The following is a 57,671-nucleotide window of genomic DNA, read 5'->3' as shown; positions in this document are numbered from 1 at the left end:
ATCGGCGGCATCGCCGTCCGGGTGAACCAGTCCTTCCATTCCCGCGGCAGCGTGATCTCGGTCCGGCCCACCTCGGTGGCGCGCCGCAGCAGATCGAGCGGGCTCTCGTTGAAGCGGAAGTTGTTGACCGCCGCGGTCACCGCACCGTCCTCCACCAGATACACACCGTCGCGCGTCAAGCCGGTCTGCAACAGCGTGGCCGGGTCGACCTCACGGATGTACCACAGACAGGTGAGCAGCAGGCCACGTTCGGTCTCGGCGATCATCTGCTCCAGCGTGCGATCCGAACCGCCGGTGAGCAGCAGATTGTCACCGGCGACGGTCACCGGCGCGTCGTATTTCGCGGCCACCGCGCGGGGATGGATCAGCGACGTGATCACCCCGTCGCGCAGCCAGTCGACGCGGTCCGCGGCCAGCCCGTTGTCGAACACCGAGGTGGTCTCCGACGACGCGGCAGTCGCCACGAACGGCTGATACTCCACCCCGGCCGCGGTCGGATCGGAGTACAACGTGAGCGGAAGTTCGGTGAGACGTTCGCCCACACGGGTGCCGCCCGGACGAGCGAACGCGCTGTGGCCCTCGTGGGCGCCGCGGCCGTCCATCGACCACCACATCGGAATCAGCAGATCGGCCACCGCCGACGGCGGCAGCAGCGTCGGATAGCGGCCCGCCGGCAGGTCGACCCGCCGGGCGCACCAGTCCAGGCGGCGGCTCAGCTCGGCCAGCTGTGCGGTCACCGACACATCGGAGAAGTCCGCTGTCGGCGCGCCCACCCAGGCGCTGCCCCGGTCACCGTTCTCGCCGCGCTTGGCGTTGATCTCGATCGATCCGGTGGGCTGGGTCCACCGCCGCCGAATGCCGGTGGACGTGCCCAGCCAGGTGGTGTGCAACTGGTGGTGAGCGAAGCCGTAGAGCAGATCCGCACCGGCGAATCCGACCGCGAGCTCACCCGCCAGACCGACGAACACCTCGATGCCGGTCTCCGGGACCGGCGCGGCCCACGCCGGATCGGCGGGGACGGTTGCCGACTCGGGCTCGAGCAGGGGCATCGCGTCCTCGGCCGGTTCGGCCGTGCGCGCCGCCTCCTCCGCGCTGCGGACCACCGCTTCGATATCGCCGGGTTCGACACTGGTCGAGCCGACGCTGCCGACCCGGGCGGCGTGCGGGCCGTCGCGCAGAATGGATACCACCGACCAGGACCGCGAGGTCGAGGCGCCGTTGGTGGTCATGGAATTGCCCGCCCAGCGCAGCGAAGCTTCCGAGGCGTCGGTGACGATGACGATCGTCTCGTCCGCGCGTGCGGCCGCCAACGCCCGCTCGACGACCTCGCCGCCGTGAATCATCGCCACCGATCGGCCTCCTGTGCTGTGTGAGTGGCTGCGGAAATGTCGCTCACCCCGCCTGCTGTGTTTTGCGGGACACCCGCGCCCGGTCGGCGAGGTGGGCGGCTGCGCGGATTTTGGCTCACCCCGCCTGCTGTGTTTTGCGGGACACCCGCGCCCGGTCGGCGAGGTGGGCGGCTGCGCCGATTTTCGCTCACCCCGCCTCCTGGCGGGTGTTGAGAATGTTGACGCCGCGTACCAGCACCGACGGACAACCGTGCGAGACGGCCGCCACCTGCCCGGGTTGGGCCTTGCCGCAGTTGAACGCTCCGCCCAGCACCCAGGTCGAGGGACCGCCGACCGCCTCCATCGAACCCCAGAAGTCGGTGGTGGTCGCCTGGTAGGCGACATCGCGCAGTTGGCCCGCGAGCCGGCCGTTGCGGATCCGGAAGAACCGCTGCCCGGTGAACTGGAAGTTGTAGCGCTGCATATCGATCGACCAGGAGCGGTCGCCGACGATGTAGATTCCGTCCTCGACGCGCGCGATCAAGTCGGCGGTGCTGGTGTCGGCGACCGGATCGGGCTGCAGGGAGACGTTGGCCATCCGCTGGATCGGCACGTGATGGGCCGAGTCGGCGTAGGAGCAGCCGTTGGACCGGGCGACACCCGCGCGGGGCGCGAAGGCGCGGTCGAGCTGATAGCCGACCAGGATGCCGTCGCGAACCAGATCCCACCGTTGCCCGGCCACACCTTCGTCGTCGTATCCGACCGTCGCCAGTCCGTACTCCTGGGTGCGATCACCCGTCACGTGCATGACCGGGGTGCCGTAGCGCAAGGTTCCCAGCTTGTCCGGGGTGGCGAAGGAGGTTCCGGCATAGGCGGATTCGTAGCCGATCGCGCGGTCGTACTCGGTGGCGTGGCCGATCGACTCGTGAATGGTCAGCCACAGGTTGGTCGGGTCGATCACCAGATCCGCGGGTCCCGGCGTGACCGAGGGCGCCGCGATCTTCTCGGCCAGCCACTCCGGGATCCGCGCCAATTCCTCGTCCCAGTGCCAGACTCCGTCCGCGCCGGTCACGTACTCCCAGCCGCGGCCGGCCGGGGCGGCGAGGGTTCGCATCGACTCGAAGCCGCCGGTGGCCGCGTCCACGGTGATCGCCTCGAGTTGCGGGTGCAGCCGTACCCGCTGCTGGGTGATCGTCGATCCCGCGGTATCGGCGTAGTAGGTCTGCTCCTTGACCTGCAGGACCGAGGCGGTGACATGGTCGACGCCCGCGGCGGTGGCCAGCCGCTGCGAATAGTCCTGTAGCAGCGCGACCTTGTCCGGTGTGGGCACGACGAACGGGTCCACGTCGTAGGACGACACCCAGGACACGTCGCGGTACACCGGCTCGTCGGCGAGTTCGACCCGTTCCCGGTTGAGGGCGCGCACCGTCGCGGCGACCGTGACCGCGCGCCGGGCCATCGCGGTCGCGGTCTCCGGGGTCAATTCGCAGTGCGAGGCGAAACCCCAGGTGCCGTCGACGAGCACGCGGACCGCGAACCCGAGGTCGACCGCGTTGTCGATCGATTCCACCCGGCCGTCGCGCAGCCGGATCGACTGCGTCACCAGCCGGTGCACCCGCAGATCGGCGTGTTCGGCCCCGGCCGCGCGCGCTGCCGACAGCGCCGCATCGGAGAGGACGGCCAGGGGTAGCGCGCGGAACTGTTCGTCCACGGTCGCAGCTGCGATGCTCACCCGGCCTACGCTAATTGCTGAACGAGGACCGGTTCAACAGATTCCCCGACCGGCCCCGCGAAACGCGCTGAGAGCCAACGCGACACGCCGTGCATATCTGCACACGATGCAAACATGCACGAAATGCGCTGTCGCACGGACTGAAACGCGCGCGAAACGCCCAGCCTGCCGCAGGTTTCGCCGCCGATGGCGTACTGTCTGCCCGCGTGCCGCCATCCGCACTCCGTGACCGCAAGCGGGAACGCACCCGCCGCGCCCTCCTCGAGGCTGCCGCCGATCTGTTCGAATCCCGCGGCTACGAGGCGACCACCGTCGCCGACATCGCCGCCGCGGCCGAGGTGGGCACCAGAACGTTCTTCAACTATTTCGAGAGCAAAGAGGAACTGCTGTTCCCCGAGCCCGATGAACGCGTGACGGCCGCCGTCGCGGCCATCGCGAGCCGCCGCCACGACGAGCGCCCCGTGGAAGTGCTGCTGCGGGCGCTGCGCGCCGCGGGCGACAATCCGGGCGACCACCTCGGCGACGACCTCGCCGCCCGGATCGCGGTGCTGCGCGCGCAGGTGTCGCGCACGGTTCCGGCCGTCAGCGGCCGCGCCGCGCACGCGCAATTGGCCGCCCAGCAGGAAATCGCTCGTCAGCTGCGCGCCGCCTTCCCGGACGAACTCGACGAGGTCGGCGCCGCCGCGCTGGTCGGGGCGGTCGTCGGCGCGGTGTCGGGCGCCCTGACGGTGTTGTTCCAGGGGCGCCACGCGATCGAGGACGGTGAGCGGCTGCATCGCACGATCCGCGAAACCACCTCCCGGGTGCTCGCGCCGTGGCTGTCGGCGGGCAGGCACCTGACCGCCGAAGCTCGGTGCTGATCGGGGCTCAGCCGAACTGCTGCCAGCCCAGGCGGATCACCATGGCCGCGACGACGATCAGCAACACCGCCCGCACGAATCCGGCGCCCCGGGCGATCGCCATCCGCGAACCCACCACGGCGCCCGCGATATTGGCCGCCGCCATCGCCAGCCCGATCGACCAGATGATGTGTCCGGTGGCGCCCAGCAGGATCAGCGAGCCCATGTTCGACCCGCAGTTGATCACCTTCGCCATCGCCGCCGCTCGCACGAATTCCGTGCCCAGCAGGGTCGCGAACGTGATGATGAGGAAGGTGCCGGTCCCCGGGCCGAGCAGTCCGTCGTAGGCGCCGATCAGACCCGCGCCCAGCCCGACCACGAGAATCGTGCGCCGCCGGGTCGGCGGATGGGTGGCGACCGTGACCCCGATCGACGGCCGCAGCGTGACCACGGTCGCGACACCGATCAGCACCACCATCACGATCGGGATGAAATAGCGCCGATCGATCAGCGCGACCGCCGCCGATCCCGCGGCCGCCGCACCCGCCGCGATGACCGCGCCCGGTAGCAGCAGCCGCCACCGCATCGGCACCCGGCGGGCGAGGGTGACCGCCGCGGCGCCGGTACCGGCCACGCCGGCGATCTTGTTGGTGCCCAGCGCGGTCTGCGGGGACAGCGTCGGCGCCACCAGGAGCAGGGTCGGCAGGATGATCAACCCGCCGCCACCGACCACCGCATCGACCCAGCCCGCGGCGGCGGCCGCCGGCAGCAACACCGCCCAATCCGCCACGCCCACGGCGGCGACACAATCAGAGTCCGGGGCCCGGGGCAAATCGTGGTGGCCGGATGTGACGCAGGCGCCACCTAGGCTGAACGCGTGCGCCGATTCAGTCTGTGGCTCCGCGGCAAACCCTTGGTCGCCGATTCCATCCTGGCCGCCGCTCTGGCGCTGCTCGATCTGATCAGCCTCGGCGGCAAGGACCACCCGATCGGCTATCTGATCCTCGGGCTGGTCATTCCGGTTCCGGTGATCTGGCGGCGGGTCTATCCCCGGGCCAGCGCGGTGGCGTTGCTGGTGCTGTCGATTTCCACCAGCGCGGTGAGCATGGTCGCGCACGAGGATCTGCAGCCACCCGCGCTGCTGGCCGTCGGCGTCGCCCTCTACACGTTGGTCGCCTATGTGGGTCGGCGCGAAGGCCTGCTGTATCTGGTCGGTCTCGCCGTGGACGGCGCCTTCTCCCTGGCCGTGGTCGGCCAGTCGATTCCGATCGTGGTCGGCTTCCTGATCATGTACTACGCCCTGTGCTGGACGCTCGCGGAATTCCTCGGCGCCCGGCACGCCTACGATGCGGAGGTGGCCGCCCGCCTGGCGGTGGCCGATTACGACCGCGAACGCAGCGCCCACGACGCCGTCTCCGCCGAACGCACCCGTATCGCCCGCGAACTGCACGATGTGGTGGCGCATGCGGTGAGCGTGATCATCGTGCAGGCCGACGGGGCGAAATACGCGCTGCGCCGCGATCCCGATACCGCCGAACAGGCCCTGGCCACCATCGCCGCCACCGGTCGCGAGGCCTTGCGTGAACTGCGGCGCACCGTGGAACTGCTCCGCACCGAACACGCACCGGAGCAGCTGCCGCAACACGGGACGGCCGGCCTGGCGAAGGTGGTCGAGATGATGCGCAACGCCGGGCTGGCGGTGGAACTGGAATTGACCGGTGAGCTCGACGATGTCGCGCCCGAGGTCAGTCTCGGGATGCATCGCATCGTGCAGGAATCGTTGACCAACACCTTCCGGCACGCGGGTCCCGATCCGAAGGCGTGGGTGCGGGTGCGCCGCCGGGAGACCGATGTGCTGGTCGAGGTGGTCGACCGCGCCCACGCCGCCCCCGGTTCGACCCGCGCCGAATCCGCCCCCGGCTCCGGAGCGGACGCGGTCGACAACGCCGCCCGTAATGGCATCTCCGGCAGCGGGCTCGGCCTCGTCGGCATGCGGGAGCGAATCGCGGTGCTGGGCGGCACCCTCGACGTCGGCCGCCGGGCCGAGGGCGGGTGGCGGGTGTGCGCGAGTATTCCACTGCAGCGGGAACTGCCGGACTGACGCCGGTCCGGAATCGGGCCCGGCCCGGTTAGATTGGAGCGCGTGCCGATCACCGTACTCGTCGTCGACGATCAGGAATTGATGCGTGCCGGGCTCAAGATGGTGCTGGGTGCACACCCGGACGTCGATGTGGTGGCCGAGGCCGACAACGGCGCCACCGCGGTGCGCCTGGCCGGGGAGCTGGCCCCCGACGTGGTCCTGATGGATGTCCGGATGCCGGTCGTGGACGGCGTGACCGCCACCGCGCAGATCCTCGAATCGGGTTGCGGCAGCAAGGTTCTGGTCATGACCACCTTCGACCTGGACGAACACGCCCTGGGTGCGCTGCGCGCCGGGGCCAGCGGGTTCCTGCTCAAGGACACCCCGCCGGAGGATCTGATCTCCGCGATCCGCAGCGTCGCCGCCGGCGATGCCGTGGTGTCGCCGAAGGTCACCAAACGCCTGCTGAACCGGCTGATCGCCGCCGATCCGGCACGGGTGCGGGATCCGGCGGTGCTCGATGTGCTGACCGCGCGGGAACGCGAGGTGCTCGAACAGATCGCGGCCGGACGATCCAACGCCGAGATCGCCGCCGAGCTGTATCTGTCCGAGGCGACGGTGAAAACCCACGTCGGCCGGGTGCTGACCAAACTCGGACTGCGGGACCGGGTGCAGGCGGTGGTCCTCGCCTACGAGACCGGCCTGGTCACCCCCGGTACCTGATCCGGTTCGGACCGATCTGCCGGAATCGGGAGAAAATCGGCCGGCTCGCGCGTTGGGCAGGGTAGATCGTGGAAAGGATCGCCGATGCCCGCCCTGTTGTTCGCCCTCTATCTCGTCGTCGAGATCGCGGCGCTGGTGGTGGTCGGCCACCTGATCGGTGCCGTGCCCACCATCCTGCTGCTGATCGCCGGCTCCGCACTCGGGCTGATCCTGGTGCGTTCGCAGGGTCGTAAGGTTTTCCGGCAGTTCCGTCGCGCCGGGCGCGGGGAGATCGCGGCGGGCACCGCCGTGGCCGACGGCGCGCTGGTTGCCACGGGTGCCCTGTTGATGTTCGTTCCCGGCTTGATCACCTCGGTCCTCGGCCTGATTCTGCTGCTGCCCACCCGCGCCCTGCTGCGACCCCTGGTTTCGGCTGCGGCGTTGCGCCGCCTCGATCGGCTGACCATGGCCGCCGGATATCGCGGCGTGGTGGTCGAGCCATCCGGCGAGGTCGTCGACGGTGTGGTGGTCGAGCAGTACTACGACGACGGACAGGGCGCCGCCCGGCGGATGATCGACCCGCGCTGATCGGTCGCCGCCGCAGGCGAATTCCGGACGAGGTCGCGCGTGCGGCACACTGGTCACCCGTGAGTACCCAGTTGCTGGTCGGCGGCCGAATCTACAGTTCCAGTTCTCCCGATGCGACCGCGATGGCGGTCACCGACGGAACCGTGGTCTGGCTCGGTGCCGACGGGCCGGGCCGGGCCCTGCATCCGGACGCGGAGATCATCGAGCTCGACGGCGCGTTCGTCGCACCCGCCTTCGTCGACCCGCACGTCCACGTCACGGCACTGGGTCTGCAGCTGACCGGCCTGGATCTGTCCGGCGCCCGCTCCCTGACGGACTGCCTGGAGCTGGTGCGCGCCCACGCCGCCGAGCGGCCCGGCATCGTGCTCGGCGACGGCTGGGACGAGACCCGCTGGCCGGAGGGCAGGCCACCGACGACCGAGGAGATCGATGCGGCGGCCGGTCCCGGCCGCGCGGTCTATCTGTCCCGCGTCGACGCTCATTCGGCCGTGGTGTCGACGGCGTTGCTCGATGCCGTCCCGGCGGTGCGCACCGCCGCGGGTTACATCGCGGGCGAGGCGGTACGGGCCGAGGCTCACCATCTGCTGCGCCGGGCCGCGCTCGACGGTCTGGACGCCGCGCAGCGCGCGCACGCTCGCCGTACGGCCCTCGATCACGCCGCCGCCCACGGTGTGGTGGCGGTGCACGAATGCGCCGGACCGCAGATCGCCGGCCGTGCCGATGTGCGCGAGCTGCTGGAGTTCGAGCACGACGTGCAGGTGCTCGCCTACTGGGGGGAGGCGGTGACCTCCGCGGATCAGGCGCGCGCCCTGATCGCCGAACTCGGCGTCCACGGCCTGGCCGGTGACCTGTTCGTCGACGGATCCTTCGGCTCGCACACCGCGTGGCTGCGCGCGCCCTATGCCGATCGTGACACCACCGGTGTCGGCTATCTCGACGCCGACGCCATCGCCGCGCACGTGCGGGCCTGTACCGAGGCCGGGATTCAGGCCGGCTTCCACGCCATCGGCGATGCCGCCATCGATGCGGTGATCGAGGGGTTCGGCCGGGTCGTCGCCGAACTCGGCGCACCGGCCGTCGCCACCCGCGGACATCGCATCGAACACGCCGAACTGCTGGATGCCGAGCACATCGCCAAACTTGCCGAATTCGGTGTGATCGCCAGTGTGCAACCGGGATTCGACGCCGCGTGGGGTGGCGCCGAGGGCATGTACGCGACCCGGCTGGGCGTCGAACGCGCCGCGGCCACCAATCCGTACGCGGCGATGGCCGCGGCCGGCATCTCGTTGGCGATCAGTTCCGACGCACCGGTGACGGCACTGGATCCGTGGGCGGCGGTGCGCGCGGCCGTGAACCACCGCACTCCGGGCCACCACATCTCCCCGCGCGCCGCGTTCGCCGCCGCCACTCGGGGCGCGTGGCGGGCCGGCGGGGTCCGCGACGGCATCGCGGGCACCCTGGTTCCCGGCGCTCCCGCCGATTACGCGGTGTGGGACGCAACGGAACTGGTGGTCGCCGCCGCCGCCGACACCGTGCAGCGCTGGTCGACCGATCCGCGTTCGCGCGTGCCCGGACTCCCGCCGCTCGATGCCGGGGCCGCGCTGCCGCGCTGCCTGCGCACGGTTCGTGCCGGGCGGACGATCTACGAGGCCTGACCCGATCCCTGCCCCTGGACGGGATCCCAGTAGTCTGACGCGGTGCTGGGCGTGACGTGGCGGGTATGGGGGAGGATCGGGGCCGCTGTCGTCGCCGGACTGCTGCTGTACGCGAGTTTCCCGCCGAGCACCTGCTGGTATCTCGCACCGATCGGCATCGCGGCGCTGACCCTGGTGGTGCGCGATGCGACCCGACTGCGCGGCGGGTTCGGTTACGGCCTGCTCGCGGGCCTGGCGTTCTTCCTGCCGCTGCTGCCGTGGACCGGGATCTACGTCGGTCCGGTGCCGTGGCTGGCGCTGTCGGCGGCCTGCGCGATCTACGTCGGCTTGTTCGGGCTGCTGGCGCGGCTGGTGAGCGCGCTGCCAGGGTGGCCGCTGTGGGTGGCGACGATGTGGACCCTCACCGAATGGGGGCGATCGAGTTTTCCGTTCGGTGGATTCCCTTGGGGCCGATTGGCTTTCGGACAGGCCGACGGCTGGTACCTGCCGTTGGCGTGGCTCGGCGGCGCCCCGGTGGTGAGCTTCGCGGTCGCGCTGACCGGCACCGTTCTGGCCGCCCTGGCGCTGCGTCTGCGCCGCCGGGACGTTCCCCGGCGAGCGCTCGGAATTATCACTCTCGCAACGGTTGTGGCTATCATCCCCGTTACCGGAGTGATCCTCCGGACCGCGCTGCCCGCCCCGGACGACGGAGACCGGTCGATCACGGTCGCCGCTATCCAGGGCAGCGTGCCGCGGCTGGGACTGGATTTCAATGCCCAGCGTCGCGCCGTACTGGACAATCACATCCGCCGCACCGAGGAGTTGGCCCGGGCGGTCGCCGCGGGCACGGCCGCCCAGCCCGATGTGGTGATCTGGCCGGAGAATTCCTCCGACATCGATCCCTTGCGGAATGCGGACGCCTACGCGGAGATCACCGCGGCCGCGCGCGCCGTGCGCGCCCCGATTCTGGTCGGCGCGGTTCTGGTGAACGACGACCGCACCACCACCAATTCGGTCATCGTCTGGGATGCCGACGGCCCGGGGGAGCGACACGACAAGAAGATCGTCCAGCCGTTCGGCGAATATCTGCCCTATCGCGGATTCTTCCGCCACTTCTCCAGCTACGCCGACCGCGCCGGCCATTTCGTTCCCGGTCACGGCGACGGTGTCGTGCACGCCCGGCCGAGCGACGGCGGCCCGGCGGTGGCGATCGGCGTGGCGACCTGTTACGAGGTCGCGTTCGACCGCGCCTTCGAGGATTCCCTGCGCGCGGGCGCGCAAGTGCTGACGGTGCCCACCAACAACGCCACCTTCGGTGACAGCGATATGACCTATCAGCAGCTGGCCATGTCGCGGGTGCGGGCGGTCGAACACGGGCGGGCGCTGGTCGTCGCGGCGACCACCGGGGTCAGCGCGATCGTCACCGCCGACGGCGTGGTGCGGCAGCAGACGGCGAAATTCGTTCCGGCGGCGCTGGCGGCGAAGCTCCCGCTGCGCACCGAGAGCACGCCCGCGACGGCGATGGGGCCGCTGCCCGAACGCGTCGTATGTGTGCTCGCCGCGGCCGTTGCCGTGGTGGCGGCGCTTCGGCGGCGCACGGCGCACGCGACGCGTCGTCGCGAGCAGGACGTCGTCGGCGCTCCGGCCCTCGACTGAGGGCGCGCTACTTTCCGGCTTCGAGATGAAATGCCGACCGGGCAGTAGTTCGTCGAGTCCGTGCCGGCGCCCGCGTGTCTGGAATGCGTTGTGGGTCAGTGCATGTCACCCAGGTTGCGGACGACCTGCCGCATCGCGGGGACCAGGATGGTCCGGGCCTCGGCCGCGGTCAGCCCGTTGCGATGCCGCGGATCGTGCGCTCGCAGATCCAGGATGAACCGCCCCTTCCGGACGGTCACGGCGCCGGCCGCGCCGAGCATGCTGGGATCGTCGAGCACAGCGGATTCGTCGCTGAGCGGAATGTCGGCCGGTTGCCCGTGGTGTTGCTTGCCGACGAATGCGATGTCCTTCTTCGCCGATTCCTCCGACAGATAGCTCTTGATCTCCAGTTCCACCGCCTGACGGTCGCCCGGGTCGATCTCGCCCGTGCCGCGATAACAGCTCATCGCGACATAGTTCTTGTCACGGGATCGGGCGTCGAACGTCGTCTGCCCGACCGCCGTGGCGGGCTGCTCGACCACCAGCGGCGACAGCGCCGAACCGTATGCGGCGGCGAACACGTCCTGGGTCAGCAGCGGGCACGGCTGCGCCACGGTGGCCGGAAACGCCGCCCGGTCGTAGGCGATGGTGGCGGGACCGGCGGGGGCGGCGACCTGGGCCTGCATGTTGGCGGCGATGACGGTCACGATGTCGTGCATCTTCGGGCCGTACCCACCCGGTGACAGGCTGACATCGAGGTCGACGTTCGCACCGTGGGTCCACATCGAGACCTGACCTTGCCGGTCGTTCGGATCCGGGGTGTCACGCAGATGCGAGGACACGTTCACCTCGCCGAATTTCTGTGCGCCCGGGTATTTTTCGATGCCGCTGGTGCCCGGGTAGTAGGAATCCTGCGCCACTGCGATCGACACATGTTCGCCGGAGGCGCCGTTGGGGGCGGCGAGTCCGTAGGTGCACTTGTTGAGCGCGAACGTCGGTGCGGACGGTACGGTGCTCTGCCCGGCGTGCAGTGGTCCGGCGCCGTCGGCCGCCAGGTAGGTGCGCTCGAAAGTGACCGAATTCGGCAAGGGGTTCGGATCGGTGCGAATACCCAATTTGTTCAGGTCGGCAATGGTCAGCAGATTGCACGCCTGCACGACCGGCGTTCCCTGATAGGAGCTCGGGGCAGGATTCGGAGTCTCGCTCAGTGGTGCGGGATCGGCCACTGCGGGGACATTGGTCGGATAGCCGGGGCGGGTCACCGTCGTTCCGTCGCCGACGGCACCGGCCCGGGTCTCGGTGTCGGACCCGAACATCGGGCGCAGCACGGTGAACGCGACGACGATACCGAGCACCACGGCCACGCAACCGACGATCACCACGATGCGGGCGGCCTTGGATTTCGGCGGCCTCGGCGGTTGCGGTTGCCATTGCGGCGGCGGTTGCGGTTGCCATTGTGGCGGGGGCATCGGTTGCCCGACCGGTGGTCTTCCTGGGGGCTGGGGCTGATACCTGCCACCGAACTGCTGGTTGATCGCTTCCCTCCCGATCGCGTGCGGCCGTCCGTCTCGCGCCGACGGTTCCGGTATTGCAGTCAGCGACCGTATCCGAATGCGGATCGTTCGTAATCGGTACCGTTCTGCAGATACGTAGGTAGGTAGGTGCGGACACCGCTGCGATCAGCGCGCCGCGCGGGCGCCGTCGCGGTTGCCCGGAGGGATCAGGGCGGAGATGTCCTCGCGGGAGTCGATCGTGAGTTTGCGCAGAACGGCGGCGATCTGGGCATCGACGGTGCGGCGGGAACTGCCCCGCCGCGTGGCGATGGCCGCGTTGGTCCACCCGGCTGCCGCCAACACCGCGACCTCCCGCTCGGCGTGGGTGAGGTGATCCCACGACCGTTCGGCATCACCGGTCGGCGCGCGCTGGTCGGTCGAAGGTCCCTCCCCCTGAGCGAGCCGGGCAACGTGGGCCATCGGCGGTCGCAAGCCGGCGCCTTCCTGCCGCAGCGATTCGAACCTGTTCGTGCCGAGGTTTTTTCGAAGTCGTTCGACCGCGCGAGCCGTCTCCGCCGAGAAGGGGCGCAGATGAGCGATCTCGACTCCGAGCCGGCGCCGCAACGCGTCGGCCGCGCCCACCAGTCTCGCGGTGTCGGCCGCCGAAGCCGAACGGCCCGAGCCGGATGTCAGCACCCGCGACAACGCCCAGACGAGTGCGTGCACCGTCCAGACCGCACCCCAGGCGTCCCGCATGGCAATCTGTCGTGCCAGGGTCGCGCGTGCGGTCGCGATCGCCTGGTGGGCGTCGCCGTATCGGGTTTCGGCGATTATCCATGCGATCTCCGCCCACGATGTGGCCCACTCGCCCTGCGCGCGGGTGGTGTTGTCGAGGTGGCGGCGGGTGAGGGCGAGCGCCTGGTCGCGGTTCCCCAGGAAGGCCGCGGTGAGCGCCTCGAACAACTCGCTCATCGCGGCATTGCCGTAATCGCCTGCCGCGGTGAACTTCTCGCGTGCCCGGGCCAGGACGACCAACGCCCGCACATCGCCGTGTACCAGCATGAGGGTGCACCCCGCGGCGAATTCGACGGTGCCGGGCACCGCTCGATCCGGCACCGGGTCGTCGAGCCAGGCGCTGCGGGCGTCGTCGTCGGTCAGGCAGAGGGTGGCACATTCGTGCAGCATCCGCGCCGCATCGTCGGGGAGCCCCTGGCACAGGCAGATCCATGCCACCGCCGCGCGGGTGGCCAGCCGCAGCCGGCTCGCGTCCGGGTCGTCGTCGGCTGTGGCCGCCAGTGTCTGCTCGGCCCAGCACCGCGCATCGCGCAGCGAGCCCCGGAAGAAGGGCACGCGCAGCGCGATCATTCCGCTGACGATTTCCAGACCGATCACCGCCTCGCCGGGGGTGCGCATGCTGCCCTCGACCGCCAGCAACAGGTTGTCCCAGGACGCGCTCGCCCAATTCAGCAGCTCGCGCTCCCGATGACTGAACCATTCGCTGCGCGCGGACCGGATGCGGTCGCGGTAGTAGCGACGATGTCGTGCGGCGAGCCGCCGTGGCTCTGCGTCGCCTCGCGCTGCCACGCGTTGCCGCGCGAAGACTCGGATACTCTCCAGCAGCGAGTAGTGTGCCCGGTCGCCCGACAGGTGCACGGACACCAGTGACTGATCGGCCAACCGCTCGAGCAACCCCTCGATCTGGTCGGGAGCCAGCTCGAGGCCCGTACCGTCCGGGCCGCTGCAGATCGTCCGGACGGCGTCGAGGTCGGCCCCGACATCCACCACGTCGATGTCGGAACCGCCGTGCTCGCCGCCCGGAGCGAATACCGACATTCGCTCCAGCAGCAGTCGTTCACTGTCCCCGCAGAGGTCGAACGACCAGGCGATCACGTCCCCGATCGCCTGATGGCGTTCCTCGGCGCCGAAGTGCGGGTCCGCCGGCCAGGCCAGCCGGCGGTCGGTCTGTTCACCGGTGAGGTCGCGCGCGATCGCCCGCAGCGGCTGCCGGAACAGCCGTGCCGCCGCCAGCCGGATGTGCAGCGGCTGGTTGTTCAGGTGCCGGCAGATCGATCGGACCGTCTCGGTGTCGGTGACCGTTGTGCTCGTCAATTCCGCACGGCGGCAGAACAATTCGATTGCCTGCTGATCGCTGAGCGGCGGGACACGCAGAACCTGCTCGTCGACCCAGCCGACCCGTCCCCGGCTCGTCGCCAGCACGGTGACGGTCGGTACCGCGTCGAGGAGTTCGGTGACGGCCGCCCCGGCCGCGGCCAGCACGTGTTCGCAGTTGTCGATCACGACCAGCGGCCGGGGTGCGGAGCTGTCGGTCAGGGTCTCGATCAACGCTTCCCAGGACGGGCGGCCGGAGAAGTCGTGCCCGACGACCGAGCGCACGATCTCGTCGGCCACCGCGGTTGCGTCCGCGCTCTTGGGAAGCCGGGCCAGGCGCACCCACGGGACCGGTTCCTGACGGGCTCTGCCGAATCGATGGACGGCCTCGGCGACCAGCCGTGTCTTGCCGATACCACCGGGCCCGACCACCGTGATCAGCCGCCGCTTCCCGAGTAACAGGGTCGCGAGGCGGTCGAGCTCGCGGTGGCGGCCGACGAAGTCGTCGGACGGACCCGGCGCGATTCCCCGTTGGCGCGCTGCCACAGCTACCTCCCCCAATCGCCACGATCGATGGCGCGCCACGAGTACGCAGCGCGGATCAACGAAGTCCGATGGTACAAACACGCTCGGCACACGTCCCGCACGCCGGACTGTGGAGGTTTTTTTGTTCGGCATCATCTGCGCGCCGGGCCGCGGCGACCTAGTCTGAACCGGAGACCGGCGGGTCCGAATTCACGGGAGGCGAGCCTGTGCAGCAGCCGACGACCATCGCAGCGAAGACCGTGGGCACTCCGGCCGGGGTGGGTAACGATCCGTGGCCGCCCGGGCACCCGGTGGCCGGCGAGCGGGTTGCGATCTTCGCCTTCGACGTGGTCGGCGCGGATGGGCAATCCGAAGATATCCGTACCTACCACGTGGCACCGATCGATCGGGCGGCCGAGGGGGTTGTCGTCGCCGACCAGCGCGATCCGCAAGGACTCGTGGTGCGGTGGACGGGGTGCGGCGCCGGCACGGTGGTCGCCGCCCCGGCGACGATGGGTGCGGAGGCGGCGATGATGGACCCGGCCCGGTCGGCCGAGAAGATGTTCGCGTGCACGGTCCGCCCCGACGATCCCGGACTGATCTGATCCGGCCGGAAGTGGCGGACTGCCGCTGGATTCGAATCCGCTTGTCGCCCAACCCGGATCGCCTCGCCCCCTTGGACACGCTCGCACCTGCCCGGCCTACGGTGGCGAGCAGAGCGGCCGGCCGCTTCGACAGCGCACAGGATGACGCTCGCGGTGGGCCGGTCCGGGCCGCGGGTACCGAATCACGGAGGTATGACGACACCATGCGGAAGCTGACGTTCGGCATGAATGTGAGCCTGGACGGCTACATCGCGGCGCCCGACGGGGATGTCGGCTGGGGGGCGGGGAGCGACGAGTTGTTCCAATGGTGGTCCGACCGGGTGAGCGCGACCGGCACAGCCCTGTACGGGCGCAAACTGTGGGAGACGATGAGCTCCCACTGGCCGACCGCCGACCGGCAGCCGGGCGCCACGCCGGCGGAGATCGAGTACGCCCGCCGCTGGCGGGACATGCCGAAAGTGGTGTTCTCCTCGACGATCAGCACGGTCGACGGGAACGCCCGCCTGGTCACCGGCGACGCGGTCACCGAGATCACCCGGCTGAAGGCCGAGGACGGCGGACCCATGGATATCGGCGGCGCCACCCTCGCCGCAACGGCGATGCGGGCCGGGCTGATCGACGAGTACGCGCTCGTCGTCCATCCGGTGCTGGTCGGTGGTGGCACGCCGTTCTTTGCGGCCCTGGACAATCGGGCCGATCTGACCCTGGTGGAGACCCGGACCTTCCCGCACGGCGTGGTCCTGACCAGGTATCGAACCAACCACTGAGTCGCCGGCTCGGGAGCCACGGCGCGGTCGGTGGTCGGGCACGACCCACGCTGTGGCACAACGGCACTCGGTGCGATGCTGCCGTGCCGGTGGCGGACACCGCGGCGTCGCGTGGCCCGAACCGCAGGCGGGTCCGGGCCGTGGCGTCACAGATGGGCGACGGCGAAGTCGGCTGCTTCCCCGGCCTTCGCGGTGTAGCTGGTCCGGTGTACCTCCCAGCTCTTGCCGTTCGGGTCGCATACCGGGTCGTTGTCGGTGCAGGTGTCGTAGGTCCGGTCCGCGTAGGGGCCGATGACGCTGTGGCCGATACTGCGAATGGGGTTGCCGAACAACAGGATCGCGGCGATCTTCGGCGCTGCCGCCGGCGGCAGTGTGGCGACGATCGGTCCACCGACCTTCGCGCCGACGCTGCTGATGCCGATCGAATTGTCGACGACGTTCGCGCCTTGGGAGTACCCGACCAGCACGAAGCGCTGGTTCGGACAGGCCTTCGCCGCGGCGGTGACATGGTCGACCAGGTCGCGGTTGCCCTGCTGCACCGACCAGGGCTCGACCAGGCTGGCCGGGTACTGGACGCGGTAGGCGCTGTGTGAACTCGACAAGCGTTGCGCCAGTGCGCGATAGACCGGATTGCCGACGACCGCGCCCAGACCGGGATCGGCGCCGAGCGGTTCACCGGTGCCGCGAGCGACGACGACATCGACATCGGCACACGGTGTCTGCGCGGCCGCGGGTGTGGCGCCGGTGATGCCGGCGACGGCCGGCAGCACCGCCGCGATCGACGCGAGTGCGCGGAGCGTGGCCGCCCCGCGGACGCGGCGCGGTATTTTCCGGTCGAACAGTGCCATCTGGGCGATCTCCTCTGCTCATTGCTCGACACCCGAGCGGTGCCGATGCCGGTCAGACGCTAGAACCGGGACGCGGTCGGCGCGGGCCGAGACGGCGGTCTCCGGGATTTTCACCAACGCCCGGCGGCTTCTCTGGTTGCTCGGACAGGGGGCCGGGACCACCGTGCGGCCGGGCCGGTCAGGGCAGGTCCGGCTGGACGCTGTGCACGACCAGCGCGGATCGCAGGTACCACAGGTCGGGATAGCGGTGCGCGTGGAAGCCGGTGAGTTCGGCGATGCGGCGCAGCCGGTAGTCGACGGTATTGGGATGCAGGTGCAGCGTCTTCCCGGTGCGCTGCCGGTTCAGATTCGCCGCGATATGGCACCGCAGGGTGGTCAGCAGTTCGGGGTGATCGTCGAGCGGCGCGAGCAGCGCCCGCAGGTGCGTCAGCGCCGGTCCGGGCCGGGTGAGCTGGTATTCCAGGGCGAGCTCGTCGAATCCGTACAGCCCGCGGGGCAGATCCAGCCGCTGCACGATGTCCAGCAGTTCGTGGGCCCGCTCGACGGCCGCGGCGATATCGGGGCCGGCGGCCTCGACCAGGGTGGCGGATACCGCAAGGCCCGCGGCCCGGCCGATTTCGGCGACCAGGTGTTCGACGCCGCTCGTCGTCTCCGTCGGTGGTAGCAGGATCGTGCCTCCGGTCGCCGACAAGGCCGACAGCGTCGTGCTGCCGGTCCGTATCGAGAGTGCGTGCCGGAGTCGTTGTGCCCGAAGGTCGTTGCCGACCGTCTCCTCGTCGTCGGACTGCCGGTTCGGGCGCGCCGCCAGCGCGAGGACGTGATAACGCTCGGCGATCGCGATACCGTAGCGGGCCTCGATCTCGGCGGCGGGCTGTCCCCGCAGCAGGGCGGACAGCGCGGCCGCGCGCGAGCTGTGCTCGTCGCAGCGGTCGCCGTCGAACTGCCGGACGAAGGCGCCGATGATCGTGGTGCTCATGGTGCCCATCAGATCCGTGACCAGCCTGGTGGCCGCGACCACGACGTCGTAGTGCGGGCGGGCCGATGCCGTCTCCGGGCGGCCGAGCCGGGCGAGCACCTCGTGCGCGGCGGCATGCAGGGTGTCGAGCACATCCAGCGAAACACCCGTGCGGGCCCAGCCGCGCGCGGCATCGCGCAGATGTGCGGTGCGGTCGTGGTCGGGGTGGGCGTGCAGCATCTCGATCGCGAGCCGCAGGCAGGCGCGGCCGGCGTCGTCGGCTCGCGTCGGTTCCGCTGCCACGCGGGCGAGGAGTCGGCCGACGATCGTTCGGGCCGTCTCGCTCGCGTCGGTCGCCGCGGCCGTGGCCGGGCGGTCCGCGACCATGAGGCCGCCGCGCAGCGGACGGTCGAGGTGGTCGGGGGTCGAGTCGTGCATGAGGCGTGCTCCCATCTGCCGGGGAGTGCCAGAGTGCCCGGCGTACAGGTGCGCACGCATCGGCGAAACGACGTATATCGCGCCTTACGCGCAGGCGTGGGCGGCCATCCAGGCCGCGATCTGCGCACGCTTGCCGAAGCCGAGTTTGGTGAGGATATGGCGAACGTGGGTATCGGCGGTGCGTGGCGCGATCACCAAACGGACCGCGATTTCGCGATTGGTCAGCCCCTGCGCGACCAGCGCGGCGACTTCCAGTTCGCGCGCCGTCAGCGGGGACTGCCGGTCCGGTTGCGCGGCGTCCGCGGCGTCCTCGCGCAGGGCGTATCGCCGGGCCTGTTCACAGGGCAGGGCGCGACCGTCGGCATGCGCGCTGCCGAATGCGTCGGCGCCCAGGGCCGCGGCGGCCAGCTCCCGGAATTTTCCGTGCGGCCGTGGCATGATCGCCGCCGGGTCGGCGCCCAGCAGGTCCCATGCGGTCGCCGCCGCGCCGAACAGCGTCGCCGCCCGTTCGTACTCGCCGCGCCGGGCCGCGCACCAGGCCAGCGTCTCGAGATGGTAGGCGTCACCGAAGCGGCTGTCCCGCAATCGGGTCGAGGCCAGCGCGGTACGCGCCGCGGATTCGGCCGCGTCGAGGCTGCCGGACATCACCTCGATCATCGCGATCCCGAACAGCGCCATATCGCGGTAATAGGTGTCGCCCAATTCGTCGCTGCGCGTCGTCGTCTCCCGCAGCAGCCGAAGGCCCGTCGCGGGGGAGCTCGCGGTGTTGGCGATGCCGTGGTGCAGCCGGGCGCGTAGTTCGTTGCGGCGATCGCCGTGGTCACGGAAAACCGGCACGGCCGCGCCGGCCAACTCGGCCGAGATCGCGTCCTCGAGGCGGATCTTCGCCACTTGCGCCCGCACCACATCGGCCAGCGCCGCAGCCGCTCGATCACCACGATCGGCGGCGATCTTGTCTGCCTCGTCCAATCTGGTGAGGGCACCGGCAATATCGGATAGCCAGACCGAGAACTGAGCACTGGTCGCGAGGCCCTGCGCGCGGGCTGGGTGGTCCGGCGCGGCGGCCGCGAGGGCGCGGTCGAGCCGGGTTCGCGCCTCCCGATTCGCGCCGCGCAACGTCCAGTATTCGACGCCCCGCTGCGCCATCCACAGGGCGGTATCGGCCTGACCGGGCTCGGTGAGCGACCATTCCAGCGCCGCCCGCAGATTCGCGTGGTCGCGCCGCAGCCGCCACACCCACGACAACTGCGCGGGTCCGATCCACTCGGTATCCGCCCGCGCGGTCAGCCGGTCGAACCAGTCTCGATGGCGGCGGGCGATGCGTGCGGTGTCGGCGGTCGCGTGGAGTTCCTCCTGCCCGAATTCCCGCAGGGTTTCCAACATTCGGTAGCGCGCGTCGTCGGTGCCGTCTCGCTCCAGCACGGATTTGTCGACCAGCGCGTCGATCACATCGAGCACGGCGGCCGGGTCGACACCACTGCCTCCGCACACGAATTCGGCGGCCTCGAGATCGAACGACCCGGTGAACACCGACGCCCGGCACCACACGAGTTGTTCGGGCCGCGAACACAATTCGTAGCTCCACCGGATCGTGGCGCGCAAGGTCTGCTGGCGCTCGGGCGAGATCGGCGAACCGGTGGTCAGCAGCGCCAGCCGTCGGTCCAGCCGCCGGCAGATCTGGTGCAGTGGCAGCGAACGCATACGGGCCGCGGCCAACTCGATCGCCAACGGCACCCCGTCCAATCGCCGGCACAGCCGCGCCACGTCGGCGGCGTTGTGCGCGGTGATGTCGAACTCGGCCTGCGCCGCGGCGGCTCGGTCGGCGAACAACCGGCCGCTGTCGTAACGCAGCAGCTCCGACGGCTCCGAGGTCTCCGGTGGAATCGGCAGCGGTGGCACCCGGAACGTCCTTTCCCCGGGCACGGCCAACGACTGCCTGCTGGTCACCAGCACCGTGGCCGTGCCGCAACGGGTGAGCAGCGCCGCGACGAATTCCGCGCACGCGCCGAGGACGTGCTCGCAGTTGTCCAGAACGAGCAGGACCTCGCGCTCGTGCAGATAGTGCACCACCCGCTCGATCGCGGGCTGTTCGGAGCGCAGCTGGAGATCGAGCCGATCCGCGACCGCGTCGGCCACCAGCTCCGGTTCGCGCAGCTCGGCCAGTTCGACGAAGTACACCCCATCGCGATACGCGCGTGCGATATCCGCGGCGACCCGGAACGCCAGCCGCGTCTTGCCCACGCCGCCCGGCCCGGTCAACGTGACCAGCCGCGCCGCACCGAGCAACCGGCGGACCTCCGCGGATTCACCGCGGCGGCCGACATAGCTGGTCAGCTCCGACACCAGCCCGGTACGCATCATCCGGTCGTCCACCTTCGTCCACGCATCCGCGGGCATCGGCTGCCCGGGTCCCCGCACCTGCCGGCAGAACGGACAGCGGGTTTGTCAGGTTTGGGCAATCCTACTGAGGCCTTTTGTCATCGCGCCCACGTTTGCGTCCGACGGCCGGTGGCGCCGCAGCGATCACCGCCGGCGATGTGTCAGCGGTCGACGGTGGGCATGGGAATGCGCCCCGCCGAGCCACGAACTGCTGCCTCGCGATCTCGCGCGCGGTCGGGACCCGCGCCGAAGAGCCGGCACGCGGGTCCGGGCTCCCGTCTCACCGGTCGCCGGGCCGGCGATGCTCGCCGATGCGTTCGCCGACGGTGCCGGCGATGTCCTCCGTGGCGGCACGAGCCCGGGGGTCCGCGAGCATGGTGGCGAATCCGTGCGGCAGATTGTCGTACCGGCGCAACGTGACGGGTACTCCGGCGCCGCCGAGCCGGTCGGCCAGTGCTTCGCCCTGGTCGCGCAGCACATCCATGCCGGCGGTGGCGATGTGGGTGTCGGGCATCCGGCTCGGATCGGGCGCGCGCAGGACGCACACGCGCGGATCGGAGGCGGTGTCCGGGTCGGGGACGTACCACGCCAACGCCCGTTCCACGCAGCCGCGGTCGAGGGGGACGGTGAACAGATCGCTGGAGCGGTAGCCGGCCATGCTGGTGTCGACCACCGGGTACAGCAGCACGGCCAGAGCCGGTCGATAGCGGGCGTCGCGGCCGAGGTGCAGGGCAACCGCCGCAGCGAGATTGCCACCGGCACTGTCGCCGCCGATCGCGATCCGGGCGTTGTCGACGCCCCAGCTCGCGGCGTGATCGACCGCGAAGCGGTATCCGGCGAGCACGTCGTCGAATGCCGCCGGGAAGGGGTGTTCGGGTGCGAGCCGATAGTCGACCGACAGCACCTTGACCCGGGCGCGCCCGGCCAGCAGCCGAGCCGGTGCGTCGAAACCCGCTGCGCTGCCGAGATGCCAGCCGCCGCCGTGCACGTACACCAGCAATCCACACGGCCGGTCCAGGCCGGCGGGTTCGTACAGACGCGCGCGAAGTGGACCGGCCGGCCCACTCATCCGGATCGTGGTCACGGCGGCATCGGATGCGACGACGCCGCCGGCGATCCGCGTCATCACGTCGAACCGGGCCCGCGCCGCCGGGGAGGGCGGCCGCCGCGCGAGGACTCCGCGTTTGCCCAGCGTGGCCAGCACATGCAGGCGGGGCGAGAGCCGCTGGCCGTCGACGACCGGGCGGCTGGGAGCGAGCGGCGACCACCACCGGGAGGGTGCCGCCAGCACCCGTGCGCCGATGACCTGGATCGTGCTCGTGATGTGGTTGCGCACGGTTACTTCCTCGATCGCGGTCGGCCGGGTCCGTTCACCGGATTCGTTCCCGCGTCTCGGACCTCGATCGCGAGATTACCGCCCGGCCCGGCGCCGAGGTGTCGACGTATTCGTAGTACGCCGTGCCGGACCACCGCTCGCCCGTCGTGGGTGCCCGCGTAATCCATCGCGCCCAACCACCCTCGGCCCAAGCCGTAGATGACGTTGGGGTCGGTGGTGACCACCAGTTCCGTGGGCGACCCCGAATCCGAGGGAATGCGCCAGCGGAATCGGCGCGGCAGGGTTGTGGCGACGCCGTCCGGGAGAGGACCGAATCGTGGTGGTACTCCAGCACTTCCATCCGCACGCCACGCACCCAGCGCCGGTCCCGGCCGTCCGCAACGGTGCTGCACACAGAGTGACCATGGTCGTGTTGAAAGTTGTCGAGCCGCACCAGGTTTCGGTGTCCCGACATTATGGGTCTTCCTCGTCGGGCTGAATCCGACGGGAGGGTGGGTGGCGCTGCGACGGCGCCACCCGGCGCATCGCCCGCCGATGTTCGTCCTCGGCTACGGGCCCTCGACCACAGCCGAGTGCGTACCGAGAAGGCAAAGCGGACTTAAGTATTCGTATAGACGAAGCCAAGCCGCATGGGCGATCCTTTTCCGGCTCGCACCGACCCGAGGTGCGACCCGAACCGAGGAGCGCAGAATGAACATCAAAGCCATCGGCGTCGCGGCCGCGACGACCGCCGCGATCGGTGTGGGCGGCGTACTGGCCGCCGCCCCGGCCCAAGCGGGCACCTGGTACACCGCCGACTTCAGCACCTATGCGCAGTGCGACGCGGCCGGGGAATACAAGATCGAGCATCACCAGGCCGTGCAGTATTACTGCGACAACGTGAGCGACCCATGGGAGAAGCAGTTGTGGCGGTTGCACTTCCTGACTCCGTAGGACATTCGCCGGCTGGGCGGAGAGTTCAGCGCGCCAGACCCGTAACGGCCGCACGGCGGTCCATCCGCGCGGCGGATGCCCCATCGATGAGTGAGTAGTGGTCGGTGCCGGGAAGACCAGTAGCCCGGAGTCGTGCCCGGCCTGTCGAACCGTGGCGACGACGCAGCGTCGTCATCCGGCAGCGCATTGGACCGCGGGTCGACGCGCAGCACGAACCGCATCGTCGTTCCACGATTGATTATTGACCGTGTAGTCATTATCGTTGACTTTATGGTCGATATGCCGAGTTGGAATTGATGCGGGTGGTGCTGGCCGGCGTTGCCGGGCTGATGGCACTGGTGGTCGTCGCGATCGCCCGCGAGCGGTCATGACGACCGCGGACCGGCGGCCACGCAGGCGGCTCAGCGCCGATGCCCGGCGCCGGCAGCTCGAGACGGCCGCGATCGAGGTCGTGGCGCGTCGGGGTTTCGCCGCGGCCACCGCTGACGAGATCGCTCATGCCGCCGGGGTTTCCAAGGGGCTGTTGTGGCGCTACTTCGCCAGTCTCGACGAGTTGATCATCCAGGCCGGTCGCCGTGCGCTCGCCGATCTGGAAGCGGCTGTCGCGGCGGATATCGACCTCGACGCCGACGCCGGAGACCTGCTGCGCAGCGCGATCGGGCGCGCCGCGCGGCTGCCGGCCACACACGGCACGCAACTGCGCGCGCTGCGGCAGATCGCCGTGAACCTGCGGGGCCCCGACGGCGAGGCCGCGCTGCGTGACAGCGAGTACGCGTCCCTGCACGAGCGGCAGGCCACGCTCATCCGGCACGGCCAGCAGCGTGGCCAGATCCGGACCGATCTCGACGCGGATCTGCTGGCGGTGATCTATCAGGGGATGGTCGACACCATGCTCGACCATCTCGAGACCCACCCCGGACTCGATCACCGACGCGTCGCCGACCACCTCGCCGAGGTTCTTCTGGCCGGCATCTCCCCACCTCGGTACCTGCGCGGGTGACCCCTGCGGAGCCCGGTGCCGAAACCGGCACCGACACTACGATTTTCAGGAAGACGGTATGAACAGTCAGCAGATCGACAAGGAATTCGCCGACGCCCGTGAGCTTTTGGAGACGGCGTCGATGGCGCGGTTGGCCTACAACGGGCTCGACGGGCTGCCCCGTGTGGTCCCGATCGGGATCTTCTGGACCGGTGCGGAGATCGTCATGTCGACCGCGGCCACCGCGCCCAAGGTAGCGGCGTTGTCCGCCCGGCCCGAGGTCGCCCTGACCATCGACGCCGGCGACACCCCCGGGTCCGCGAAGAACCTGTCGGTGCGCGGCATCGTGCATCTCACCATCGTCGACGGAGTGGTTCCGGAGTACCTCGCGGCCGCGCGGAAGAACTTCGATCCCGAGTTCGCGGTCGAGTTCGAGCGGAACTGCCGGGCCATGTACGACCGGATGGCGCGCATCGCACTCGAACCCCGGTGGGCGCGGTACTACGACTTCGGAGTCGGCCGCATGCCGCAATTCCTCGCCGACCTGGCCGCCAAAGCGAGCTGACCGCACCCCGCCGGATGCCGCAGGACCGACAACAGCGACTGGCCCGACGCATCCGGACCCGGAACGGGCCGACAGCAACCCCACGTCGAAACCCGCCAGGCACCCGGCACCTTCACCCGAAACATGCGCTCGAGTGCCTGTCGGCCGGTGCTGCGTGCCGCCGGCACTGCGGGGTAGCTGCGCGTTCGGACCGGGGCGCGGAGCGAAAAATCATGTACCCCTGTGTTTTACGGGTCGTCTGCCGGAACGATCGACATCGGCGCCGCCGGTGTGGCATGCTCCGATTCATGCCGTCCGCCATCGATGCCGTCGGAAGTTCGGTGCCGCTCACGGTCACCTGCGCGAACGTGGTCCGCCGATATCGGGTCGGTGGACAGACGGTTCGAGCGCTCGACGGGGTCGACGTGACGATAACCGGCGGGCACTTCGTCTCGATCGTCGGCCCGTCCGGGTCGGGTAAGAGCACACTCCTGCACTTGCTGGGTGCGCTGGACAAGCCGGATGCGGGTTCGATCAGGTTCGGCGATACGGAGATCGGCGAGCTGAACGACGAGCAGCAGTCCGAATTCCGGCGCCGGCGGGTCGGTTTCGTCTTTCAGTTCTTCAACCTGCTGCCGACGATGTCGGCCTGGGAAAACGTGGCCATTCCGAAGCTGGTCGACGGGGTGGCGCTGCGCAAGGCGAAGCCCGCCGCGCTCGCGCTGCTGGACCGGGTGGGACTGGGGGCGCGTGCCGAGCATCGGCCGGCGGAATTGTCCGGTGGTGAGATGCAGCGGGTCGCGGTCGCACGGGCGTTGATGATGGATCCGCCACTGATCCTGGCCGACGAGCCGACCGGCAATCTCGATTCGAAGACGGGGCTCTCGATTCTCGAGTTGCTGGCCGAGGTCGCCGGTGAGGCCGGGGTCGGCCGGGCAGTGGTGATGGTGACCCACAACCCGGACGCGGCCCGGTCGACCGATCGGGTCCTCACCTTGCAGGACGGGCAGATCACATCCGACGAAATGACCGCGGCGACAGCGAAATCCGGATAACACCCGGCCGACTGCCGGCCGGGCGAGAACATCGCCCGGGGTGGATGGCCCACAACCTGGAGTGCCGGCTGTCCGTGCCCGGCGGATGCGCGAGAGTCGCGCTGGTCGACGGAGGTCGCGGGCATTCGGGCGCGGACCTGCGCATTGCCCGGCGGTAACTCGCGGTGACAGATATCCTTTGCGCCTAGCGGGGACGGCGGGATTCGGGATGTGGTGCGATATGAAACAGGGCAGCGCGCTCTGGGATCGGTTCCGGCTGTTCAATATCGGCGAGCTGCTGGCCCATCCCGGGCGGACACTGATGTCCCTGACGGTGCTCGGTGTGTCGGCGTCGCTCATGGTGGCGGTGTTCAGTATTTCCGGATCGCTCACCGGTTCCATGGACAAGCTCGTCGACCAGCTGTGCGGGGATTCCGCGGTCGAGGTCAGTGGGATCACCGACGCCGGATTCCGACAGGACCTGGTGGGCGAACTCGAGTCCGTGCCGGGAGTACGCACCGTGGTGCCGATGGTGCGGATGCAGATCGGGTCGAACGAGAATCGCGCGCTACTGGTGGGGGCGGATGCCCGGATCACGCAGTTGGGCAGTTCGCTCACCGATGCGTTCGCCGCCGACGCCGGGAAACTGCTGTCCGTACCCGACGGAGTCCTGGTCGGCGCGGCGATGGGCTACCGAGTCGGCGACACCGTACCGCTGGCCGATGGGAAAGCCACGGTGGCGGGCGTCGTGAACGATGCCGGGGCCGGTGCACCGAACAATGGGCACATTGTGGTGACGACCCTCGCGACCGCGCAGCGACTCACCGGCCGTATCGGGCAAGTGGATTCGGCGCAGATCATCGCCGCCCCCGGTACGGACATCGGGCGGTTGCGCACGGCGCTGTCCGACGTGGTGAACGGCCGGGCCGTGGTCGCCGACCCGGGCATGCGGGCCGCCCAGACCGGGGGAGTCGTTGCGCTCATCCGATATTCGAGCCTGATGACCGCCGCTGCGGCGCTGGTGGTGTCGGCCTTCCTCACGTACAACGCGATGGCGATGGCAATTGCCGAGCGGCGTCCGACCTTGGCGGTGCTGCGGGCGATCGGGGCCGGGCGCGGCCCGATGGTGCGGGATCTGTTCCTGGAAGCCGTTCTGGTCGGACTGTGTGGCGGTCTGGTCGGTGCGGGGATCGGCGTCGTGGCGGGGCGGATCGCGATCGGTCAATTGCCGGCGGCCGTCGTGCAATCGATGGAGGCCCGGACGGAATACCTCGTGCCTGGCTATGCCGTGCCCGTAGCGGTCGGATTGTGCGTGCTGGCGGGCGTCGTGGCGGCGGCGTTCGCGGCGCGGGCGGTGTATCGGGTGCGGCCGATCGAGGCGCTGACGCCGGTGGCGGTGGCCAACGCCGAAGGCATCCGGCCGGTCTGGCGCCGGGCCGCGGCCGTGCTGGGGCTGGTGCTGGTGGCGGCGGTGATCTTGGTCGCGGCGACCGTTCCGGGATTGTGGTCGCTGGCATCGGTGTCGCTGGCATTCGGAGCGTTGATCGTGTTGTGGTTCGCGGCGAGCGCGCAGGTCGTGCGGGCCGCCGCGGGGATCGCTCGTCGGTTCGGTGGCCCCGGGGCGCTGGCCGCCACCAACCTCGAACGGGCTCCCCGCCGGGTGTGGGCGACCGCGATGACCGTCCTGATCGGAGTATCCGCGGTGGTTTGCACCGGCAGCGCCACCCGAATCGTGGTCGATTCCGCGGGTCAGAGTTTCGAACATCTCGCGTCGGCCGACTTCTGGGTGACACCCGGATCGATGGACCAGTTCCCGACCGGCCCGCTGTTGCCGAACGGCCTGGCCCAGCGGATCGCGGCCGTGCCCGGGGTCGCGGCCGTCAGCCCCGTACAGCTGGCGTTCGCGAATGTGGGCTCCGAACGCGTGATGCTGCAGGGAATTCCGGTGCCGGGGCAGGGAGCTCCCGCCGATCCGCGGCGGCTGAATACGGCGGTCACCGCGGAAGCGGCGCAGGCGGTGGTATCGGGAAAGGGCGTGGTGATCTCCCGCGACATCGCCCGCACCCTGCGGGTATCGGCGGGGGGTACCCTCACCCTCCCCACTCCGACGGGGCGGCATCAGGTCCGGATCGTCCAGGTGATTCCGTACTTCGCCGCCATCGCCGGGACCATCATGCTGGATCTGCCGCGCATGCGGGAGTGGTATCAGCGGCCCGGGGAAACGATGCTCGGGGTCGAGCTCGCGCCCGGCGCCGATCGGGAAGCCACCTGTGCCGAGCTGCGACGGGTGGTACCCCGTGAGCTGTCCATCGATTCCGGCGCGGAGGCCGTGGCGGAGACCTCGGGCAGTCTGCGGCAGGGGACCGCGCTGGCCACGAACACCTCGTGGATCGTGATGGTGGTAGCCACCGTCGCGCTGCTCAATACGTTGATGCTGGCGGTGCTGGATCGGCGGCGCGAGATCGGGGTGCTGCGCGCGATGGGCACAAGTCGGCGCTTTCTGCTGCGCTCGGTGCTGGCCGAGGCGGTCGGGATCGGCGTGCTCGGCGCCGCAGGTGGGTTGCTGGGCGGCGCCGCAATCCAGTATCTGGGCGCCGTGGCGATCGGGCGAGCGATGGGAATAGATATTCGCTATGAATTCGGTCCCATGCTCGCGGGTTACGGTGTGATAGCTCTACTTCTGGCACTGGCGGGGTCGATTCCTCCGGCACTGCGGGCAACTCGCATGCCGGTTGTCGAGGCGCTGGCAGTCGACTGATCGCTGGAGCCACACCTTCGGCCGCGAGTCGATCATCGATGCTTGCTGTGCGGCTGCGGGACTCGGGAGTACTCCGAAAAAGTTCGGGAAACCCGCTGTGCCGCTGCCTGTTTCCCATGACTGAGACCACAATTGCGATGTTGTCGATATGATAGCCGGGCGTTGTGTCGCAGTGCGGAAACGGAGGGCCGGGATATGTTCGGCACGAGGTCGGCTGTCGCTCTCGTGCTGGTTCGTTTTTCTCGGCGCCGGAACTCGGGCCGGTATCCGTTGAGCTGGGGGGGCCGTCGGGAACGGGTTGTTGCCCACTGGTGCCGGCGGGCGAATGTCGTCGGTATGAAACCGATATTCGTCTCATCGACCGCATGTCGCGCAGCGTGGTCGGGGCGGGAGTTCGCGTCGGTGCGCGCCGCGTGCTGCCCGCCGCGGCTTGCCTGAACAGCTGCGTGACCGATCGGTGGATTGCGGATTGTCGAACGAGGAAAAGCTCAGGGCCTACCTACGTCGCACACTGGGTGAGGCGCGTGAGGCTCGAGGCGAGGTCCAACGGCTGCGGGCGCAGCAATCCGAACCGATCGCGGTGGTCGGTATGGCATGCCGACTGCCGGGCGGCGTGACGACACCCGACGAATTGTGGGATCTGGTCGACGGCGAACGCGACGCGATCGGTTCCTTTCCGACGGATCGCGGCTGGGATACCGCCGCACTCTACGATCCGGATCCGGACGCGCCGGGGCGGACCTACTCGTGTGCCGGCGGATTCCTCGACAACGCCGCCGATTTCGACGCCGAATTCTTCGGAATATCGCCGCGCGAGGCTTCGGCGATGGATCCTCAGCAGCGGCTGCTGCTGGAAACCGCCTGGGAGGCCGTCGAATACGCCGATATCGATCCGCTCTCACTGCGGGGCAGCAGGACCGGAGTATTCGCCGGTGCCTCCGCGAACGACTACGGGGCCCGGCTGCTCGGCAGTGCGCAGTGGCCGCGGGTCGAGGGGCACTGGCTGACCGGTAGCGCGCTCAGTGTCGTCTCCGGCCGCATCGCCTATCACCTGGGGCTGCACGGCCCCGCGCTGTCCATCGATACCGCCTGCTCGTCCTCGCTGGTGGCCGTGCACGAGGCGAGTCGCTCGCTGCGGTCCGGGGAATGCGATCTGGCGCTGGCGGGCGGGGCGACGGTCATCGCGACGCCCGCGGGCTTCTTGTCCTTCGCGCGCCAGCGGGCACTGGCCGCCGACGGCCGCTGCAAATCGTTCGCCGCCGCGGCCGACGGTGTGGGCTGGGCCGAAGGCGCGGGCATGCTGCTGCTGGAGCGGTTGTCCGATGCCCAGCGCAACAACCGCACCATCTGGGCGGTGATCCGGGGCAGCGCGATCAACCACGACGGTGCGAGCAACGGCTTGACCGCGCCGAACGGGATTTCGCAGCAGCAGGTGATCCGAGCGGCACTGGCATCGGCGGGGTTGTCCGCTCGCGATATCGACGTGGTGGAGGCGCACGGCACCGGCACCCGGTTGGGGGATCCGATCGAGGCCCATGCCTTGCTGGCCACCTACGGACAGGATCGGCAGGGCCGCCCGCCGGTGGTGGTCGGTTCGCTGAAGTCCAATATCGGGCACACTCAGGCCGCGGCCGGGGTGGCGGGCATGCTGAAGGTCATCGTGGCCATGCGCCATGCTCGCGTGCCGCGTTCGCTGCACATCGATGAGCCGAGCCCGCATGTGGACTGGTCGTCGGGTGCGGTGGAGCCGGCGGTGGCGGCGCGGCCGTGGGACAGCGACGGGCGGCCGCGCCGGGCGGCGGTGTCGGCGTTCGGGATCAGCGGGACCAATGCGCACGTCCTCGTCGAGGAGGCGCCGCCGGTGGAGAGGGCCGCCGCTCGTGGTGGCGGCGGTGTACCGGTTCTGCCGTGGGTGCTCTCGGCCCGCGATGCGCCGGGACCGGCTCGGCAGGCCGGGCGACTGGCGAGTTGGGTGCGGGCGCAACCGGGAGTGTCCGCCGCGGATGTCGCGTGGTCACTGGGTAATCGCCCGCAGCTCGAGCACACCACGGTCGTACTGGGTAGCGACCGGGACGAGCTGGTCGCGGGGCTGGCGGCGGTGGCGCAGCGGCGTCCTTGTCCAGCTGTTGTCGACGGGGTGGCCCGACCGGGGAAGACGGCCTTCGTTTTTCCGGGGCAGGGCGCCCAATTCGCCGGGATGGGGCGGGAACTGTACCGGACCTTCCCGGTCTTCGCCCAGGCCTTCGACGAGGTGGCCGCGGCACTGGAACATGCAGGCGTGCCGTCGGTCTCGGCCATGCTGGACGGCGACGCGGACGGCCTCGACCGTACCGATCGCGCGCAGCCGACGCTCTTCGCCGTCGGGATCGCGCTGTATCGGCTGCTCGAATCCTGGGGCATCCGAACCGATTTCGTGATCGGGCATTCGATCGGTGAGCTCGCGGCCGCCCAGGTCGCCGGGGTGTTCGACCTGGCCGACGCGGCGGTGCTGGTGGCCGCTCGCGCACGACTGTTGGGCGCCCTGCCGCCGGGAGGTGCGATGGCGGCGGTGTCGGCGGCCGCGGCCGAAGTGCGTTCGGCGCTGGTCGACGGGGTGGAAATCGCGGCGGTCAACGCGCCGGAATCGGTGGTGGTGTCGGGGACCGCGGACCGGGTCGAGGAGGTGACCGCCGCCTTGCGAGCCGGCGGACACCGTGTCGATCGCCTGGCGGTGTCACATGCCTTCCATTCGGCGCTCGTGGCGCCGATCCTGGACGAGTTCGCGGCGGTCGCCGAGCGGATCGAGTACCGCACACCGGCGATTGCGATGGTCGGCGCCCGCACCGGTTCGATCGCCGGCCCGGAGCTGACCCGTCCGGACTATTGGGTGCGTCAGATTCGGGAGCCGGTCCGGTTCGCCGAGGGCGTGCGGGCCCTGGTCGATGCCGGCGCTGTCCGGTTCGCCGTGCTGGGGCCGGACGGCGGGCTGTCCGGACTGGTGGCGGCGGCCGCCGGCAGTAGGGACGTGCTGGCGGTGGGCGCGTTGCGGAAGGGCCGCGACGAGGTCCGTGCGACGATCGAATCGGTGGCGGCGCTGTACGTCGATGGCGCCGAGGTGGATTGGCGCGCGATACTCGCCGGCGAATCCGCCGCATACGTACCCGTGCCGACCTACGCCTTCGCGCATCAGCGCTATTGGGCCGAAGCGACTCCCGCTGCGGGCGATCCCCCTGCGGCGCACGGTCACCCGTTGACGAATGCGGTGGTGGCACTGCCGGATTCCGGCGGCGTGGTGTTGCGAGGCCGCCTGTCGACTGCCGCGCAGGCCTGGTTGGCCGACCATCGGATCGGCGAGCGGGTCGTACTCGCGGGCTCGGTCCTGGTCGAATTGGCCGTGCGCGCCGGTGACGAGGCCGGCTGCCCGAACATTCGCGAACTGTCCATGGCCGCGCCGGTGCCGGTGTCCGAGGCGGGTGTGGACGTGGAGGTGATCGTCGGTGCGGCCGACGAGGCCGGGTGCCGTCCGGTGGCGGTGTATTCGCGCGAGCTCGCCGACGAGGACGGGTGGCGGCTGCATGCCGAAGGGACGCTGACCCCGAACAGCCTCGGCGCGCCGACCGATCCGATCGACTGGCCACCCGAGGACACCACCCCGGTCGACCTGACGGACTGGTACGAACGGCTGGCGGCGGCCGGATACCACTACGGGCCGGCGTTCCGGGGGATGACCGCGCTGTGGCAGCGCGGCGCCGAACTGTATGTCGAAGCCGCCCTGCCGGATTCGTGCGGTTCCGCGGGATTCGGGCTGCACCCGGCGCTGCTCGATGCGGTGTTGCACGCGCACCTGGTCACCCGCGGCGTCGACGACCCGGTGCTGATGCCGTTCACCTGGCAGGAGGTCGCCCTGCACGCGTGCGGCGCAACAGCGGTCCGCGCGCGCATCACGCCCGGGGCGGACGGCGGACTGAGGGTGGAGATCGCCGACCCGCAGGGTCGGCCGGTCCTGTCGGTGGGCACGTTGCGTGCGCGGGAGGCGCCTGCCCCGACCGCCTCGGAGATACCCGTCCGGGCCTTGGAATGGCAGCCGGTGCGGACCTCGCGGGCGTCGGTGCCGTATGTCCGGTGGGACGATGCCGTGGCGGACACGGCGCCGGAACATGTGGTTCTCGATCTGCGGAACATCGGCGACCGAGCCGATGTCAGCGGCGAGACGCACAGGGCGCTGGAGGCGACCGTCGCCGTCCTGCAACGGTTTTCGCGCGAGGAGAGATTCGCCGAGCGCACGCTGCTGGTGTGTACGCGCGGCGCGGTCTCGGTGACCGATGCCGATGCGGCACGTCCCGCGGCGGCGGCGATCTGGGGTCTGGTGCGTTCGGCGCAGGCCGAGGAACCGGGCCGGATAGTGCTGTGTGACGGTGACCCGAGCGCGGCTACCGTCGAGCTGGTCGAGGTGGCCGCCGGCGTGCGGGAACCACAAGTCGCGGTGCGCGGCGGCACCGGATATGTGCCACGACTGGTCCGCGCTCGCGCTGCGAACGCACCGGCACCCGACCTGACCACCGGCACGGTCCTGATCACCGGCGGCACCGGGGGATTGGGGGCCGTGCTGGCACGGCATCTGGTGCAGCACTACGGTGTTCGGCACCTGGTATTGGCGAGTCGCCGCGGGCGGGAGGCGCCGGGAGCGAACGAGCTACCCGGTGAACTCGCCGAATTCGGCGCGATGGTGTCGATCGCGGCCTGCGATGTCGCCGATCGAGAGTCCGTCCGGGAGTTGGTGGCGGCGGTGCCGGACGATGCGCCGCTCGTCGGGGTGGTGCATGCGGCCGGAGTGCTGGCAGACGGTCTGGTCGGCGCGCTCACGCGGAACGCGCTCGACCGTGTCCTGCGACCCAAGGTCGAGGGGGCATGGCATCTGCACGAGCTGACCGCGGACCGCGATCTCCGGATGTTTCTGCTGTTCTCCTCCGCGGCCGGAGTGGTCGGCGCCCCCGGGCAGGCGAATTACGCGGCGGCGAACGCGTTCCTGGACGGGTTGGCCCGGTATCGGCGCGGGATCGGGCTGCCGGGCGTATCGATCGCGTGGGGGCCGTGGGCCGCCGATCGTGGGATGACCGCGACACTGGGCGCGCGTGAGCTCGCCCGGCTCGGCCGAGCCGGTTTCACACCCTTGTCGGCAGCCGCGGGACTGGAGCTGTTCGATGCGGCGGTGCGCACCAGCTGTCCCGATATCGTTGCGGCTCACCTCGATATTCAGGCGCTACGGGAACACTCCCGGACGGGGACGGCGGCGCCGATCCGGAATTTCCCGGCCCCCACAGGCCCGGCCGTCGCGCACCGTGACGGCGGGTCGGTGGAAGCTGTAACGGGCCGGTTCGCTGATCCGAACGATGCCGATCGCCGTGCGATGGTGCGCGAGCTGATCATCACCGAGATCGCGGCGGTTCTCGGTTACGACGGGCCCGACCGCATCGATGCCGATCGAAACTTCCGGGACCTCGGATTCGATTCCCTGACGGCGCTCGAGGTTCGCAATCGAGTCCGGCGGGTCACCGGCGTTTCCGTGCCGGCGACGGCGATCTTCGATTATCCGACGCCCGCGTCGCTCACCGCGCACGTACTCGAAAAGCTCGGCGTGGCACGGCCTTCGCGACCGCGGACCGCGGTGCGGGAGCGGGTAGGGACCGCGGAGCCGGTGGCCATCGTCGGGGTGGGCTGTCGCTATCCGGGCGGGATCACGTCCCGCGCCGGATTGTGGGATCTGGTGGCCGAGGGCCGCGACGCGGTGCACGAATTTCCGGACGATCGCGGATGGGACCCGGAGATATTCGATCCGGACCCGGCCGCTGTGGGGAAGTCGTATACGCGCTCGGGCGGATTCCTCTACGACGCGGGCGATTTCGATGCCGAGTTCTTCGGTGTCAGCCCGCGTGAGGCGCTGGACACTGATCCGCAGCAGCGGGTATTCCTCGAAGTGGCCTGGGAGGCGCTGGAAGACGCCGGAATCGACCCGGCGACGTTGCGGGGCAGCGACACCGGGGTCTTCGCAGGCGTGATGTATCACGATTACGGGTCGCCGACGAGCGCTGGTTCGCTCGTGTCCGGCCGGGTGGCGTATGCGCTGGGCCTGGAGGGGCCCGCGGTGTCCGTGGACACGGCGTGTTCGTCGTCGCTGGTGGCGATTCACCAAGCCTGCCAGGCATTGCGGGCCGGCGATTGCGGACTCGCGCTCGTCGGCGGCGTGACCATCATGGCCACGCCGGCGGCATTCGTCGAGTTCTCCCGGCAGCGTGGGCTGTCCGTCGATGGTCGGTGTAGGTCGTTCGGTGCGGGTGCTGATGGTGTGGGGTGGGGTGAGGGTGCGGGGGTTGTTGTGTTGGAGCGGTTGTCGGTTGCGCGTGCTCGGGGTCGTCGGGTGTTGGGGGTGGTGTGTGGGTCGGCGGTGAATTCGGATGGTGCGTCGAATGGTTTGACGGCGCCGAATGGTCCGTCGCAGGTGCGGGTGATTCGGGCGGCGTTGGCGAACGCCGGGCTGGGGCCGGCTGATGTGGATGTGGTGGAGGGTCATGGGACGGGGACGGTGTTGGGTGATCCGATCGAGGCGCAGGCGTTGTTGGCGGTGTATGGGCGGGGTCGGGATCGGGATCGTCCGTTGTGGTTGGGGTCGGTGAAGTCGAATGTGGGCCATACGCAGGCGGCGGCGGGTGTGGCCGGGGTGATCAAGATGGTTGAGGCGATGCGGCATGGGGTGATGCCGCGTTCGTTGTACGCCGAGAGGCCGAGTCCGCATGTGGATTGGGGCTCGGGTGCGGTCGAATTGCTGAGTGACGCGCGGGAGTGGGTAGCCGCGGACGGCCGGCCGCGGCGGGCTGGGGTGTCGTCGTTCGGGATCAGTGGCACCAATGCGCACCTCATCCTGGAAGAGGCCCCGGCACAGCCGGTCTCCTCCGGCCCGAATATGCCGGTGGTGCCATGGGTGGTGTCCGCACGGTCTGCCGCCGCGCTGCAGGCACAGATCGCGCGGCTCCGGCACTGGCTGGAAGCCCGTCCCGAGGTGTCCGCGGCCGACGTGGGGTTCTCGCTGGCGAAGCGGTCGGTCTTCAGGTATCGCGCCACGGCGGTGGGCGTCGACCGGAGTGAGTTGATCGCCGGGCTCGCCGGGGCCGGAACGGGTTCGGCGGCGACCGGAAAGACCGTCTTCGTCTTTCCCGGACAGGGCGCCCAATACGCGGCGATGGGGCGGGAACTGTACGACGCGTTCCCGGTTTTCGCCGACACGGTGCGCGGCATCTGCGACCCGGGGTGGCTGTTCGATACGGGCACGGACCTGGACGCGACCGAGAACACTCAGACGGCATTGTTCGCAATCGGTGTGGGACTGTTCCGGTTGCTCGAATCCTGGGGTGTGACACCGGATCTGGTCCTCGGGCATTCCATCGGGGAGGTAGCTGCCGCGCACGTGGCGGGAGTACTGTCGCTCCGCGACGCACTGCGGGTGGTGCATGCTCGAAGCCGGCTCATGGCCGCCTTGCCGGCGGGAGGCGCCATGGTGGCCGTGACCGCCGATGCCGCCGAGATCGCCGACCTTCCCGCCGACGTCACGGTGGCGGCGGTGAATGCGCCCGCCGCGCTGGTACTTTCCGGCCCGGAGGCGTCCATCGAGCAGGTCACGGACACTTTTCGCGAACGCGGACAGCAGGTCTCCCGGCTGCGGGTATCGCACGCCTTCCATTCCGCGCTGATGGATCCGATCCTGCCCGGTGTCGCCACCGAGATCGGCGATATCGAATTCCACACTCCTCGGATCACTCCGGTCTCCACCGTGACGGGGGACCTCGCGGACGACGACTACGGCAGTGTGGACTATTGGACGCAGCAGATCCGCCGGCCGGTGCGCTTCGCCGATGCGGTCGCCACAGCTCTGGCCGCCGGCGGATCCCGATTCGTCGAACTCGGTCCCGGAAGATCGGCGTCGGCCATGGTGGCCGAGAACATCGGCGAGCACTCCGCGATCACCGTGCCGTTGTTGCGCGCCGGGCAGGATGAACGGCGGACGGTGCTCGCCGGACTGGGGCGGTTGTTCACGGCCGGTGGTCGTGTGGACTGGGAGCGAATATTCGACGGCTCCGGGGCGACGTTGGTGGATCTGCCCGCGTATGCCTTTCAGCGGGAACGATATTGGCGCCCCGCCGCCGCGATCGGCGATTCGCCGGCCGCGGGGCTCGCCCGAATCGAACACCCGATACTGGTGGCCGCGACCCAGGAGCCGGACTCCGGTGGCCTGCGGTTCAGCGGCCGGCTGTCGCTCGCGGCAACACCCTGGCTGGCCGACCATCGGATAGCGGGCAAGGTACTGTTTCCCGCCGCGGCGATGGTGGAACTGGCCATCCGCGCCGGCGACGAGGTCGGATGCGGGCTGCTCGACGAACTGACCCTGCGGGTGCCGCTGGTGGTGCCCGAGACCGGCGGCCTCGCGGTCCACGTGCACGTCGGCGCGGCCGGTGACGCGGGACGGCGCCCGGTCACCATCCACGCGCGCGGACAATCGAATCCGGCGGAGTGGACACTGCACGCCGAGGGTGTGGTGGCTCCGCAGGGTTCGGCCGCGGCCACGGCCGAACCGGGCACCTGGCCGCCGCCGAATGCGGTGGAGGTCGACCCACGCGACCGATACCGACGCCGCGCCGATGCCGGGTACGGCTACGGTCCGGCCTTCCGCGGCGTGCGAAGTCTGTGGTGCGACGGAGAGCACTGGTTCGCCGAGGTGGACCTGCCGGATTCGCTGAGCGACAACCGATTCGGGATCCACCCCGCCCTGCTCGATGCCGTCGTGCATGCTCGGGTCCTGGCCGTCGACGATACGGCCGCCGATGCGCTGCTCCCGTTCGTGTGGGAAGGGACGCGGCTGTGGGCGACGGGCGCGCGGCATGTGCGCGTCCACGGCCGTCCGAGCGGTCCGGACGGCGGGGAGACTATCGAGGCGTTCGATGCCGCCGGCCGGCCGGTGCTGTCGGTTCGGCGACTGCTGGCGCGGCCCGCAGCGCACGACGACGTGCGGGCCGAGACGGCCGACGAAGTACCGAAACTTCGGCTCCTGCACACGATTCCGATCGCGGCACCGGCAGGTGAGTCCTCGGGCGAAGGTGAGGTCGAAGTCCTCGGCCTGGCGGCCGCGCGCGCCGTCGTCGCGGGTTCGGGCCGAGCTCCTGAGGTGCTGGCCGTCGACTGCGGAAGTCCGGCGGTCGATTCCGAGGTACCGGACGCCGTCGCGACCGTGTTGGACGGAATGCTCGAATTGCTCCAGGGCTTCCTCGGCGCACAACGATTCGAGCGGACGCGCCTGATGGTGTTGACCCGCGGGCTGACCGGAGGCGCGGTGCGCGCTCTGGTGCGGTCCGCCGCTGCCGAGGAACCCGGGCGGATCACGCTGGTGGACCTCCGCGGCGACCTCGGCAGCGTGGATATCGCCGCCCTCACCCGCCTCGACGAGCCCGAGCTCATCGTCCGCGACGGCGCGCTGTCGGTGCGGCGGCTCGCGCGCGTGGACGCGCTCGAGCGGTCCCGTACGCCGGCTACGGACGCCGACCCGGACGCGGCCGCCGGCCAGGCGCCGGATCCGAACGGAACGGTGCTGATCACCGGTGGCACCGGTGGCCTGGGGGCGGAACTGGCGCGCCACCTGGTGACCGCACACGGCCTGCGCCACCTGATCCTCGCGGGGCGGCGGGGCCCGCGGGCGCCGGGGGCCGCGGGCCTGCGCGACGAGCTGACCCGGTTGGGCGCGCACGTCGACATCGTCGCCTGCGACGTCACGGACCGGTCGGCTGTCGCGGACCTGCTGAACAGCATCCCGGCCCGGCATCCACTGACCGCGGTCGTGCACGCCGCGGGCGTGCTGGACGACGGGATCCTGGCCCGACTCACCTCCGAACGCATGCGACATGTGTTGGCGCCCAAGGTGAGCGGCGCGTGGCACCTGCACGAACTCACCCGCGCGCGGAAACCCGCCTGGTTCGTGTTGTTCTCCTCCGTCGCTGGAACGATCGGCACGGCCGGGCAGGGCAATTACGCGGCAGCCAACGGATTTCTGGACGCCCTCGCCGAATACCGCCACGAACAGGGACTGCCGGCGGTTTCGATCGACTGGGCGCTGTGGGCGGCCGATTCCGGGATGGCCGGCGCCCTCGGCGCGGCCGAGGCCGCCCGGATCGGCCGCATCGGCCTGCGGCCGCTGCCGACCGCGGCGGCGCTGGCGCTGTTCGACGCGGCCGTCGCGCAACCCGAACCGGTGGTCGTCGCCGCGGACTTCGACCGCGCGGCCCTGCGCGAGTCCGGCCGCACCCGGCGGTTGCCGCCGATCCTGGCCGACCTGGCAGGGCTGCGCCCGGCCGCTGCCGCGGCGTCGGTCGTCACGCTCGAACTGGCCGACCTGCCCCCGGACCAGCAACGTAAACGATTGCTGGAAACGGTGCGTTCGCAGATCGCCGTGGTCCTCGGGCACCGCGGCTCGGAGCGCATCGACCCGGACGCGAACTTCCGCGACCTCGGCTTCGACTCGCTGGCCGCGGTCGAACTCCGCAACGCCCTCGGCGCCACCACCGGCCTCCGGCTACCGGCCATCGCGGTCTTCGACCACCCCACACCGGCGGCCATGGCCACCTATCTGCATCGGCAGCTGTACGACTCGGGACCGGAGGCGGTACTCGCTGACCTCGCGCGCCTGGAGGCGCGGCTGCGCCGCCTCGAATCCGGTGACGTCGCGGCGACCGAAGTCCTGGCCCGCCTGGAGGAGTTGACCCGTAGATGTCGCGAATCGACCACAGCTGCCCCGCCGGCGCGCGACGACGACGATCTGCAGACGGCAACCGCCGCCGAACTCGTCGAACTGATTCAACAGGAATTCGGCACATCATGATCGGCCCGGTCGCGGTGGGGAACAGGAGTGCACGGTAATGGTCAGCAACGAACAGCTCGTCGAGAACCTCCGGTTCGTGACCGCCGAACTGCGGAAATCACGTCGGCGCGAACAAGAATTGCTCGATGCCGCAAGCGAACCGGTGGCGATCGTCGGGGTCGGCTGCCGATTCCCGGGGAACGTGCGCTCCCGGCAGGAGCTGTGGGATCTGGTCGCCGAGGGACGGGACGCGATCACCGAGTTTCCGGTCGACCGAGGCTGGGACGAGAACCTGTACGACCCGGATCCGGAAGCATCGGGGAAGTCCTACACCAAATGGGGCGGGTTCCTCGCCGACGCCGACCGGTTCGACCCGGCGTTCTTCGGCATCGGCCCGCGCGAAGCCCTCGCCATGGATCCGCAACAGCGCATTCTGCTCGAAGTGGCGTGGGAGGCACTGGAGGACGCCGGGATCGATCCGATGTCGTTGCGGGGCAGCGATACCGGAGTGTTCGCCGGGGTCATGCATCAGGACTACGGCTTCGCGGGTCTGCGCAGTGAACGCCGCGACGAGGTTGAGGGCTATCTCACGGTAGGGAGCACCATCAGCGTCGTCTCCGGCCGGGTGGCCTACACGCTGGGTCTGCGCGGGCCCGCGTTGACCGTGGACACCGCGTGCTCGTCGTCACTGGTGACTGTTCATCAGGCATGCCAGGCGCTGCGCACCGGTGACTGCGGAATGGCACTGGCGGGCGGTGTGTGCGTGATGGCCACGCCGGAGCACATGTTCGTGGAGTTCAGCCGGCAGGGCGCCCTGGCCCCCGATGGGCGGTGTAAGGCGTTCGCCGAGGCCGCCGACGGCGTGGCATGGGGCGAAGGCGCGGGAATCGTTGTGCTGGAACGTCTGTCGGACGCGCGGCGGGCCGGGCGCCGGATCCTGGGGGTGCTCCGCGGCTCGGCGGTGAATCAGGACGGCGCGTCCAACGGGCTGACCGCCCCCAACGGTCCGGCGCAGGAGCAGGTGATCCGCGCGGCGCTCGCCAACGCGGGCCTCGGTGTGGCCGACGTGGACATGGTCGAAGCGCACGGCACCGGTACGCCGCTGGGCGATCCGATCGAGGCCCGGGCACTGTTGGCGACCTACGGGCAGGGCCGCGAGCCGGACCGGCCGCTGTGGCTGGGCTCGGTCAAATCGAATCTGGGACATTCGCAGTCCGCGGCCGGTGTGGCGGGCATCATCAAGGTGATCGAAGCCATGCGGCACGGCACCATGCCGCGCACCCTGCACGTGGATTCGCCCACCTCCCACGTCGATTGGGACGCCGGGCAGGTGCGGTTGCTGACCGCCGCCCGCCCCTGGGCGGCGGTGGACGGCCGACCGCGGCGCGCGGGAATCTCGTCGTTCGGCATTTCCGGCACGAATGCGCACGTGATTCTGGAGGGGCCGCCGCCGGACCCGGAACCCGAGGCGGCGCTCGCTCCGGTCCGGGCGTTGCCCGCGCTGCCGTGGCTGATCTCGGGACGGTCGGAGGCGGCGGTGGCCGCCCAGGCCACGCGGGTGCGGAAATGGGCGGCCGAGCATCCCGACGCGGATGCGGTGGATATCGGGATGACGCTGGCGGGACGCGCCGCCCTGGAATACCGCGCCGTCGTGGTCGGTGACGACCGCCAGGACCTGCTGGCGCAACTGGCCCTCGTCACGGGAACCCGGGGGCCGGCGGGGGAGACGGTCTTCGTCTTTCCCGGACAGGGCGCCCAGTGTCCCGGGATGGGGCGCGAGCTCTACGACTCGTTCGAGGCGTTCGCCGCCGGATTCGACGACGCCCTGACTGCGGTGCAACCGCACGTTCCCGGAGTCGCGATTCGGGAGCGGCTGTGGGCCGGCGACGAGCAGGCGGTGGCCGCAACGGAGATCGCCCAGTGCGGATTGTTCGCCGTCGGAATCGGATTGACGCGGCTGCTGGAGTCCTGGGGTGTGCGGCCCAGCCAGGTGCTCGGGCATTCGATCGGGGAGATCACCGCGGCGCACGTGGCGGGCGTGCTGTCGCTCGCGGATGCCGGTCGGGTGGTGGGGGTGCGGGCCCGGTTGATGGCCGAACTGCCCACCGGCGGAGCAATGGCCTCGATCGGGGTGAGCGAGGCGGAACTGGGCGAGCTACCCGAGGGCGTCTCGGTCGCGGCGGTGAACGCGCCCGGATCGGTGGTGGTGTCCGGGCCTCAGGCCGCGATCGCGGCGCTGGAACGGCGGTGGGGTGATCGGCAGCCGCGGCGGCTGCGAGTTTCCCATGCGTTCCATTCCGCGGCGATGGAACCGATCCTCGACGAGTTCGCTGCCGGAATCACCGGAATCGAACCGAAGCCGGCTCGGATTCCGTTGCTGTCCAACGTTACCGGTCGTGTCGCCGACGCATCCTTCGGCACCGCTGCGTACTGGGTGCGGCATCTGCGCGATGCCGTTCGCTTCGCCGACGGTATCGGCGCGGCGGTAGCCGCCGGCGGCAGCCGGTTCGTCGAGATGGGTCCGGGCGCCTCGGCGTCGGCGATGATCGCGCAGACGGTCGAATCGGAGAGCGTGGTGGCGGTGCCGCTGCTGCGGCGCGGGGAACCGGAGGCGCGGTCGCTGCTGACCGGGCTCGGCCGGCTGTGGTGCGCCGGTGGGGAGGTGCGGTGGCCGGCCTGTTTCGCCGGCACCGGGGCCCGCCGGGTGGATCTGCCGACCTACCCGTTCACGCGACAGCGGTACTGGCTCACCGCGGGACGGACCGTCGGCGATGTCGCGAGCATGGGCCTGCGTCCGATGCGCCATCCCGTCCTTCGCGCGGTGCTGGCGGTCCCCGGCGGGGACACCGTGTTCCCGGGCCGGCTGACCCTGCGGAACCAGGCATGGCTGGCCGATCACCGCATCCTCGATCGGATCCTGTTCCCCGCCACCGGTTTCGTGGAACTGGTGCTGCACGCCGGATCGGAGACCGGATGCCCGGTGCTGCGGGAACTGACCTTGCGCGCGCCGCTGGCCCTGTCCGAGACCCAGGGGGTCGCGGTACAGGTGGTGGCCGGTCGCGACACCGGCGGCGAGCGGACGGTGTCGGTGTACTCGCGGGGCGACGACCCCGATGCCGAATGGGTATTGCACGCCGAGGCGGTGGTGGCCGCGCAGCGCCCGGCGCTGGCTGCGCAATCCGCTCCCTGGCCTCCCGTCGGCGCGGTCACGGTGGACGTCGATGCGCAATACGCGCGGCTGGCGGAACGCGGCTACGGTTACGGCCCCGCGTTTCGTGGTGTGCGGCGGGCCTGGCGCCTGGGCGAGGAGGTGCTGGCCGAGGTCGAGTTGCCGGAATCGTTGGGCGCCACCGGCTTCGGTATCCATCCCGCGCTCCTGGATGCGGTGGTCCATGCCGGTCTGCTGGCCGGGGGCACCGAACTCGCGCTGCCGTTCCTCTGGGAGGGCACCGCGCTGCTGGCCGGCGGCGCACGGCAGTTGCGGGTACGGATCCGTCCGGAGGGGGAAGGCAGCGCCGGCGTGGTCGCCTTCGATGTGGCCGGGAATCCCGTGGTTTCGGTGCGGCGGCTGGTCACGCGTCCGATCACCGCGGAACAGCTCGGCCGGGCGACCGTACCGGAATCGTCGCTGCTGCGGCAGGTGCGGTGGGTTCCGGTACCGGAGGTGCGTCCCGAGACCGTCGGCGCCGAGCCGCCTCGGGTGCTGGATCCCGCGGCCGCGGCGGCGTTGCTCGACGATCCGGCAGCGACGGTACCCGCCCTCGTGGTGGTGAATTACGGTGGCCAGGGCCATGATTCAGGTCTGCCCGACACGCTGGAGACCGTTACGGCGGAGGTGCTGCGCCTGGTGCAGGCGTTCTGCGGTGATACGCGGTTCGCGCATTCGCGGCTGCTGCTGGTGACCCGGGGGCTGGTGGGCGCCGCGGTGCGCGGTCTGGTGCGTTCGGCGCAGAGCGAGGAACCCGGCCGCATCGTGCTGGTGGACGGCGATGTGCACGAGCTGAATCCGGCGGAGCTGTCGACCCTCGGTGAACCGGAGATCGTCGTCGGCGACGGTGAGATCCGGGTGCCTCGGGTGACCGCCGTCGACGACGGACCGACCCTCCCCGACGGCGCCTGGGTGCTGAAGATCGTCGAGCCCGGAATTCTCGACGGTATCGGCGCGGTCCCGTACACGGTCTCCGTGCCGGACCTGCCGCCCGGTCTGGTGCGCATCGGGGTGCGGGCGATGAGCGTGAACTTCCGGGACGTGATGATGGCGTTGGGCGTGGTCACCCTGGACGATCCGCGGCTGGTCACCGATATCGCGGGTGTCGTTCTCGAGGTCGGTCCAGGGGTGACCGATCTGGCCGTGGGTGACGCGGTGATGGGAATGGCCCCGAAAGGCGGATCGGATGTCTGGACCGATCGCCGTCGGGTGACCCGGATCCCAGCGGGCTGGTCGTTCGCGCAGGCCGCCGCCGCCCCCACGGTGTACCTGACCGCCTGGCTCGCCCTGGTCGACACCGTGCGGCTGCAACCCGGTCAGCGGTTGCTGGTCCACGCGGCGGCCGGCGGTGTGGGCATGGCCGCGGTGGCGCTGGCCCGGTATCTGGGCGCCGAGGTGTACGCGACCGCGAGCCGCGCGAAATGGGCGGCGGTCCGCGCCGCGGGGGTGGATCCCGCGCGCATCGCCGATTCCCGCGCTCTCGACTTCGAGGAGCAGTTCCGGACCGCGACCGGCGGTGCCGGTATGGACGTCGTACTCGATTCGCTGGCGGGCGATTTCGTCGACGCCGGGCTGCGGCTGTTGCCGGCCGGCGGTTGGTTCGTGGAAATGGGCAAGACGGATATCCGGGTGCCGGAGGAGGTGGCCGCCGGCTATCCGGGGGTGCGGTATCGGGCGATCGATCTGAACGACGTGTCCCCGGACCGCATCGCCGAGATGTGGGACGCGGTGGGTGAGCTGTTCGAGTCCGGGGACCTCCCGCCCCTGCCGGTGACCATCCGCGATGTGCGGCAGGTCCGCGAGGCCTTCCGATTCGTCGGTCAGGCGCGGCATACCGGCAAGGTCGTGCTGACGGTTCCGGCCCGCCCGGACCCGGACGGCACGGTGCTGATCACCGGTGGGACCGGTGGACTGGGTGCGGTGCTGGCCCGGCACGTGATCACCGCCTACGGAGTGCGGCGACTGCTGCTGGTGAGCCGGCGCGGTCCCGATGCCCCGGGCGCGGGCGCCCTGCGCGAGGAATTGACCGAGCTGGGCGCGCAGGTACGGATCGTGGCCGCCGATATCGGCGACCGCGCGGACTGCGACCGGGTGCTGGCCGAGATCGACCGGGAGCATCCGTTGACCGGCGTCCTGCACGCGGCCGGTGTGCTGGACGACGCGGCACTGGCGGCGCAGACCCCGCAGCGGCTGCGGACCGTGCTGGCGCCGAAGGCGGCCGGCGCCTGGCATCTGCATGAAGCGACCCGCGGCCAGGATCTGGCCTGGTTCGTCCTTTTCTCCTCCGCCGCAGGCGTTTTCGGCGCGCCGGGCCAGGCCAATTACGCGGCCGCCAACGCGTTCCTGGATGCACTGGCCGAGTATCGCCGAGCGTCGGGGCTGCCGGCGGTGTCGATCGAGTGGGGTCTGTGGGCGGCCGAATCGGGTATGGCCGGTGGTCTGGCTTCCGCCGACGCCGCCCGGATCGCGCGCAGCGGGATGCGCCCGCTGGCCACCGAGACCGGTATCGCGCTGTTCGACGCGGCGCTCGCCCAGCCCGGCCCCACCGTGCTCGCCGCGCAGTTCGATCCGGCGGCGTTGCGGGAGGCGGCCGCGGTGACCGACCTGCCTCCGATGGTGCGTGAGCTGGCCGGCAGCCGCCCCGAGGCCACGGCCGCGCCGACGGCCCAGGTGACGCTGGACCTGTCCGGAATGACCGCGGATCAGCAGCGCAAGCGCGTGCTGGAACTGGTGCGATCGCAGATCGCGGCCGTGCTCGGTCATCATCGGCCCGAGCAGGTCGAGCCGGAGGTGAATTTCCGAGACCAGGGGCTGGATTCGCTGACCTCGATGGAATTGCGCAACCGGCTCAAGTCCGTGACCGGCTTGCCGATCGCGGCCGCGACCATCTTCGATCATCCGACGCCGGCCGCCATCGCCGATCATCTGCTCGAACATCTCGGCCACAGTGACGCCGACGACGCCGCCGATGTGCTTGCGCTGCTGGACCGGACGTTGGCGGCGGTCCGGGAGCGATCGGCCGACACCGAGTTCCGCAAGGCCACCTCGGCCCGGCTGCTGCGGGTATTGCAGGACCTGGAGGGCGGCGGGGCCGCCGACGGCGCGCGGGTCTCGGCGGAATCGATCGAACGAGCCGACATCGACGAGATGTTCGAGCTCATCGACGAGGAGCTGAAGTAGATGGATCGCGAAGCCAAGACGCTGGACTACCTGAAGCGGCTGACCCTCGAACTGCAGACCGCGCGGCGGCGGCTCGAGCGCTACGACGAGCTGCACGGTCCGATCGCGATCGTCGGCGTGGGCTGCCGGTTTCCGGGTGGGGTGGCGTCGCGGCACGAGCTGTGGGATCTGGTGACCTCGGGGCGGGACGTGGTGGGCGAATTCCCGACCGACCGCGGCTGGGATACCGACCTGTTCGATCCGGATCCCGAGGCTCCGCGCAAGACCTACGCGCGGTCGGCCGGGTTCCTGTACGACGCTGCCGAATTCGATGCCGGATTCTTCGGGATCGGGCCGCGCGAGGCGATGGCCATGGATCCGCAGCAGCGGATTCTGCTCGAGGTGGCATGGGAGGCGCTCGAGGACGCCTGGATCGACCCGATGTCGTTGCGGGGCACCGCTACCGGAGTGTTCGCCGGAGTCGGCGGCTGCGTGTACGGCGTGCAGAACGATCACGAGTTCGAGGGGTATCGCCTGTCCGGGACCCTGGCCAGCGTGGTGGCGGGGCGGGTGGCGTACGCGCTGGGTTTGGAGGGCCCCGCGGTGTCGGTGGATACCGCGTGTTCGTCGTCGCTGGTGGCGGTGCATCAAGCGTGCCAGGCGTTGCGTTCCGGCGAATGCGCACTTGCGCTCGTCGGCGGTATCACCGTGCACAACGTGACGATCATGTTCACCGAGTTCGCGCGGCAGCGTGGGTTGTCTCCCGACGGCCGATGCCGGTCGTTCGGCGCCGCGGCCGACGGCGTGGGCTGGGCCGAGGGGGCGGGCATGCTGGTGCTGGAGCGCCTGTCGGATGCGCGGGCGGCGGGGCGCCGGGTGCTGGGGGTGGTCCGGGGGTCGGCGGTGAATTCCGATGGTGCCTCGAACGGGATGACGGCGCCGAACGGTCGCTCGCAGGTGCGGGTGATTCGGGCGGCGCTGGCGAATGCGGGATTGTCGCCGGGGGACGTGGATGCGGTGGAGGGGCACGGAACCGGTACCACGCTGGGCGATCCCATCGAGGTGCAGGCATTGCTGTCGGCCTACGGCCCGGATCGGGATCGGCCGCTGTGGCTGGGTTCGGTCAAGTCGAATGTGGGCCACACCATGGCGGCGTCCGGTGTGGCGGGTGTGATCAAGGTCGTCGAGGCGATGCGCCACGGTGTGCTGCCGCGCACGTTGCACGCCGAAAACCCTACGCCCCACGTGGATTGGGATTCGGGTGCGGTGAAACTGCTGACCGAAGCGCGGCAGTGGCCGTCGTCGGCGGGCCGGCCGCGGCGCGCCGGGGTGTCGTCGTTCGGCCTCAGTGGCACCAATGCGCACATCATTCTGGAGGAGGCGCCCGACGGGGCGGACGGAGGTGATCCGGGCTCCGTTGCGGCGCCGGATGGCCCGGCGCTGCCCGTGGTTGCGTGGGTGATTTCCGGACGGTCGCCCGGCGCCGCGGCCGGGCAGCTGGATCGGCTGTGGAAGTGGCTGGCGGCCCACCCGGAACCTACCGCCGCGGATATCGCTGTCTCCCTGGCCGGGCGGGCGGCGCTCGAATACCGCGCGGTCGTCGTCGGGGAGGACCGCCACGAACTGCTGGGCCGGCTGGACGGACTCGCGGGCGGGCGCGGGCCCTCCGGGGAAACGGTGTTCGTCTTCCCGGGACAGGGCGCGCAATACCCCGCCATGGGGCGCGAGCTGTACGAGACCTTTCCGGTTTTCGCCGATACCCTGCGTGAGATCTGCGATCCGGCGTGGCTTTTCGATCCCGGCACCGATCCGGACGCGACGGACAACACGCAGCTGTCGGTGTTCGCGATCGAGGTCGCGCTGTTCCGGCTGCTCGAATCCTGGGGTGTGACACCGGATCTGGTGCTGGGTCACTCGGTCGGGGAGATAGCCGCCGCGCACGTCGCGGGGGTGCTGTCGCTGCCCGACGCGGTCCGGCTGGTTCGTGCCCGGGGACGATTGATGGCCGCACTCCCGCCCGGTGGGGCGATGCTCGCGGTGGATCTCGGTGCCGACGCGATCGGAGACCTTCCCGCGGCGGTGTCGGTCGCGGCGGTGAACGGCCCGGAGTCGGTGGTGGTCTCCGGTCCGCAGGCCGATATCGCCGAGCTCGAACGCCGGTGGGACGGCCGCCGCTGCCGCCGCCTGCGGGTGTCACATGCCTTCCACTCCGCTCTGATGGACCCGATACTCGGCGAGTTCGCCGCGGTATGCGCGGAGCTGGACTGGCACGCACCCGGTCCGACGATGGTGTCGACGGTGACTGGGCGCGTCGAGTCGGAGCTGTTCACCGATCCGGGGTACTGGGTGCGCCAGGTCCGCGAGACGGTCCGCTTCGCCGATGCCGTCGAGACGGCGCTGAGCGCCGGTGCGGCACGCTTCGTCGAGGTCGGTCCCGGCGCGTCGACGTCGGCGGTGATCGCGGACATCGCCGGCCGGACATCGGAGTCGGCGGTTGCGGTCATACCGCTACTGCGGCAACGGGATCCGGAGGCCCGATCCCTGCTGACCGGACTGGGCAGGCTGTGGACCGCGAACGGGACGGTCGACTGGCGGCGGGTACTGGCCCGTTCCGGTGGCCGTCGCGTGGACCTGCCGACGTATGCGTTTCAGCGGCAACACTTCTGGCTTCAGCCCTCCCACAGCGCACGCGCCGATGCCGGGCTCGCGTCCCTGCCGCATCCGGTGCTGACCGCGCTGGTGGTCGAGCCCGACACCGGTGGATTGCGCTGCACCGGGCGGCTGTCGGTGGCCGATCAGCCCTGGCTGGCCGATCACCGCATCGCCGGACACCTGCTCTTTCCGGCAACCGGATTCGCGGAGCTGGCCGCGGCGGCCGCGGCCGAGGCCGGATGCGATTCGGTCCGTGAACTGATTCTGCGCGAACCACTCGTGATCCCCGACCACGGCGAGGTAGCGGTACAGGTCGTCGTGCGCGGCGAGGACGGCACCCGGACGAGACAATTCGAAATCTATGCCGCCCGGGACCACAACGGTCCGTGGACCCGTCACGCCGAAGGGCTGCTCGCCGAGGACGCCGCCGAACCCACAGCACCCGAGTTGCCCGCATGGCCACCGGCGGGCGCGGTGGAGATCGCCGTGGACGACCTGCACGAGCGGCTCGCCGCCGCCGGCTACGAATACGGTCCAGCCTTCCGCGGCCTGCACCGGGTCTTCACCCGCGGCGACGACCTGTTCGCCGAGGCCCGGCTGACCGGGAACACCTCCGCCGCCGACCGGTTCGTGCTCCATCCCGGACTGTTCGACACGGTGCTGCATGCACTGGCGGCCGATGGCCCGGACGCGGGCGCCACCCCGCTGGTGCCGTTCGTCTGGGAAGGCATCGCGGCTCGATCGACCGGCCACACCACAGTGCGTGCGCGGATCAGGGGCCGCGAACGGGCCGCTGTCGATATTTTCGACGAGGGCGGTCTGCCGGTTCTGTCGGCCCGTTCGCTACTGCTCCGCCCCGCGGCGGCCGCCGCGGCCGAGCCGGCGATCGAACGAATCCTGCACACCGTCGAGTGGCAGCCGACGGGCCGGATCGATCCGACGCCGATGAGCTGGGCCGGATGGTCCCCGGACACACCCGATCCGGCCGCTCCGGAAGTCGTTGTGTACGAATTCCGCTGTGCTGCTGAGGAAGCGGATCAGGCCGCTGCGGTGCGCGAAGCCACGACGGGTGTGCTGCGGATGCTGCAGGCGGCGATCGGTGACCCGCGCTATGCGCGCACCCGCTTCGTCGTCGTCACCCGCGGCGCGGTCGTTGGGCCCGATCACGTGGTCACCGATCCGGTCGCTGCCGCGATCTGGGGTCTGGTTCGGTCGGCGCAGAACGAGGAACCGGGCCGGTTCGTCCTCGCGGACATCGATGTCGCGGTCGACGATGGTGTGATCGCCGCCCTGGTGGGCGCGGGAGAGCCACAAGTGCTGCTGCGCGACAACGAGTTTCGGGTGCCGCGCCTGATTCCGGCACCCTCGATCGGCGCGGGCGGTGCATCCCCGCTCGCCGACCGGCGCCGTGCCGGGACCGAGCCTGCGGCACTCGACGGTGCGGTACTGATCACCGGTGGGACCGGTGTGCTCGGCGCTGCCGTCGCCCGGCATCTGGTCGCTGTGCACGGTGTGCGCGATCTGGTGCTGACGAGCCGACGCGGTGACGGTGCTTCCGGCGCAACGGAACTCGCGACCGACCTGGCCGCGGCCGGCGCGCGAGTCCGGATCGAGAGCTGTGATGTCAGCGATCCGGCCGCCGTGGAGCGCTTGATCACAACCGTCGCCGCCGACGGCCGGCTGGCCGGTGTCGTCCACGCCGCCGGTGTGTTGGACGACGGGATCGTGACCACACTGACTCCCGAACGTCTCGGCGCGGTGCTGGCCCCCAAGGTGGCCGGTGCCTGGAATCTGCACCGCGCCACTCGCGCCTTCGAGCTGTCGCTGTTCGTGCTGTTCTCGTCGGCCGCCGGTGTACTCGGCGCCCCCGGGCAGGGCAACTACGCCGCCGCGAACAGCTACCTGGACGCACTCGCCTCGTACCGCCGGGCGCGAGGCCTGCCGGCGCTGTCGCTGGCCTGGGGACCGTGGGCGGGTCCGGGCGGGATGGCCGGTCGGGTCGACGAGACGGCCCGGCGGCGCACCGCACGCGGTGGAATCGGCGAACTCGAACCGGCCGCGGCGCTGGCCGCCTTCGATGCCGCCGTGCGGTCGGGGAACGACCTGGTGGTTCCGATCCGGGTGAATCTCGCCGCCGCCGAATCGGACCGTCCGGTGCCGCCGATCCTCTCCGCCCTCGTCCCGGCCCGTCGTCGGGCGAGCGGTACGGGAGCACCGGTCCGCGCCATCGATCTCGCGGGGCTGCCGCCGGACCAGCGGCGCGTGCGGATCATGGACCTGATTCGGGGATCGGCCGCGGTCGTCCTGGGCCATACCGGTCCGCAGGCGATACCGCCGGACCGCTCGTTCCAGGAGCTGGGCTTCGATTCGCTCGGTGCGATCGAATTCCGCAACCGGATCCGGGCGGCGAGTGGCGTGGATCTGCCCGCGACCGTCATCTTCGACTACCCGACCCCGCAGGCGATCGGTGAGTATCTGACGGGCCGATTCCCGGACGGCACGGACGCATCGGATCTGTCCGAAGACGAACGCATTCGGGCGACCATCGCCTCGATTCCGGTGCAGCGACTGCGTAGCGCCGGACTGCTCGACCCGTTGCTCGATCTCGCCGCGGGCGCGGACCCGAGCCACCCCGGGCGCGACGACCGAGCCGACCGGATCCGGGATATGGACTCCGACAGCTTGGTTCGGCTGCTGCTCGGCGAATCGGACAGTGAGGGTGCGTCATGACCCGATCAGAGGACCGGATGACCGAGGCGCTGCGGCGCGCGGCGCTGGAACTGGACGCGCTGCGTGAGCACAACGCGCGGCTGGTCGCCGCGGCCACCGAACCCATCGCGCTGGTCGGCGGCGCATGCCGGCTCCCGGGCGGGGTGCGCTCGCGCGAGGAGTTGTGGGATCTGGTGTCCGCGGGTCGCGACGGCATCGGTGGCTTCCCACAGGACCGCGGCTGGCCCGCGGATCTGTACGACCCCGATCCGGATGCCGTCGGTCGATCGACCGTGTGCGAGGGCGGATTCCTCTATGACGCAGGCGATTTCGACGCCGGATTCTTCGGTGTCAGCCCCCGTGAGGCGGCCGCGATCGATCCGCAGCAGCGGCAACTCCTGGAGACCTCCTGGGAAGCGCTCGAGGATGCGCGGATCGACCCGGTGTCACTGCGCGGCAGCGACACCGGTGTCTACGCGGGCGTGATGTACCACGACTACGGGCACCGCAACCAGCTCGGGTCGGTGGTCTCCGGCCGGGTGGCGTACGCGCTCGGCCTCACCGGTCCGGCGCTCACCATCGACACCGCCTGCTCCTCGTCGCTGGTCGCATTGCATCAGGCGGCCGCGGCGCTGCGAGCGCGGGAATGCGGTCTGGCACTGGTGGGTGGGGTGACCGTGATGGCCACGCCCGCGGTGTTCGTCGAGATGTCGCGGCAGCGGGGGCTGTCCGCCGACGGCCGGTGCAAATCGTTCGCGGCCGCCGCCGACGGGGTGGGCTGGGCCGAAGGTGTCGCGGTCGTCGTCGCGGAACGCCTGTCCGACGCGCTGCGCAACGGTCGGCGGATTCTGGCCGTGATCCGTGGCTCGGCGGTGAATCAGGACGGCGCCAGCAACGGGTTGACCGCACCGAACGGGCCGTCGCAGGAACGGGTGATCCGGGCCGCGCTGGCGAATGCGGGCCTGACCGCCGCCGATATCGACGCGGTGGAGGGCCACGGCACCGGCACCACGCTGGGCGATCCGATCGAGGCGCGCGCGCTGGTAACGGTCTACGGCCGCGACCGCACGGCACCGCTGTGGCTGGGCTCGGTGAAATCGAATATCGGGCACACCCAGGCGGCCGCGGGAATCGCCGGCGTGCTGAAGATGGCCATGGCGATGCGACACGGCGTGCTGCCGCCCACCCTGCACGTCGATGCCCCGAGCCGACATGTGGACTGGTCGGCGGGCACGGTCCGGCTGCTCACCGAAGCGCAGCCGTGGGTGCGCGGGACACGGCCGCGGCGTGCGGGGGTTTCATCGTTCGGAATCAGCGGCACCAACGCGCACGTGATCGTCGAGGAGCCGCCCGTCCCGGCGGAAACCGGCGGGGCAGAGCCGGCTCCGCCGCTCATACCGTGGGTGTTCGCCGGTCGGACCGTCGATGCGGTGCACGCCCAGGCCGACCGCATGCGCGCGCTGGTCCGGTCGAATCCTGATCTGGATGCCGCGGATATCGCTGTGTCGCTTGCCGATCGGGCCGCCCTCGACTACCGCGCCGTGGTTGTCGGCGCCGATCGGGACGAGTTGCTGGCGGCGCTGCCGGAGATGACGGTGCGGCGGGCGGTTGCCGGGCGGACGGTGTTCGTGTTCCCGGGGCAGGGCTCGCAGCGCCTCGGCATGGGGCGTGAATTGTATTCCGCATTCGGCGTCTTCCGGCGAGCATTCGACGAGGCTCTGAGCGCGGTGTCGGCGCATCTGCCGGTTCCGGTGTTGCCGGTGCTGTGGGGCGACGACGCGCAGGGCGTGGCGGACACGGCGGTCGCGCAGACCGGCCTGTTCGCACTGGAGGTCGCGCTGACCGAACTGCTGGCCTCCTGGGGGGTGCGGCCGGACCTTCTGCTCGGCCATTCGGTCGGCGAGATCGCGGCGGCCTGGGCCGGCGGTGTGCTGTCGCTCGCGGATGCCGCGCGCGTCGTCGCCGCGCGCGCACGGCTGATGCGCACGCTTCCGGCCGGTGGCGGGATGCTCGCGGTCGCGGCCGGCGAAGCCGAACTGGTTCCGCTGCTTCCTAGCGAGGTCGAGATCGCGGCGGTGAACGGGGCCGAGGCCGTGGTGCTGTCCGGTCCGGCCGAGGTCCTGACCACCCTCGCCGGGGAACTCGCGCGCCGGGGCCGTCCGGTGCGAAGCCTGCCGGTGTCGCACGCCTTCCACTCCGCGGCAATGGATCCGATTCTGGACTCGTTCACCGCGGAGATCGCCGACATCACCGTCGCGGCGCCGTCGCGGATCATCTCGACGGTCACCGGCGATCTCGCCGGCGACGATTTCGGAACCCCCGACTACTGGCGACGGAATCTGCGGCGGCCGGTGCGATTCGGGGACGCGGTGGGAACGGCCGCGGCGAGCGGGGGCACACATGTCGTCGAGGTGGGGCCGGGAACGGCATTGTCTGCCATGGTGTCCGGTGGGAGCGACGGCGTCGAACCGGTCGCGCTGCTGCGCGGCGAGCACGAAGTGGACTCGATGATCCGCGGGCTGGGCCGATTGCACGAGACGGGCGGAACCGTCGGGTGGTCGCGGTACTTCGAGGGGACGCGCGCTCGCCGGATCGACCTGCCGCCGTATCCGTTTCGGCATCAACGGTATTGGATCACCGGCACCGATGCCGCGGGCGCGGGCCTGAGTGCCTCCGGTCATCCGCTGACCGGCACAGTGCTGGAGACGCCGGCGTTCGGCGGGGTCGTGCTGACCGGGCGGTTGTCGCTGGCATCGCACCCGTGGCTGGCCGATCACCGGGTCTTCGGTCACGCGGTGCTCCCGGGTGCCGGATTCGCCGAGCTCGTGCTGCGGGCATCGGACGAAACGGGCGGCGCGTTGGTGCGGGACATGACGATTCAGGCCCCGCTCGTCATCCCCGAGACCGGTGGGGTCGCGGTGCAGGTCGCGGTCGGTGGGACGGACGCGGGCACCGGCGATGAGCGCACGATCGCGGTGTACGCGCGGCCCGACGGTGCCGGCGAGCGCTCGGCGTGGACCCTGCATGCCGAAGCCACCCTCGCCGAGGAGCAATCACCCTGTCCCGCCGCCGATTTCGGACCTTGGCCACCGCCCGGGGCGACCGCCGTGGACGTGGCCGAGCGCTACGACCGGCTGGCCGGCCGGGGATTCGGTTACGGACCGGCCTTCCGTGGCGTCCGTCGGCTGTGGCTCGCCGGGTCGGAGGTGTTCGCCGAGGTCGTCCTGCCGTCCGGGGTGGCCGATCCCGAGGGGTTCGGGATCCATCCGGCGCTGCTGGACGCCGTCCTGCACACCGCTCTGCTGGCCACCGACGGTGAGACGACGATGTTGCCGTTCGCCTGGCAGGACCTGGCGCTACATGCCACCGGCGCGACCGCCGTCCGGGTCCGGCTGACACCCGAAGGGGTCGACGGGTTTTCGGTCACGGTCGGGGACGAGGCGGGCCGGCCGGTCCTCACCGCACGTCGAGTGCTGGGGCGGGCGATCGCACCCGACCAGTTGACCATTCCTGCTCCGGAGAACAATTCGCTGTGGCGCGTCGAATGGAACCCGATCGAGCCCGGAAGCGACGCCGGCACCCCGTGGGCGACGTGGGAGACGGTCACCGAGGGTGGTGACGTGACCCCCGTCCTGGTGCTGCGCTGCCGTGGCGATGCGGGCGGGGTACCGGCGCGGGTGCGTGCGATGGCCGGTCGTGTGCTCGCAGTCCTGCAGGCATTCGCCAGGGAGGAGCGGTTCGCCGACAGCCGGCTGCTGGTGTTGACCCGCGGGGCGGTCGCGTTACCCGGCGAGGATGTCACCGATCTGGCGGCGGCGGCCGTGTGGGGACTGGTCCGGTCGGCTCAGGCCGAACAACCCGGCCGGATCATTGTGGCCGACACCGATTCCGAGTCCGACGCCGGTATCGGCGCGCTGATCGCGACGGCGGAGCCGGAGATCGCGGTGCGCGCGGGCCGGTTCCTGATACCGCGACTGGCGCCCCTGCCCGAGCGGGCGCCGGAACCGGACATCGACCGGATCTGTTCCGCCGGAACGATTCTCATCACCGGCGGCACCGGAGTGCTCGGAGCCTGGATGGCCGAGCATCTGGTCCGCGACCACGGCGCCCGGTGCCTGACGCTGGTGTCACGGCGCGGCGTCGAGGCGCCCGGCGCGGCGGAACTGTGCGCGCAGCTGACCGACCTCGGCGCGAGGGTGAACCTGGTGGCCTGCGACGTCGCCGATCGGGAGGCGGTCCGGCGAATGCTCGACGACCTTCCCGCCGACGCACCGCTCGCCGGTATCGTGCACACCGCGGGCATCTTCGACGCCGGTGTCATCGACTCGCTGACCGCGGAGCAGCTCGACCGGGTGTTCGCCGCCAAGGTCGACGGCGCCTGGAATCTGCACGAACTCACCGCGGACACGGAGATCGAACTCTTCGCGCTGTTCTCTTCGGCGGGTGGGCTGATCCTGGCCTCCGGTCAAGGTGGCTACGCCGCGGGCAACGTATTCCTCGACGCACTCGCCGCGCACCGCCGGGCGCACGGAGCCGCGGCGACCTCGATGGCGTGGGGCCCCTGGGCGGGTGCGCTGATGGGCCTCGAGGTCACCGAGACCGGAATGCGGCGCATTCGCCGCAGCGGAGTACTGCCGTTGGCCCGGGAAGGCGCATTGCGGTTGTTCGACATCGCCGCCACCGGACCCGACGCCGCGGTTGTGCCCGTCCGGATCGAACGCACCGCGATGCTCGGCGACCCGGCCGAATTGCCCGCCCTGCTGCGCGGACTGGCTCCGGCCACGGGCCGCCGCCGGGCGACGGCCGCGGCATCGGCGGACAAGGACACACTCGCCGCCGTGGCGCCCGAGCAGCGGCGTGACTATCTGCTGACCGAGCTGCGCCGCCTGGTGGCCGAGGTGCTGGGCCACGCCGCACCGGCGGATATCGATCCGGACACCGCGTTCAGTGACCTCGGATTCGACTCGCTGGCCGCGATCGAACTGCGCAACAAGCTCCGGGCCGCGACCGGGACGACGGTCGGCATCGCCACGGTCTTCGACTATCCCACCATCGCGAAACTGTCGGACTGGCTACTCGACAGCCTCGGCTTCGGTGTCGGCGAACAGGCTCCGCGGGTGCCGGACGAATCCGAAATTCGCCGCCGATTGGCCACGATCCCGATAGCCGAGCTGCGCGGCAGCGGCTTGCTCGATTCGTTGCTGCGCCTCACCGACACCGCCGCACCCGCGCCGGAGCCACTCGCAGGCCCGGTCGACTCGGCGATCGACGAGATGGATCCGAGTGAACTGGTGCGGCATGTGCTGGCCACTCGCAGTCGTCCGGAACGGGAGCAAGCATGACCTCGAACGACGAACTGCTGCACGCGCTTCGGGTGTCGGCGAAGGAGAACGCCCACCTCCGGCAGGAGCTGGCCGCGATGCGCGCCACCGAACCGATCGCCGTCGTGGGCACGGGATGCCGGTACCCCGGCGGGATCGACTCGCCGGACACCTTCTGGGAGATGCTGGCGACCGGACGCGATGTCGTCGGTGAATTCCCCACCGATCGCGGCTGGCCCGCCGACCTGCACGACCCCGTTCCCGGACGGAACGGCAGGTCGTCCACTCGCTTCGGCGGATTCCTCTACGACGCGGCCGATTTCGACGCCGGCTTCTTCGGGATTTCGCCGCGGGAGGCGGCGATCACCGATCCGCAGCAGCGGATCCTGCTCGAGGTGGCGTGGGAGGCGCTGGAACGCGCGGGAATCGACCCGACATCGTTGAGCGGCACCGCCACCGGAGTTTTCACGGGGATCATGCATCACGACTACGCCGGCATCGGCGGCGCCGGATCGCTGGCCTCGGGCAGGCTGGCCTACGTGCTGGGTCTGGAGGGGCCGGCGGTGTCGGTGGATACGGCGTGTTCGTCGTCGCTGGTGGCGATTCACCAAGCGTGTCAGGCACTGCGTGCCGGGGAGTGCGATCTGGCGTTGGCGGGCGGGGTGACGGTGATGGCCACGCCCTGGCTGTTCGTCGAGTTCTCCCGGCAGCAGGCCTTGTCGCCGGATGGTCGGTGTAGGTCGTTCGGTGCGGGTGCTGATGGTGTGGGGTGGGGTGAGGGTGCGGGGGTTGTTGTGTTGGAGCGGTTGTCGGTTGCGCGTGCTCGGGGTCGTCGGGTGTTGGGGGTGGTGTGTGGGTCGGCGGTGAATTCGGATGGTGCGTCGAATGGTTTGACGGCGCCGAATGGTCCGTCGCAGGTGCGGGTGATTCGGGCGGCGTTGGCGAACGCCGGGCTGGGGCCGGCTGATGTGGATGTGGTGGAGGGTCATGGGACGGGGACGGTGTTGGGTGATCCGATCGAGGCGCAGGCGTTGTTGGCGGTGTATGGGCGGGGTCGGGATCGGGATCGTCCGTTGTGGTTGGGGTCGGTGAAGTCGAATATGGGCCACGCCCAGGCGGCAGCGGGCGTCGCCGGCATCATCAAGATCCTCGAGGCCTTCCGGCACGAAACCCTGCCGCGCACCTTGCATGTGGACGCACCCAGCCCGCATGTGGACTGGGCGGCCGGTGACGTGCGATTGCTCGTCGACGAGCAGCCGTGGCCGGTCGAGGCCGGACGGGTGCGGCGGGCTGGTGTGTCGTCGTTCGGGATCAGCGGTACCAATGCGCATGTCATCGTGGAAGAGGCTCCGGCGGACGTAGTCTCTCGGCCCGAGCCCGCGCCGACGGCAAACGGTCACGCGGCGGACGCCGCGGTGCCCACTGTGGTGCCCTGGGTGGTCTGCGGGCGATCACCGGAAGCCGTTGTGGCGCAACGTTCTCGGCTCCGGGAATGGGCCGTGGTGAAT

At 70.4% G+C, this 57,671-nt stretch carries 28 protein-coding genes (1 of these 28 running past the window's edge); 18 read left to right on the top strand and 10 right to left on the bottom strand.

Going from position 1 to position 57,671, the window contains the following annotated elements; genetic code table 11:
• Both ON37_RS13360 and ON37_RS13355 read right to left on the bottom strand, forming a co-directional pair.
• Positions 1-1,343 carry the 5' portion of a TldD/PmbA family protein gene (locus ON37_RS13360; protein WP_040719522.1) on the bottom strand. 46 nt of this gene lie to the left of the window's left edge, so the window shows 1,343 of its 1,389 coding nt (coding positions 1-1,343); the start codon lies at positions 1,341-1,343; the stop codon falls past the left edge of the window.
• Positions 1,344-1,536: 193 nt separating this feature from the next.
• On the bottom strand, positions 1,537-3,060 hold the full coding sequence (locus ON37_RS13355) for a TldD/PmbA family protein (protein ID WP_040719519.1): 1,524 nt from the start codon (positions 3,058-3,060) through the stop codon (positions 1,537-1,539).
• Positions 3,061-3,266: 206 nt separating this feature from the next.
• Here ON37_RS13355 and ON37_RS13350 point away from each other — a divergent pair, with 206 nt between their 5' ends.
• Positions 3,267-3,920 carry a TetR/AcrR family transcriptional regulator gene (locus tag ON37_RS13350; RefSeq protein WP_083892963.1) on the top strand — a complete coding sequence of 218 codons (654 nt, stop codon included), beginning with the start codon at positions 3,267-3,269 and terminating at the stop codon, positions 3,918-3,920.
• A 7-nt stretch (positions 3,921-3,927) separates the two neighbouring features.
• Here ON37_RS13350 and ON37_RS13345 read toward each other — a convergent pair whose 3' ends face one another.
• Positions 3,928-4,695, bottom strand: a complete 768-nt coding sequence (locus ON37_RS13345; protein WP_040719517.1) for a TSUP family transporter — start codon at positions 4,693-4,695, stop codon at positions 3,928-3,930.
• Positions 4,696-4,776: 81 nt separating this feature from the next.
• Here ON37_RS13345 and ON37_RS13340 point away from each other — a divergent pair, with 81 nt between their 5' ends.
• From ON37_RS13340 to lnt, 5 genes are all read left to right on the top strand, one after another.
• Positions 4,777-6,000 carry a sensor histidine kinase gene (locus ON37_RS13340; RefSeq protein ID WP_040719516.1) on the top strand — a complete coding sequence of 408 codons (1,224 nt, stop codon included), beginning with the start codon at positions 4,777-4,779 and terminating at the stop codon, positions 5,998-6,000.
• Between the two features lie 42 nt (positions 6,001-6,042).
• Positions 6,043-6,702: a response regulator gene (locus ON37_RS13335; protein ID WP_040719515.1), complete on the top strand. Its 660-nt coding sequence runs from the start codon at positions 6,043-6,045 to the stop codon at positions 6,700-6,702.
• Between the two features lie 84 nt (positions 6,703-6,786).
• Complete coding sequence (locus ON37_RS13330) at positions 6,787-7,269, top strand: FxsA family protein (RefSeq protein ID WP_040719514.1); 483 nt, start codon at positions 6,787-6,789, stop codon at positions 7,267-7,269.
• A gap of 59 nt (positions 7,270-7,328) precedes the next feature.
• The gene (locus ON37_RS13325) at positions 7,329-8,924 is read left to right on the top strand and encodes an amidohydrolase (protein ID WP_040719512.1); all 1,596 of its coding nucleotides are present in this window, start codon (positions 7,329-7,331) and stop codon (positions 8,922-8,924) included.
• A 45-nt stretch (positions 8,925-8,969) separates the two neighbouring features.
• Positions 8,970-10,559 (top strand): apolipoprotein N-acyltransferase, encoded by a 1,590-nt coding sequence (gene lnt, locus ON37_RS13320; RefSeq protein WP_083892968.1) that lies wholly within the window; start codon positions 8,970-8,972, stop codon positions 10,557-10,559.
• Positions 10,560-10,654: 95 nt separating this feature from the next.
• Here lnt and ON37_RS13315 read toward each other — a convergent pair whose 3' ends face one another.
• Positions 10,655-12,007, bottom strand: a complete 1,353-nt coding sequence (locus ON37_RS13315; RefSeq protein ID WP_040719511.1) for a hypothetical protein — start codon at positions 12,005-12,007, stop codon at positions 10,655-10,657.
• Positions 12,008-12,217: 210 nt separating this feature from the next.
• A complete protein-coding gene (locus ON37_RS13310) occupies positions 12,218-14,686 on the bottom strand; it encodes an ATP-binding protein (RefSeq protein ID WP_040719510.1) in 2,469 nt (822 codons plus the stop codon).
• A gap of 206 nt (positions 14,687-14,892) precedes the next feature.
• Here ON37_RS13310 and ON37_RS13305 point away from each other — a divergent pair, with 206 nt between their 5' ends.
• Both ON37_RS13305 and ON37_RS13300 read left to right on the top strand, forming a co-directional pair.
• Entirely contained in the window at positions 14,893-15,270 is a 378-nt protein-coding gene (locus ON37_RS13305; RefSeq protein WP_040719509.1) for a hypothetical protein, read from the top strand.
• A gap of 203 nt (positions 15,271-15,473) precedes the next feature.
• Positions 15,474-16,037 (top strand): dihydrofolate reductase family protein, encoded by a 564-nt coding sequence (locus ON37_RS13300; RefSeq protein WP_040719508.1) that lies wholly within the window; start codon positions 15,474-15,476, stop codon positions 16,035-16,037.
• A 146-nt stretch (positions 16,038-16,183) separates the two neighbouring features.
• On the opposite strand, the gene ON37_RS13295 is transcribed toward ON37_RS13300, so the two are convergent.
• From ON37_RS13295 to ON37_RS34870, 5 genes are all read right to left on the bottom strand, one after another.
• Complete coding sequence (locus ON37_RS13295; protein ID WP_083892961.1) at positions 16,184-16,885, bottom strand: cutinase family protein; 702 nt, start codon at positions 16,883-16,885, stop codon at positions 16,184-16,186.
• Positions 16,886-17,063: 178 nt separating this feature from the next.
• On the bottom strand, positions 17,064-18,278 hold the full coding sequence (locus tag ON37_RS13290) for a PucR family transcriptional regulator (protein ID WP_040719506.1): 1,215 nt from the start codon (positions 18,276-18,278) through the stop codon (positions 17,064-17,066).
• An 84-nt stretch (positions 18,279-18,362) separates the two neighbouring features.
• Positions 18,363-20,639: an ATP-binding protein gene (locus ON37_RS13285; protein ID WP_040719567.1), complete on the bottom strand. Its 2,277-nt coding sequence runs from the start codon at positions 20,637-20,639 to the stop codon at positions 18,363-18,365.
• A 298-nt stretch (positions 20,640-20,937) separates the two neighbouring features.
• A complete protein-coding gene (locus ON37_RS13280) occupies positions 20,938-21,993 on the bottom strand; it encodes an alpha/beta hydrolase (protein WP_051031549.1) in 1,056 nt (351 codons plus the stop codon).
• Positions 21,994-21,995: 2 nt separating this feature from the next.
• A complete protein-coding gene (locus ON37_RS34870) occupies positions 21,996-22,385 on the bottom strand; it encodes a DUF6670 family protein (protein WP_505785997.1) in 390 nt (129 codons plus the stop codon).
• Between the two features lie 298 nt (positions 22,386-22,683).
• Between ON37_RS34870 and ON37_RS13270 the strand changes: the two genes are divergently transcribed.
• The 10 genes from ON37_RS13270 to ON37_RS13225 all read left to right on the top strand — a co-directional run.
• A complete protein-coding gene (locus ON37_RS13270; RefSeq protein WP_040719500.1) occupies positions 22,684-22,926 on the top strand; it encodes a hypothetical protein in 243 nt (80 codons plus the stop codon).
• 367 nt (positions 22,927-23,293) lie between these two features.
• The gene (locus ON37_RS13265) at positions 23,294-23,926 is read left to right on the top strand and encodes a TetR family transcriptional regulator (RefSeq protein WP_040719498.1); all 633 of its coding nucleotides are present in this window, start codon (positions 23,294-23,296) and stop codon (positions 23,924-23,926) included.
• Positions 23,927-23,984: 58 nt separating this feature from the next.
• Positions 23,985-24,470: a pyridoxamine 5'-phosphate oxidase family protein gene (locus ON37_RS13260; protein ID WP_040719496.1), complete on the top strand. Its 486-nt coding sequence runs from the start codon at positions 23,985-23,987 to the stop codon at positions 24,468-24,470.
• Between the two features lie 287 nt (positions 24,471-24,757).
• Positions 24,758-25,504, top strand: a complete 747-nt coding sequence (locus ON37_RS13255) for an ABC transporter ATP-binding protein (protein ID WP_051031558.1) — start codon at positions 24,758-24,760, stop codon at positions 25,502-25,504.
• A 220-nt stretch (positions 25,505-25,724) separates the two neighbouring features.
• Positions 25,725-28,241 (top strand): FtsX-like permease family protein, encoded by a 2,517-nt coding sequence (locus ON37_RS13250; protein WP_040719495.1) that lies wholly within the window; start codon positions 25,725-25,727, stop codon positions 28,239-28,241.
• 469 nt (positions 28,242-28,710) lie between these two features.
• Entirely contained in the window at positions 28,711-39,135 is a 10,425-nt protein-coding gene (locus ON37_RS32925) for a type I polyketide synthase (RefSeq protein ID WP_168441299.1), read from the top strand.
• 37 nt (positions 39,136-39,172) lie between these two features.
• The gene (locus ON37_RS34475) at positions 39,173-45,502 is read left to right on the top strand and encodes a type I polyketide synthase (RefSeq protein ID WP_040719493.1); all 6,330 of its coding nucleotides are present in this window, start codon (positions 39,173-39,175) and stop codon (positions 45,500-45,502) included.
• Positions 45,503-50,863, top strand: a complete 5,361-nt coding sequence (locus ON37_RS13235; RefSeq protein ID WP_040719492.1) for a type I polyketide synthase — start codon at positions 45,503-45,505, stop codon at positions 50,861-50,863.
• Positions 50,860-56,184: a type I polyketide synthase gene (locus tag ON37_RS13230; protein WP_051031547.1), complete on the top strand. Its 5,325-nt coding sequence runs from the start codon at positions 50,860-50,862 to the stop codon at positions 56,182-56,184. Before ON37_RS13235 ends, ON37_RS13230 begins: the two co-directional genes overlap by 4 nt.
• A partial coding sequence (locus tag ON37_RS13225) for a type I polyketide synthase (protein ID WP_040719491.1) occupies positions 56,181-57,671 on the top strand: 1,491 nt, incomplete at its 3' end. The genes ON37_RS13230 and ON37_RS13225, both read left to right, overlap by 4 nt.

It is taken from the genome of Nocardia veterana NBRC 100344 (assembly GCF_000308855.1).
Lineage (GTDB): Bacteria > Actinomycetota > Actinomycetes > Mycobacteriales > Mycobacteriaceae > Nocardia > Nocardia veterana.
Note: the sequence above shows the minus strand (reverse complement) of the source record. Positions and strands in the feature narration are given on the sequence as shown.

What these genes read in the sequence shown, in the direction of transcription:
- ON37_RS13330 (WP_040719514.1), top strand. Translation starts at nt 6,787, where the DNA reads ATGCCCGCCCTGTTGTTCGCCCTCTATCTCGTCGTCGAGATCGCGGCG.
- ON37_RS13315 (WP_040719511.1), bottom strand. Translation starts at nt 12,007, where the DNA reads ATGCCCCCGCCACAATGGCAACCGCAACCGCCGCCGCAATGGCAACCG.
- ON37_RS13300 (WP_040719508.1), top strand. Translation starts at nt 15,474, where the DNA reads ATGCGGAAGCTGACGTTCGGCATGAATGTGAGCCTGGACGGCTACATC.
- ON37_RS13295 (WP_083892961.1), bottom strand. Translation starts at nt 16,885, where the DNA reads ATGGCACTGTTCGACCGGAAAATACCGCGCCGCGTCCGCGGGGCGGCC.
- ON37_RS13290 (WP_040719506.1), bottom strand. Translation starts at nt 18,278, where the DNA reads ATGCACGACTCGACCCCCGACCACCTCGACCGTCCGCTGCGCGGCGGC.
- ON37_RS13285 (WP_040719567.1), bottom strand. Translation starts at nt 20,639, where the DNA reads ATGATGCGTACCGGGCTGGTGTCGGAGCTGACCAGCTATGTCGGCCGC.
- ON37_RS13270 (WP_040719500.1), top strand. Translation starts at nt 22,684, where the DNA reads ATGAACATCAAAGCCATCGGCGTCGCGGCCGCGACGACCGCCGCGATC.
- ON37_RS13265 (WP_040719498.1), top strand. Translation starts at nt 23,294, where the DNA reads ATGACGACCGCGGACCGGCGGCCACGCAGGCGGCTCAGCGCCGATGCC.
- ON37_RS13260 (WP_040719496.1), top strand. Translation starts at nt 23,985, where the DNA reads ATGAACAGTCAGCAGATCGACAAGGAATTCGCCGACGCCCGTGAGCTT.
- ON37_RS13255 (WP_051031558.1), top strand. Translation starts at nt 24,758, where the DNA reads ATGCCGTCCGCCATCGATGCCGTCGGAAGTTCGGTGCCGCTCACGGTC.
- ON37_RS13250 (WP_040719495.1), top strand. Translation starts at nt 25,725, where the DNA reads ATGAAACAGGGCAGCGCGCTCTGGGATCGGTTCCGGCTGTTCAATATC.
- ON37_RS34475 (WP_040719493.1), top strand. Translation starts at nt 39,173, where the DNA reads ATGGTCAGCAACGAACAGCTCGTCGAGAACCTCCGGTTCGTGACCGCC.
- ON37_RS13235 (WP_040719492.1), top strand. Translation starts at nt 45,503, where the DNA reads ATGGATCGCGAAGCCAAGACGCTGGACTACCTGAAGCGGCTGACCCTC.
- ON37_RS13230 (WP_051031547.1), top strand. Translation starts at nt 50,860, where the DNA reads ATGACCCGATCAGAGGACCGGATGACCGAGGCGCTGCGGCGCGCGGCG.